Source organism: Planococcus kocurii (assembly GCF_001465835.2).
Classification (GTDB): domain Bacteria; phylum Bacillota; class Bacilli; order Bacillales_A; family Planococcaceae; genus Planococcus; species Planococcus kocurii.
Genome location: NZ_CP013661.2, coordinates 173,015 through 230,685, shown reverse-complemented (window position 1 = coordinate 230,685; position 57,671 = coordinate 173,015). Strand labels below are relative to the sequence as shown.

60 protein-coding genes and 1 riboswitch (2 of these 61 running past the window's edge) are annotated in these 57,671 nt (G+C 41.1%); of the genes, 55 read left to right on the top strand and 5 right to left on the bottom strand.

Going from position 1 to position 57,671, the window contains the following annotated elements; translation table 11 throughout:
- The 10 genes from AUO94_RS01180 to AUO94_RS01135 all read left to right on the top strand — a co-directional run.
- Positions 1-2,124, top strand: the 3' portion of a protein-coding gene (locus tag AUO94_RS01180) for a peptidoglycan D,D-transpeptidase FtsI family protein (RefSeq protein ID WP_058385532.1). 54 nt of this gene lie to the left of the window's left edge; 2,124 of the gene's 2,178 nt are visible here — the last part of the coding sequence; its start codon lies off the left edge, out of view; the stop codon is at positions 2,122-2,124.
- 170 nt (positions 2,125-2,294) lie between these two features.
- A complete protein-coding gene (locus tag AUO94_RS01175; RefSeq protein ID WP_058385531.1) occupies positions 2,295-3,254 on the top strand; it encodes a PstS family phosphate ABC transporter substrate-binding protein in 960 nt (319 codons plus the stop codon).
- Positions 3,255-3,365: 111 nt separating this feature from the next.
- Complete coding sequence (gene pstC / locus AUO94_RS01170) at positions 3,366-4,292, top strand: phosphate ABC transporter permease subunit PstC (RefSeq protein ID WP_058385530.1); 927 nt, start codon at positions 3,366-3,368, stop codon at positions 4,290-4,292.
- A 1-nt stretch (position 4,293) separates the two neighbouring features.
- Positions 4,294-5,172 carry a phosphate ABC transporter permease PstA gene (gene pstA / locus AUO94_RS01165; protein ID WP_058385529.1) on the top strand — a complete coding sequence of 293 codons (879 nt, stop codon included), beginning with the start codon at positions 4,294-4,296 and terminating at the stop codon, positions 5,170-5,172.
- Positions 5,173-5,200: 28 nt separating this feature from the next.
- Positions 5,201-6,013, top strand: a complete 813-nt coding sequence (gene pstB, locus AUO94_RS01160) for a phosphate ABC transporter ATP-binding protein PstB (RefSeq protein WP_058385528.1) — start codon at positions 5,201-5,203, stop codon at positions 6,011-6,013.
- A 17-nt stretch (positions 6,014-6,030) separates the two neighbouring features.
- The gene (gene phoU, locus AUO94_RS01155; RefSeq protein WP_058385527.1) at positions 6,031-6,690 is read left to right on the top strand and encodes a phosphate signaling complex protein PhoU; all 660 of its coding nucleotides are present in this window, start codon (positions 6,031-6,033) and stop codon (positions 6,688-6,690) included.
- A gap of 188 nt (positions 6,691-6,878) precedes the next feature.
- The gene (rpmG, locus tag AUO94_RS01150) at positions 6,879-7,028 is read left to right on the top strand and encodes a 50S ribosomal protein L33 (RefSeq protein ID WP_006830468.1); all 150 of its coding nucleotides are present in this window, start codon (positions 6,879-6,881) and stop codon (positions 7,026-7,028) included.
- A gap of 65 nt (positions 7,029-7,093) precedes the next feature.
- The gene (locus AUO94_RS01145) at positions 7,094-7,669 is read left to right on the top strand and encodes a 5-formyltetrahydrofolate cyclo-ligase (RefSeq protein ID WP_058385526.1); all 576 of its coding nucleotides are present in this window, start codon (positions 7,094-7,096) and stop codon (positions 7,667-7,669) included.
- Positions 7,666-7,863: a YqgQ family protein gene (locus AUO94_RS01140; protein ID WP_058385525.1), complete on the top strand. Its 198-nt coding sequence runs from the start codon at positions 7,666-7,668 to the stop codon at positions 7,861-7,863. The genes AUO94_RS01145 and AUO94_RS01140 overlap by 4 nt, the downstream gene beginning before the upstream one ends.
- Before the next feature lie 136 nt (positions 7,864-7,999).
- Positions 8,000-9,904: an LTA synthase family protein gene (locus tag AUO94_RS01135; protein ID WP_058385524.1), complete on the top strand. Its 1,905-nt coding sequence runs from the start codon at positions 8,000-8,002 to the stop codon at positions 9,902-9,904.
- 83 nt (positions 9,905-9,987) lie between these two features.
- Here AUO94_RS01135 and AUO94_RS01130 read toward each other — a convergent pair whose 3' ends face one another.
- The gene (locus tag AUO94_RS01130; protein ID WP_058385523.1) at positions 9,988-10,170 is read right to left on the bottom strand and encodes a DUF2759 domain-containing protein; all 183 of its coding nucleotides are present in this window, start codon (positions 10,168-10,170) and stop codon (positions 9,988-9,990) included.
- A 150-nt stretch (positions 10,171-10,320) separates the two neighbouring features.
- Here AUO94_RS01130 and AUO94_RS01125 point away from each other — a divergent pair, with 150 nt between their 5' ends.
- A complete protein-coding gene (locus AUO94_RS01125; protein WP_058385522.1) occupies positions 10,321-10,959 on the top strand; it encodes an MBL fold metallo-hydrolase in 639 nt (212 codons plus the stop codon).
- Positions 10,960-11,045: 86 nt separating this feature from the next.
- On the opposite strand, the gene AUO94_RS01120 is transcribed toward AUO94_RS01125, so the two are convergent.
- Entirely contained in the window at positions 11,046-11,288 is a 243-nt protein-coding gene (locus AUO94_RS01120; RefSeq protein ID WP_058385521.1) for a DUF2626 domain-containing protein, read from the bottom strand.
- Between the two features lie 311 nt (positions 11,289-11,599).
- Between AUO94_RS01120 and comGA the strand changes: the two genes are divergently transcribed.
- From comGA to gcvPB, 11 genes are all read left to right on the top strand, one after another.
- Positions 11,600-12,643: a competence type IV pilus ATPase ComGA gene (gene comGA, locus AUO94_RS01115; RefSeq protein ID WP_058385520.1), complete on the top strand. Its 1,044-nt coding sequence runs from the start codon at positions 11,600-11,602 to the stop codon at positions 12,641-12,643.
- Positions 12,615-13,640 carry a competence type IV pilus assembly protein ComGB gene (comGB, locus tag AUO94_RS01110; protein ID WP_237150161.1) on the top strand — a complete coding sequence of 342 codons (1,026 nt, stop codon included), beginning with the start codon at positions 12,615-12,617 and terminating at the stop codon, positions 13,638-13,640. The genes comGA and comGB overlap by 29 nt, the downstream gene beginning before the upstream one ends.
- 11 nt (positions 13,641-13,651) lie before the next feature.
- On the top strand, positions 13,652-13,966 hold the full coding sequence (gene comGC, locus AUO94_RS01105; RefSeq protein WP_058385518.1) for a competence type IV pilus major pilin ComGC: 315 nt from the start codon (positions 13,652-13,654) through the stop codon (positions 13,964-13,966).
- A 25-nt stretch (positions 13,967-13,991) separates the two neighbouring features.
- Positions 13,992-14,390, top strand: coding sequence for a GspH/FimT family protein (locus AUO94_RS01100; protein ID WP_058385517.1), 399 nt, complete (start codon positions 13,992-13,994; stop codon positions 14,388-14,390).
- Positions 14,391-14,466: 76 nt separating this feature from the next.
- On the top strand, positions 14,467-14,676 hold the full coding sequence (locus tag AUO94_RS01095; RefSeq protein WP_237150201.1) for a hypothetical protein: 210 nt from the start codon (positions 14,467-14,469) through the stop codon (positions 14,674-14,676).
- Complete coding sequence (gene comGF, locus AUO94_RS01090) at positions 14,664-15,107, top strand: competence type IV pilus minor pilin ComGF (protein WP_058385515.1); 444 nt, start codon at positions 14,664-14,666, stop codon at positions 15,105-15,107. The genes AUO94_RS01095 and comGF overlap by 13 nt, the downstream gene beginning before the upstream one ends.
- Positions 15,082-15,285, top strand: a complete 204-nt coding sequence (locus AUO94_RS01085; RefSeq protein ID WP_058385514.1) for a hypothetical protein — start codon at positions 15,082-15,084, stop codon at positions 15,283-15,285. The genes comGF and AUO94_RS01085 overlap by 26 nt, the downstream gene beginning before the upstream one ends.
- Before the next feature lie 22 nt (positions 15,286-15,307).
- Positions 15,308-15,820: a shikimate kinase gene (locus AUO94_RS01080; RefSeq protein ID WP_058385513.1), complete on the top strand. Its 513-nt coding sequence runs from the start codon at positions 15,308-15,310 to the stop codon at positions 15,818-15,820.
- A 142-nt stretch (positions 15,821-15,962) separates the two neighbouring features.
- Positions 15,963-16,054: riboswitch (glycine riboswitch) on the top strand.
- 170 nt (positions 16,055-16,224) lie between these two features.
- Complete coding sequence (gene gcvT / locus AUO94_RS01075) at positions 16,225-17,325, top strand: glycine cleavage system aminomethyltransferase GcvT (protein WP_058385512.1); 1,101 nt, start codon at positions 16,225-16,227, stop codon at positions 17,323-17,325.
- A 28-nt stretch (positions 17,326-17,353) separates the two neighbouring features.
- Positions 17,354-18,721: an aminomethyl-transferring glycine dehydrogenase subunit GcvPA gene (gene gcvPA / locus AUO94_RS01070; RefSeq protein ID WP_058385511.1), complete on the top strand. Its 1,368-nt coding sequence runs from the start codon at positions 17,354-17,356 to the stop codon at positions 18,719-18,721.
- Positions 18,714-20,177, top strand: coding sequence for an aminomethyl-transferring glycine dehydrogenase subunit GcvPB (gene gcvPB / locus AUO94_RS01065; RefSeq protein ID WP_058385510.1), 1,464 nt, complete (start codon positions 18,714-18,716; stop codon positions 20,175-20,177). Before gcvPA ends, gcvPB begins: the two co-directional genes overlap by 8 nt.
- A 250-nt stretch (positions 20,178-20,427) precedes the next feature.
- On the opposite strand, the gene AUO94_RS01060 is transcribed toward gcvPB, so the two are convergent.
- Together AUO94_RS01060 and AUO94_RS01055 are read right to left on the bottom strand one after the other, a co-directional pair.
- Complete coding sequence (locus AUO94_RS01060) at positions 20,428-20,625, bottom strand: competence type IV pilus major pilin ComGC (RefSeq protein ID WP_237150160.1); 198 nt, start codon at positions 20,623-20,625, stop codon at positions 20,428-20,430.
- Between the two features lie 189 nt (positions 20,626-20,814).
- Entirely contained in the window at positions 20,815-21,198 is a 384-nt protein-coding gene (locus tag AUO94_RS01055; protein WP_058385509.1) for a rhodanese-like domain-containing protein, read from the bottom strand.
- Between the two features lie 156 nt (positions 21,199-21,354).
- Between AUO94_RS01055 and AUO94_RS01050 the strand changes: the two genes are divergently transcribed.
- The 20 genes from AUO94_RS01050 to AUO94_RS00960 all read left to right on the top strand — a co-directional run bounded on the left by AUO94_RS01050 (position 21,355) and on the right by AUO94_RS00960 (position 41,092).
- On the top strand, positions 21,355-22,134 hold the full coding sequence (locus AUO94_RS01050; RefSeq protein ID WP_179946130.1) for a lipoate--protein ligase family protein: 780 nt from the start codon (positions 21,355-21,357) through the stop codon (positions 22,132-22,134).
- Positions 22,135-22,320: 186 nt separating this feature from the next.
- Positions 22,321-24,882 carry a vitamin B12-dependent ribonucleotide reductase gene (locus AUO94_RS01045; RefSeq protein WP_058385507.1) on the top strand — a complete coding sequence of 854 codons (2,562 nt, stop codon included), beginning with the start codon at positions 22,321-22,323 and terminating at the stop codon, positions 24,880-24,882.
- Positions 24,883-25,313: 431 nt separating this feature from the next.
- Positions 25,314-25,754 (top strand): type II 3-dehydroquinate dehydratase, encoded by a 441-nt coding sequence (gene aroQ, locus AUO94_RS01040; protein WP_058385506.1) that lies wholly within the window; start codon positions 25,314-25,316, stop codon positions 25,752-25,754.
- A 2-nt stretch (positions 25,755-25,756) separates the two neighbouring features.
- On the top strand, positions 25,757-26,818 hold the full coding sequence (locus AUO94_RS01035; protein ID WP_179946125.1) for a M24 family metallopeptidase: 1,062 nt from the start codon (positions 25,757-25,759) through the stop codon (positions 26,816-26,818).
- A 17-nt stretch (positions 26,819-26,835) separates the two neighbouring features.
- Positions 26,836-27,396: an elongation factor P gene (efp, locus tag AUO94_RS01030; protein WP_058385505.1), complete on the top strand. Its 561-nt coding sequence runs from the start codon at positions 26,836-26,838 to the stop codon at positions 27,394-27,396.
- 127 nt (positions 27,397-27,523) lie between these two features.
- Complete coding sequence (accB, locus tag AUO94_RS01025) at positions 27,524-28,030, top strand: acetyl-CoA carboxylase biotin carboxyl carrier protein (protein ID WP_058386917.1); 507 nt, start codon at positions 27,524-27,526, stop codon at positions 28,028-28,030.
- Positions 28,031-28,056: 26 nt separating this feature from the next.
- On the top strand, positions 28,057-29,406 hold the full coding sequence (gene accC, locus AUO94_RS01020) for an acetyl-CoA carboxylase biotin carboxylase subunit (protein ID WP_058386916.1): 1,350 nt from the start codon (positions 28,057-28,059) through the stop codon (positions 29,404-29,406).
- A 16-nt stretch (positions 29,407-29,422) separates the two neighbouring features.
- Positions 29,423-29,818, top strand: coding sequence for an Asp23/Gls24 family envelope stress response protein (locus AUO94_RS01015; protein WP_058385504.1), 396 nt, complete (start codon positions 29,423-29,425; stop codon positions 29,816-29,818).
- 178 nt (positions 29,819-29,996) lie between these two features.
- Positions 29,997-30,386: a transcription antitermination factor NusB gene (nusB, locus tag AUO94_RS01010; RefSeq protein ID WP_058385503.1), complete on the top strand. Its 390-nt coding sequence runs from the start codon at positions 29,997-29,999 to the stop codon at positions 30,384-30,386.
- 14 nt (positions 30,387-30,400) lie between these two features.
- The gene (gene folD, locus AUO94_RS01005; RefSeq protein WP_058385502.1) at positions 30,401-31,261 is read left to right on the top strand and encodes a bifunctional methylenetetrahydrofolate dehydrogenase/methenyltetrahydrofolate cyclohydrolase FolD; all 861 of its coding nucleotides are present in this window, start codon (positions 30,401-30,403) and stop codon (positions 31,259-31,261) included.
- 84 nt (positions 31,262-31,345) lie between these two features.
- Positions 31,346-32,707: an exodeoxyribonuclease VII large subunit gene (gene xseA, locus AUO94_RS01000; protein ID WP_058385501.1), complete on the top strand. Its 1,362-nt coding sequence runs from the start codon at positions 31,346-31,348 to the stop codon at positions 32,705-32,707.
- Positions 32,700-32,936, top strand: coding sequence for an exodeoxyribonuclease VII small subunit (xseB, locus tag AUO94_RS00995; RefSeq protein WP_058385500.1), 237 nt, complete (start codon positions 32,700-32,702; stop codon positions 32,934-32,936). Before xseA ends, xseB begins: the two co-directional genes overlap by 8 nt.
- The gene (locus AUO94_RS00990; protein ID WP_058385499.1) at positions 32,933-33,814 is read left to right on the top strand and encodes a polyprenyl synthetase family protein; all 882 of its coding nucleotides are present in this window, start codon (positions 32,933-32,935) and stop codon (positions 33,812-33,814) included. Before xseB ends, AUO94_RS00990 begins: the two co-directional genes overlap by 4 nt.
- 92 nt (positions 33,815-33,906) lie before the next feature.
- Positions 33,907-35,811 carry a 1-deoxy-D-xylulose-5-phosphate synthase gene (dxs, locus tag AUO94_RS00985; RefSeq protein WP_058386915.1) on the top strand — a complete coding sequence of 635 codons (1,905 nt, stop codon included), beginning with the start codon at positions 33,907-33,909 and terminating at the stop codon, positions 35,809-35,811.
- Positions 35,811-36,629 carry a TlyA family RNA methyltransferase gene (locus AUO94_RS00980; RefSeq protein ID WP_179946129.1) on the top strand — a complete coding sequence of 273 codons (819 nt, stop codon included), beginning with the start codon at positions 35,811-35,813 and terminating at the stop codon, positions 36,627-36,629. The genes dxs and AUO94_RS00980 overlap by 1 nt, the downstream gene beginning before the upstream one ends.
- 96 nt (positions 36,630-36,725) lie before the next feature.
- Positions 36,726-37,175, top strand: a complete 450-nt coding sequence (gene ahrC / locus AUO94_RS00975; protein WP_058385497.1) for a transcriptional regulator AhrC/ArgR — start codon at positions 36,726-36,728, stop codon at positions 37,173-37,175.
- 16 nt (positions 37,176-37,191) lie between these two features.
- Complete coding sequence (recN, locus tag AUO94_RS00970) at positions 37,192-38,889, top strand: DNA repair protein RecN (RefSeq protein ID WP_058385496.1); 1,698 nt, start codon at positions 37,192-37,194, stop codon at positions 38,887-38,889.
- Positions 38,890-38,978: 89 nt separating this feature from the next.
- Entirely contained in the window at positions 38,979-39,746 is a 768-nt protein-coding gene (gene spo0A, locus AUO94_RS00965) for a sporulation transcription factor Spo0A (protein ID WP_058385495.1), read from the top strand.
- Between the two features lie 178 nt (positions 39,747-39,924).
- A complete protein-coding gene (locus AUO94_RS17320) occupies positions 39,925-40,101 on the top strand; it encodes a hypothetical protein (RefSeq protein WP_169793152.1) in 177 nt (58 codons plus the stop codon).
- Positions 40,102-40,366: 265 nt separating this feature from the next.
- Positions 40,367-41,092, top strand: a complete 726-nt coding sequence (locus AUO94_RS00960) for a glycerophosphodiester phosphodiesterase (RefSeq protein WP_058385494.1) — start codon at positions 40,367-40,369, stop codon at positions 41,090-41,092.
- Positions 41,093-41,103: 11 nt separating this feature from the next.
- Here the strand turns inward: AUO94_RS00960 and AUO94_RS00955 are convergent, their stop codons facing one another.
- Positions 41,104-41,337 carry a DUF2627 domain-containing protein gene (locus AUO94_RS00955; protein ID WP_058386914.1) on the bottom strand — a complete coding sequence of 78 codons (234 nt, stop codon included), beginning with the start codon at positions 41,335-41,337 and terminating at the stop codon, positions 41,104-41,106.
- A 125-nt stretch (positions 41,338-41,462) separates the two neighbouring features.
- On the opposite strand from AUO94_RS00955, the gene AUO94_RS00950 reads away from it, so the two are divergent.
- The 13 genes from AUO94_RS00950 to AUO94_RS00890 form a co-directional block, all read left to right on the top strand.
- Positions 41,463-43,511, top strand: coding sequence for a sigma-54 interaction domain-containing protein (locus AUO94_RS00950; RefSeq protein WP_058386913.1), 2,049 nt, complete (start codon positions 41,463-41,465; stop codon positions 43,509-43,511).
- Between the two features lie 130 nt (positions 43,512-43,641).
- On the top strand, positions 43,642-44,574 hold the full coding sequence (yqiS, locus tag AUO94_RS00945; RefSeq protein ID WP_058385493.1) for a phosphate butyryltransferase: 933 nt from the start codon (positions 43,642-43,644) through the stop codon (positions 44,572-44,574).
- 2 nt (positions 44,575-44,576) lie between these two features.
- Entirely contained in the window at positions 44,577-45,671 is a 1,095-nt protein-coding gene (locus AUO94_RS00940) for a Leu/Phe/Val dehydrogenase (protein WP_058385492.1), read from the top strand.
- A 167-nt stretch (positions 45,672-45,838) separates the two neighbouring features.
- Positions 45,839-46,921: a butyrate kinase gene (gene buk, locus AUO94_RS00935; RefSeq protein ID WP_058385491.1), complete on the top strand. Its 1,083-nt coding sequence runs from the start codon at positions 45,839-45,841 to the stop codon at positions 46,919-46,921.
- Positions 46,922-46,985: 64 nt separating this feature from the next.
- Positions 46,986-48,413 carry a dihydrolipoyl dehydrogenase gene (lpdA, locus tag AUO94_RS00930; protein ID WP_058385490.1) on the top strand — a complete coding sequence of 476 codons (1,428 nt, stop codon included), beginning with the start codon at positions 46,986-46,988 and terminating at the stop codon, positions 48,411-48,413.
- A gap of 14 nt (positions 48,414-48,427) precedes the next feature.
- On the top strand, positions 48,428-49,432 hold the full coding sequence (locus AUO94_RS00925; protein ID WP_058385489.1) for a thiamine pyrophosphate-dependent dehydrogenase E1 component subunit alpha: 1,005 nt from the start codon (positions 48,428-48,430) through the stop codon (positions 49,430-49,432).
- The gene (locus tag AUO94_RS00920) at positions 49,432-50,415 is read left to right on the top strand and encodes an alpha-ketoacid dehydrogenase subunit beta (RefSeq protein WP_058385488.1); all 984 of its coding nucleotides are present in this window, start codon (positions 49,432-49,434) and stop codon (positions 50,413-50,415) included. Before AUO94_RS00925 ends, AUO94_RS00920 begins: the two co-directional genes overlap by 1 nt.
- A gap of 260 nt (positions 50,416-50,675) precedes the next feature.
- Positions 50,676-51,998, top strand: a complete 1,323-nt coding sequence (locus tag AUO94_RS00915) for a dihydrolipoamide acetyltransferase family protein (RefSeq protein WP_058385487.1) — start codon at positions 50,676-50,678, stop codon at positions 51,996-51,998.
- A gap of 97 nt (positions 51,999-52,095) precedes the next feature.
- Positions 52,096-53,790 carry a methylmalonyl-CoA mutase family protein gene (locus AUO94_RS00910; protein ID WP_058385486.1) on the top strand — a complete coding sequence of 565 codons (1,695 nt, stop codon included), beginning with the start codon at positions 52,096-52,098 and terminating at the stop codon, positions 53,788-53,790.
- Entirely contained in the window at positions 53,790-55,937 is a 2,148-nt protein-coding gene (gene scpA / locus AUO94_RS00905; protein ID WP_058385485.1) for a methylmalonyl-CoA mutase, read from the top strand. The genes AUO94_RS00910 and scpA overlap by 1 nt, the downstream gene beginning before the upstream one ends.
- Positions 55,937-57,004: a methylmalonyl Co-A mutase-associated GTPase MeaB gene (gene meaB, locus AUO94_RS00900; RefSeq protein WP_058385484.1), complete on the top strand. Its 1,068-nt coding sequence runs from the start codon at positions 55,937-55,939 to the stop codon at positions 57,002-57,004. The genes scpA and meaB overlap by 1 nt, the downstream gene beginning before the upstream one ends.
- A 66-nt stretch (positions 57,005-57,070) precedes the next feature.
- A complete protein-coding gene (locus AUO94_RS00895; RefSeq protein ID WP_058385483.1) occupies positions 57,071-57,511 on the top strand; it encodes a BrxA/BrxB family bacilliredoxin in 441 nt (146 codons plus the stop codon).
- A 54-nt stretch (positions 57,512-57,565) separates the two neighbouring features.
- Positions 57,566-57,671, top strand: partial view of an aromatic acid exporter family protein gene (locus AUO94_RS00890; protein ID WP_058385482.1) — the 5' end (the start) only. It continues 887 nt past the right edge of the window; only the first 106 of its 993 coding nucleotides appear in the window; it begins with the start codon at positions 57,566-57,568; the stop codon falls past the right edge of the window.

Genomic DNA, 57,671 nt, shown 5'->3' with positions numbered 1-57,671 from the left:
AATACAGCCTTTCGAATGAATGTCCTGTTCTTCACCATCTTCTTATTGTTTTCCATATTGATTCTGCGTTTAGGATTTCTTCAAATTGTCAAAGGAGAAGACTATGCGCGTGCAATCGCAAGAACTGAAGAAGTTCCTGTCAATACAAGTGTTCCAAGAGGACGTATTTTTGATAGCGAAGGACGGATTCAAGTCGGAAATACACCGGTTAATGCGATTACCTATACGGCAATGCAGACGACCAAGAGAGAAGAAATGATGATTGTGGCAAGGGAATTAGCTAGGTTGATCGAAAAAGATGATAACAAAGTGACGCTACGGGACAAGCAGGATTTCTATATACAGTTAAATACCGAAAGTGCGACAAAAAAAGTAACGGATAAAGAAAAAGAGGCAATTGCAGCACAAGACATTCCAGAAAAAGAAAAGCAGCAGGCGCTTGACGCATTGATTAGAGAGAAGATCACTGATAAAGAGTTAGCCAGTTTAAGTGCAGAAGACTTAGAAGTATTGGCTATCTACCGTGAAATGACTTCGGGGTACGCACTGACGCCTCAGATGATCAAAAATGAAGGTGTGACAGATGAAGAATTTGCACGTGTTTCAGAGCGTTTAACTGACCCTAAGTTAAAAGGAGTCAATACCGTAACAGACTGGAAACGAGTGAAATCAAGTGATTTGACGATTTTGGGAAGTACGACAACTCCGGAAACGGGAATACCTGCCACTAAACTAGATTATTATTTGGCACGCGACTACTCTCGCAATGATCGCGTGGGCACTAGCTTTTTAGAGCAGCAGTATGAAGCGGTACTGCAAGGTCAGAAATCAGTCGTCAAAAATGTGACAGATGGTCAAGGCAGTGTTATCGAAACCTTACCTGTGGATGAAGGGAAAGCTGGAAAAGACCTGGTTTTATCGATTGACAGCGAGCTGCAAAGTGAACTTGAAAAAATAGTTGAAAATAAATTGTTGCAATTAAAAGCTGGGCCGAGCTCGAAATTGGTCAAAGATGCGTATTTAGTTATGATGGATCCACAGACCGGAGAAGTATTATCAATGGTCGGGAAACGTTTAGGTGAAGATGAAAATGGCAACCAAGCTGTTTATGACTATGCTTTCGGCACATTTACAGCCTCTCATGAAATGGGTTCTACGGTAAAAGGGGCAACACTGCTGACGGGTTATTCTGAGGGAGCAGTCGAATTAAATGAAGTTCAAATAGATGAGCCTTTGAAGTTTGCCAGCACGCCTCAAAAAAATTCTATTTTCAACACACGATTATTTAATCGTATCCCAATTAGTGATTTAATGGCCATCGAGCGTTCTTCTAACGTATACATGTTTAAGATTGCCTTGAAAATTGCAGGAGCAGAGTATCAATACAACCGCGGTTTGTATATAGCTCCGGAAAGTTTCGCCACAATGCGTAATTCGTTTGCGCAATTCGGACTGGGTGTTAAAACAGGTATCGATCTGCCAAATGAAGCAACGGGCTATATGGGTGGGACTTCTCCTGGTCCCAAACTGCTCGATTTAGCAATTGGTCAGTTTGATACGTACACACCGCTACAGCTAGCGCAGTACATTTCAACAATTGCGAATGATGGTTACCGGATGGAACCTCACGTTGTTAAGGAAATACGCGAAGCTTCTAGAGATGGTGAACAGCTGGGGCCGATTGAAACGATTATCGAACCAAAAACCTTGAACCGCATTAATAACACACAAGAAGAAATAGAACAGGTTCAAACCGGTATGCGTAATGTGTATATTGGAAGTTCAGGATCGGCACGTGCTCAATTTAGTGATGCACCGTATAGCGCTGCCGGAAAAACCGGAACAGCCGAAGTTTATTTCCATGAAAAAGATCATGAAATGAATGGCGAATACGCAATTAATATTGCACATGTTGGCTATGCACCTTATGAAAATCCGGAAATTGCTTACGCTGTAGTGATTCCGTACGTTACAACAGACCCAAACAATGTACCAAAAGCAAACAACGAAATTGCCCGTGCGGCAGCAGATAAGTATTTTGAGTTAAAAAACAAAGAAGCGCAAGCAGCATCTAATGTAATAAAAGAGCCTTATAGCGATTCAGTTGTTGTAGAAGGCGAATAAAGTAAAGCCCTGAAGAAATTTCTCTAAAAGAGAATGCTCTTTAGGGCTTTTTCTGTAGTGCGCTCAATTTACAATTTCTTAACATAGCCTTTATATGTTCTCAACAATCCTTCTCTATAGTAGAGAATGTAAACAAATACAAACACAAACACATAGGGGGACATAATGTAATGAGAAACTGGAAATTCGCAATGGCTTCAACAATTCTTGGATCAGCTTTAATTCTTGGTGCTTGTGGCAGCACAGATGCCGGTACAGAAACAGGAGAAACCAGTTCAGAAACAGCTGGAGATGAGGCAGTTGCTGAAGGAACCGTAGCAGGTGACGGATCCTCTACAGTCGCACCCATTATGGAAGGCATTGTGGAAGAATATGCTGGAGCTCAGCCAGACGTCAAAGTAACAGTTGGTACATCGGGTACTGGTGGCGGATTTGAAAAATTCATTCAAGGCGAAACAGATTTCTCTAACGCCTCTCGACCTATAAAAGAAGAAGAAATAGCGAGTCTTCAAGAAGCAGGCATTGACTATACAGAATTTCAATTGGCTTTTGATGGGCTATCAGTTGTTGTCAGTCAAGAAAATGACTGGGTAGAAGATTTGACAGTAGAAGATTTGAAAAAACTTTGGGTAGAAGATGGCACAACGAAAAAATGGTCTGACATCAACCCAGAATGGCCAGAGGAAGAAGTCGTCTTCTATGCGCCAGGAACAGATTCAGGAACTTACGATTATTTCAATGAAGTCATTCTTGAAGACGAAGACTTGGTCAGCTCAGCAACTCTTTCGGAAGATGACAACACATTGGTACAAGGGATTCAAGCGGATCCAAATGCCATCGGATTTTTTGGCTATGCCTATTACGTAGCTAACCAAGATACATTGAAAGTCGTTTCAATTGATGGTGTTGAACCAACTAACGAAACAATCGAATCAGGAGACTATGCGCCGCTATCGCGTCCACTATTCACCTATGCGAACAATGCAGCACTTGCAGATAGCGATGCGGCATATGATTTCATGAAGTATACGTTAGAAAACGCTGGAGCTATGGCAGAAGCAGTCGGTTATGTTGCGTTGCCACAAGAAGCGTACGATAAAGGATTAGCTGATTTAGAAGCTTTAAAATAAGTAATAACTGTCTGAATAAGCAAGGAATATCAACAGGTTGATACATTTATATAGTTTAAGTTACGGGTGAGCAGCCACTGCTCACCTTTCGCGGTTGAAAGGGGATTTTATATGCGACCATCTGTACAAGAAATGATCGCACGGTCAAATGGCAAGAAAAACAAAAAAATAATTGAAAAAATCATTCCAATTATACTGTTCTTAATTGCGTCAGTATCCGTTTTGACGTCTATTGGAATCGTTTTAACATTAATTGTTGAAACGATAACATTTTTCACGCGTGTACCATTTTTTGACTTTATTTTTGGGACTACGTGGCTACCGTTTTCAAATAAAGATGCACAATTTGGGATTCTCCCTTTAATTGTTGGAACCTTGAAAGTTACGTTAATCGCAACTGTAGTGGCGGTGCCAATCGGAATTGCAGCTGCTATTTATTTGAGTGAATACGCTAGCGAAAATGTTCGGCGTGTCTTAAAACCAATTCTTGAAGTATTGGCCGGTGTTCCAACAATTGTTTATGGATTTTTTGCGCTAACATTTGTAACACCTATTCTTCAATCGGTATTTCCAGAAATTAAGATTTTTAATGCAATTTCACCCGGAATTGTTGTCGGTATTATGATTATTCCGATGATCGCTTCCTTGTCAGAAGACGCCATGTCTGCTGTACCGAAAAGTATACGAGAAGGCGCTTTGGCAATGGGGTCGACAAAATTTGAAGTCGCTTGGAAAATTACTGTGCCGGCTGCTCTTTCAGGGATCATTGCATCTGTGGTTCTTGCCGTATCGAGAGCCATTGGAGAAACGATGATCGTTTCGCTTGCCGCAGGATCAACACCCAGATTCGATGGGGACTTTACCGGATCCATACAGACCATGACCGCATACATTGTCCAAGTATCAAAAGGGGACGCGGGATATGGCACAACTATCTACTATTCCATCTATGCAGTTGGATTTACATTATTTGTCTTTACAATGATGATGAATGTCCTTGCCGGCTACGTCTCAAAACGTTTCAGGGAGGAATATTAAGATGAGATATATTGAACACCAGCAAGTTATAAAGCGAATGAATGGCAGATTGCTTGTTAACCGTATTTTCAAAGTCATCTTCTTAGCTGCAACTTTACTGGCATTATTGGCATTGGTTATTTTGCTTTACCGGATTGTCACGCAAGGAGCAGGGCATCTATCGATTGAATTTTTAACTAACTTCGCTTCGCGGTTCCCGGAAAAAGCGGGGATTAAAGCGGCACTCATCGGCTCGTTATGGTTAATGGTCGTCGTCGCTCCGACTTCTATTATTTTAGGTGTTGGCTCTGCTATCTACCTTGAAGAATACGCAAAACAAAACCGCATTACCAGTTTTATTCGAATGAACATTTCCAATTTAGCGGGAGTTCCATCAGTGGTATTTGGTTTGCTTGGACTGACGATATTTGTTCGTGCTATGGCACTAGGAAATAGTATTTTAGCGGCAGGCTTTACGATGAGCCTATTGATTTTGCCAGTCATTGTCGTAGCTTCACAAGAAGCAATTCGCTCAGTTCCAGGTGAACTTAGAGATGCATCGTACGGTATGGGCGCTACAAAATGGCAGACTATCGTCAAAATTATTTTGCCAGCGGCTATCCCCGGCATCTTAACAGGCAGTATTTTAGCATTATCACGTGCCATAGGAGAAACAGCGCCATTGATTGTTATTGGTGTGCCAGTTATTATTCAATTTTTGCCAGCTGGTGTTATGGATACTTTTACAGCGCTGCCTATGCAGATTTATGATTGGTCAAGTCGACCGCAGCAAGAATTTCAAACTGTGGCAGCTGCAGGAATTATGGTGTTGATGGCAGTTCTGTTGTTTATGAATTCCATCGCAGTTATTATCCGCAATAAATTTGATAAACGCTATTAATGTTAATGATGTGGGAGGGGTTCTACTGATGACTACTATTATGACGAAAAAAACAGTGACAGAGACAAGATCAACTGAGATTGCAAAAAAAGCTGTTTATGAAACCAATCAACTAAATCTTTGGTATGGCAACAATCATGCCTTAAAAAATATTGATTTAGAAATTAAGGAAAATGAAGTTACTGCTATTATCGGACCTTCGGGATGTGGCAAATCAACTTACCTTAAAACCTTAAACCGCATGGTTGAATTAGTGCCTTCAGTGAAGACGTCTGGAGAAATTCTTTATAGGGGACGTAATATTTTCGATCAAGATTACGGCGTCGAAGAGTTGCGGACTCGCGTGGGCATGGTTTTTCAAAAACCCAATCCATTTCCAAAATCAATTTATGATAATATTGCCTACGGTCCTCGTATCCATGGCATTAAAAATAAAAAAATACTTGATGAAATTGTTGAAAAAAGTTTACGTGGAGCGGCTATCTGGGAAGAAGTAAAAGATCGCTTGAACGACAATGCGTATAGCATTTCAGGTGGACAACAGCAACGAATTTGCATCGCACGTGCTTTGGCGATTGAACCTGACGTTATTTTAATGGATGAGCCGACATCAGCTTTAGATCCCATTTCCACGTTAAAAGTCGAAGAGTTGGTTCAAGAACTGAAAAAAGACTATAGCATTATTATTGTGACGCATAATATGCAACAAGCGGCGCGGATTTCAGATAAGACAGCATTCTTTTTAAACGGAGAAGTGATTGAATATGATCACACAGATACGATTTTTTCAAATCCTTCCGATAAACGAACGGAAGATTACATTTCAGGCCGATTCGGCTAAAAGAGGAGGTGGAATTTTTGTCAGTACGTGAAAAATTCGAATTCGAATTAAATACCGCGCAAGAAGAATTGGTGTCGTTGAGTACGATGGCGGTAAAGGCGTTAAATAAATCAATGGATGCACTTATGACGCAAGATGTGGATGCGGCACTCGAAGTGATTGAAGACGATAAGGATATCAACCAGTTAGAAGAGTTTATTAATGACCGTGTCATTTTATTGATTGCAAAGCAATCGCCAGTTGCTACCGATTTAAGGCGGTTAATCGTTACGATAAAAGTGGCGTCAGATATGGAACGTGTCGGTGATTATGCAGTAAATATTGCTAAAGAAACAATTCGCATTGGCAATCAACCATTATTGCCTCAAATAGCGCAAATTCAGCAAATGCAGAAGTTAGCGGTTGCAATGTTGCATCAAGTGATTGATGCGTTTGTCGAAGAAGATATCGTTAAAGCGAAAGAAATTGCTGAATTAGATGACCAAGTAGATGAATTATACGGGGATGTAATTCGTAAATTGATACAAGCAGGTGGCGAAAACCCAGACAAGCTTGGCCAAATTACACAATTGGCATTTATCAGCCGCTATATGGAACGCTCAGCCGACCATGCGACTAATATCGCTGAACAATTGTTTTACTTGGTGCGCGGACAACATTACGATCTGAACAAATAAAAAGAACCAATCGACTATGAATAGCGACTGCAAAAAGCAAAAAGCTACTGGCATTTCTGTTTATTTAGAAAGGTTCAATAAAAATGGGATTTTACAGTAGACTTTACCATGAGATATGCTATAATAATTAAGTCGTATAGATCACGCTTATTTACAAATGATCTTTGAAAGAATTAGGAGGGATACCGATGCGTGTTAACATCACTTTAGCTTGTACAGAATGTAGCGAACGTAACTACAGCACTGTTAAAAATAAGCGCAACAACCCTGAGCGTCTTGAAATGAAAAAATATTGCTCACGTGAAAAGAAAATGACAGTACACCGTGAAACGAAGTAATTCATTGATTGCCAAAACCTAATACGGGTTTTGGCTTTTTTCTTTTTAAAGGAGCTGGTGCGATTATGGATAAAAGAACGCAACGAAAAAAAGTGCTAAGTTTACTTCAGGAAATGACAACAACAGAATATAAACAGAAGTCGGCAATTATAGTCGACCGTTTACTGGAAGACCCTGCGTTTTTAGCAGCCCAAACAATCGGTATAACAATTTCTGCATTCCCAGAAGTAGCTACATGGGACTTGATTGAAAAATGTTGGGGAAGGGGTAAACGAGTAGTCGTGCCGAAATGTCACCGGGTGAGCCGCACACTAGACTTCCATGCAATTGAGCACAAAAACCAGTTGGAAGTTGTCTATATGAATCTACAGGAACCGATCGTTTCAAAAACACTATACATAGAACCTAAAGACATTGATTTATTAATTGTACCGGGTGTAGTTTTTTCAAAAGAAGGCTTTAGAATCGGTTTTGGAGGAGGTTATTACGATCGTTTCTTAGCGAGTTTTTCTGGCGCTACATGTTCTTTAGCTTTCGATTGCCAGGTTGCGGAGTCGATACCTGTAGAACCGCACGATTTACCAGTTCAAAGGATTTTCACAGAAAGTAAAATTATTACTCCGAAGGCGGTGGATAGATGAAAAGCTTGTATGATGTGATGCAATTGTTAAAACGTTACGGGACAATTATTTATACGGCTGATTACAGTGCCGACCTTGGGTTGATGGAAGAAGAAATAAAAGAATTGTATCGCTTGCAATTTATCACTGCTAAAGAATACGCAACGGCAATGCTCATCTTACGCCAAAAAAAATCCGAATATGATAAAAAATAAATTCGTTTAACGAAACTTATTTTAGCTCTAGTCGTCTAAAATAAGGGATATTACTTCATATAAATTTATTAATCTTCTATACTGGATTATTAAGGCATGTTCGAAAAAATCACTGAGAATAGGAGGGTGTCTGGGAATGTTGAAAAAAGAATGGCCGAAACATTCAATTCTGGCAATTGCCATCATCGCCACTTGGCTAAAAACATACATTGTTTATAAGACCAGCTTTTCGATTACAATCGATAATTTATTGCAAGAATTTATCTTGTTTATTAATCCTTTGAGTATGTTGTTGTTTATTTATGGGGTCTCGTTATTTCTTAAAAGTGAGAAAGCCAAAAATCGTTATTTAGTGGCGGTCGCTGTGGTAACATCGATTGTCCTTTATGGAAACGTTGCATTTTACCGATTTTTTAGTGATTTTATCACGTTACCCGTGTTGTTTCAGACTGATAACTTTGGCGATTTAGGAGCAAGTGCCGCTGCGAGTGTATTCTGGACAGATCTTTTTTACTTTACAGATGTCCTGATTATTTTAGTGGCGATTAAATTTGTCAAAGTAAAAACGGGTACAGCAAGCTCTTATTCTGTTCAGCGCAAAGCCTATTATGTATTGGCGCTTGCTGTTTTGTTTTTTAACTTAGGACTTGCTGAAGCAGAGCGTCCTCAATTGCTGACGCGTAGCTTTGATCGTGAGATGTTAGTAAAAAATTTAGGAATGTACAATTATCATTTATACGATATTTACATTCAGTCGAAATCACAGGCACAACGTGCATTAGCAGACGGTTCTGAGCTCGTTGAAGCCAATAGCTATGTGCGTGCCAATCAAATTGAGCCTTCAGAAGACATGAAAGGAATTGCTGAGGGACGTAATTTGATTGTCGTGACTTTGGAATCTTTGCAGAGCTTTGCTATCAACGAAGAAATGAATGGGCAAACCATAACACCGTTCCTTAATTCGTTAACAAAAGATCAAGATACAATTTATTTTGAGAATTTTTATCACCAAACAGGGTTAGGTAAAACATCAGATTCAGAATTTCTACTTGAAAATTCTCTTTATCCATTGAGTGGTGGCGCGGTGTTCTTTACACATAGCGGTAATACATTCAATTCAATGGCTGAAAGTCTTGGCAATGAAGGCTATTCTACAAATGTTCAACACGCCAACACGAAAAGTTTTTGGAACCGAGATATTATGTATGAATCGTTAAATATCGATGAGTTTTACGATATTGAAAGTTATGAGATTGCAGAAGGTCAAGCAGTCAATTGGGGCATGAAGGACATTCCATTTATGGAGCAGTCCGTTGATCATATGACTGAAATGCAGCAACCTTTTTATAGCCGATTGCTGACGCTGACAAATCATCATCCATTTACTTTAGATGAAGAAGATAAATTGATTGATGAATACGATTCAAATTCAGGTACGTTAAATCGTTATTTCCAAACTTCACGTTATTTAGACGAATCGGTAAAAGTTCTTTTTGAAGAATTAAAAGAAAAAGGCTTATACGAAAACTCCATTATTGTTATGTATGGAGATCATTACGGAATTTCCGAAAACCACAATGAGGCCATGACGCAATATCTTGGAGAAGAAGTGACAGATTTCACTTCTGCTGAATTGCAGAAAGTTCCTTTCTTTGTACACATCCCCGGCTACGGTAAAGGGTATGTTGACGATGAAGTTGGTGGACAAATCGATATGCGTCCAACGATCATGAATTTGATGGGCATGGATACATCAAAAGACATTCAGTTCGGTGGAGACTTATTCTCAGAAGAACACGAGGAACTGGTGATATTCCGTGATGGTCGACTCGTAACTGATGAAGTCGTATATGCGGGCAATGTTTGTTACGATAAAGAAACGGGTGAACCAACTGAGCAAGAGTTATGTGCACCATTTATCGAACAGGCATTTACAGAGCTGGAATATTCGGAGTCAATTATTAACGGAGATTTGTTGCGTTTTTACGATGAAGAAGATGGCCAACTGACTACTATTCCAGATGTCGAATTAAAACAATAAAAAGAGAGAGTGCGCAGAGCGTACTCTCTTTTTTTACTGAATGAAAAAAGCTACTGCATTTAACGGCAGTAGCTTTTCTCTGATTAATGAAGGCTTGGTGGATAACCTTGTGTGATAAGTGTAGCGACAGTAAATGCGCCAAAAATCACAAAAGTTCCGAAGTTAAAAAGAAAACCAAGGACTTCTTTGTTTTTAAGCGTTTGTACAGTGCCGATTGCTGCAAGAATTGCAATAAGTCCAAAAATAACTAATAACATCCAACTCATCGATGACACTCCCTTCAACTTTAACAGCCAGTGCCGCTTTGTTCTCTTTATATTGTAAAGATAATCAGCTGTTTTGTCGAGGATAAAAAGTGTCCGTATCTTGACAGTATGGAGAGAACAGCATGTTATAATTGAAGGGAGGTGAAGAAAATGTTAAAAATAGATCAATTAGAGTTAGGACCCATTCAAACCAATTGTTATATCATATCGAATGACCAGAGAGAATGCCTAATTTTTGATCCGGGAGAAGAAAGTGCAAAAATTGAAGCAGTGGTAAAAAAGAAAAACTTCAAACCAATTGCTATCCTTCTGACTCATGCTCACTTTGACCATATCGGAGCAGTTGACGACATCCGTGACAGGTATTCAATCCCAGTTTATCTGCACGACTTGGAGAAAGAGTGGTTGAGCCGACCCAATTTAAATGGTTCAGGGAAATATCCAGCTGTGCCTGATTACCGAATTAAAGACGCAGATATTTTGCTGACAAATGAAAAAAAGTTGCAGATTAGTTCTTTCGAAATTGATGTTTTTCATACCCCTGGGCATTCTCCAGGCAGCGTCAGTTTTTCATTTGGCGACGAAGGCTTTGCAATTGTTGGCGATACCATTTTCCATGGCAGTATCGGTCGTACGGATTTAATAGACGGTTCTGAGAAAAAGCTTCTGAAATCCATTCAAGACTCCTTGTTGACACTTCCTAAACAGATGATCCTTTATCCTGGTCACGGCCCGGAAACGACCCCTGAGCAAGAAATGAACAGCAATCCATTCCTTACTGGGTTGTAAAGAGACGAAGATTTGCTAGAGTTTACAAAAAAACAAAAGGTGTATCGGAAAAATCCGATACACCTTTTGTTTTTTATTCGTGTTGATTAATGTCCAGCACCAGGAATGTGGATGAACGTTGAGTAGTACGTGAAGCCTACGAAAAATACTGTTAGGTAGGCGCCAAAAATATACAAATACATGCGTTCAGAAATATTTAAAAATCCAAGAAGAACAAAAAATCCGGTGTTAGCGACCATTAATAATGATACTTCGACCATATCGCCTACATAAAAGAGAACTGCAAATATACCAGTCCACCATCCCATTAATTTGAACATATTATTCATGGGTAATCCCTCCTTTGCCACAACACAATAATCTCTCATTCATTATATAGGAAACAGAGTGATTGTGTAAACAGCGAGTTCATCTTTCTTTGTGACAAACACGTGTACGGGTGAGAGCGCTTGAGTATTTCAAAAAAATATACGAACCTGTTCTTCGACAGAAAAATAAATCCCTTCAAATATGAGATTTAGCCCGAATTCGGAGGTCAAAATTTTATTTTGACAAAAACTATTTCTTTCTTAAAAAGAGCTAGTTATACTATGGGGGAACAGAGCGGCAGCCTTTGTTCAAACCGAAACTGGAGGTGGATATGCAATCGATTATCGAACGTCGCTGTGTAGACCTTTTGCACGATGCGGCAAAAAATGATACTACGGACATTCATATTAAACCCGAACCATCCTGCTATACTGTGTCGTATCGCTCGTTCCAGAACCTGCGGCAAGTAACACAACTCCCCTTTGATTTGGGTGATCGCATGATTGCTTATTTCAAATATTTATCCCTTTTAGACATGAGTGAAAGAAGAAAACCCCAAACTGGCTCATTCGAACTCTCCATTAACGAACAATCTCATTATTTTCGAATTTCCACTTTGCCTTCTGTGTTAACGAAAGAAAGCATTGTTATACGAATCATGGCAGACGACAATGCTCAATCCATTCATCAGCTGGCTGCTTTTCGTGACTCGGCTCGGTTATTAGAGAAATTGGCCGAGGCATCTCAAGGGCTTATTTTACTAACCGGCCCAACTGGGTGTGGCAAATCAACCACTTTATACGCGTTGCTAAAACATTGTGCTGAAAAGTTGAACCGTAACATCATCACGCTTGAGGATCCTGTGGAACGAAAAAATCAAGCAATTTTGCAAATTCAAGTTAATGAAAAAGCAGGTCTTAGCTATGCTGCAGGGTTAAAAGCGATTCTCAGGCATGATCCTGACATTATTATGATTGGGGAAATACGTGATGCCGAGACGGCTCAAATTGCGGTACGCGCAGCTTTAACAGGTCATTTGGTTTTTTCCACTATTCACGCTAGGCATTCTGTTGGCTGTCTACACCGATTGCATGATTTGGGTGTCTCTTTTGAAGACATGTCACAGACTTTAGTGGCGGTATCTGCTCAGAAAATAATTCCGACGTTTTCTGATAGTAAACAATCAGAACCTTGTCACCGTGCACTGTATGAAATCCTTGAAGGTGAACGATTACAAGATGCTCTACTGTCAGCGAGTTTGAAAAAACCCTATGCATTGCCAGATTCTCTGTCATTTAGTGGGCAGATTCGGGAAGGGGTGAAAATTGGTGCGATTCAAGCTTCTTATGCGCTCCGACAAGATTCGTCTTCGTGACCGTGAGCAATTTCTAACGCGTCTCGCAGTTTTAATGAAAGAGGGCTATTTACTACCAGTTGCGCTGACGTTATTGTTGCCGATGCATACGTCGAAATTTGAAGAAACCTTGAACGGAATGACGGGTATCTTAAAAGGAGGCGGTAATGCTGCTGAAATCCTAAAGTTTTTGGGATTTAAGGATCATGTATTATTTCCTGTGGAAATCGCAGAATATCATGGGCGATTACCGGAATCGATAGACAGTATTGCAAAGAGTTTTGCACGCACGGAGCAAGTGCAGAAAAAATTGAAAAATATTTTAATTTATCCTGTCTCTTTGCTGATTTTTACTTCAATTCTATTTTTATTTTTTCGGACCAGTTATGTGCCGAATTTAACGGCAATGATGAAATCATTGCAGTCAGGAGATGGAGAAACGGGAATTCCTGCTTATTTGCTTAGTCTGCCGGATTTCTTCATTGCGTTTTTTGCAATAGCGGCCTTTTCGATATACGTATTCAGGCTATTGCTGAAAAAACAGCCAGTTCAGCGTCAAATTAACTGGTTGCTGGCCATTCCAGTCATTAGAAGCTTTGTGAAGTTGTACTGGTCACACCTATTGGCTCGAGAACTCGGCACTTTGTTACACAGCGGCATTTCCATGCAAGAATCACTCGATTTGCTGCAGCGTCAGAACTACCATAAGATTATTCAATTTATGACTCGGTTATCACATGAAGAATTGATGATGGGACAAACTTTTTCTGTATCGCTCCATCGTTTTTCGTTTGTCTCGAAGGATATGGCTGCTTTTGTTCATCACGGTGAAATGACCGGTTATTTGGGCAAAGAACTAATTCTTTACAGCGAAGTATTAATGGAGCGTATTGAACTGCAAACACAACAATTATTGCGGATTATCCAGCCGAGTTTTTTTATTATGATTGCGGTCTGTATTGTAGGCGCATATTTAGCAATCTTGATGCCGATGTATAACTTAGTCCACACCATTTGAGGAGGAAAAACATGCGATTATTAAAAAATCAAAGAGGATTTACATTAATTGAAATGCTAATTGTTATGTTAATTATTACGGTGCTAATTGCAATCGCTATTCCAAACGTTACGAAACAATCATCAGCAGTAGATGAAAAAGGGTGTAAAGCATTTGTGCAGATGGTTCAAGGCCAAGTTGAATCCTATCGAATGGACTTAAAGGTAATTCCGACTTTGCCGCAGCTTGTATCAGCAGGTTATTTAAAAACTGGAGAAACCGATTGTCCAAATGGCGACGTGATAAGTATTGCAGTTGATGGGGTGGTGACGTCTGTCAAACCTTAAAGAATGCGGGTTTACTTTACTCGAAATGTTGCTGGTGCTTACTGTCTTAATGACGATTGTTTCTATTCTGATTCCAAGCTACCAAGCTTTCACTACTCAAAAAGAAGAACAACAATTTTTTAATATTCTTCAACAAGATATCTATTTTGCCCAAAGTCAAAGCTATTCTTTAGGGAAAACGGCAAAAATTATTTTTAGGGAAGAGAAAGGGACGTACGAAATATTTACAGATCTTCAAATGGTCGTTGTGTCCAGAAAGATGCCAGTGTCGGTGTCTTTGAAGAAAACGAGTAACCTTACTGAAATTTATTTCAATTCAAATGGCTCAGTCGTTCAGTCTGGAACGTTCCGTTTTGCGACGAGTCGCGGAGAAAAGGCATTGGTGGTTCATCTTGGAAGAGGGAGAGTGGTGTTTTCTGAATGATAGAGGAGTTTCTTGGGCAGAAACTATGGTTAGCCTATCCATCGTATTCATCATTTTCGGTAGTTTACTTCCAGTGATGATAGGAGTTCAGCAAAGTCTCCAAGTAAAAAAAGAACGCGTTAGCGCTTATGAAACCTTACATGAAGCAGCAAGAGAAATCTCGACGGGTGTAATTCAAGGGCAGCGCATTGTTAATGGCATTGTCTATAGTTGGCAAATGACCGATCAGTTATGTGTTGATTATGCAGATTATAAAGGAGAGCGTGAACAACTATGCATCGAGTAGTTCGGCTAGATGAAAAAGGATTTTCATTTTTGACAGCTATTTTTGATTTGCTGGTATTGCTGTTGATGCTGCCGCTAATTGTGTTGTTTTTCGGCTTCGCTATTGGTTTTGCGAAAGACTTGGATCCTCATAGAGCAGAATGGCAGCTTTTCGCGATTGATTTACAAAGTTATTTAAATCATAGTGACGCGATTGAAATTATCAATGGAGGCAGTGGGATTCGTATTGCCCAAATGGGGGAGGAATTTGACATTGAACTCTACACGGATATGATTCGCAAACAAAAAAATAGAAAAGGTCATGAGGTGATGTTAACTCGTGTTCGTCAGAGTCATTTTACGCTGGTCGGTAACAAGCTGAAGGTTCAGACCGAATTCTTGAGCGGAAACACGGAAGAGGCCGAATATGTTTTTACGCAGCCTAAAAAATGAAAAAGGGGCTGTTTATCCAATTGCAATCGTCTTTTTCATGTTTGCTTTGCTGCTGTTATCTCATACCTTAGCGCTCTATTCCATCCAATATAAAACGTATGATGGTTTGGAAAATGCGCATAGACATGCTACGATACAACTACTAAAGGAATTTGAGCAAAATAAAATACCTGAGTAGAGGTAAGTATCGGGTGGGTAGGATGAACAGAATATATATGATTGGATTTATGGGCTGCGGAAAAAGCGCGGTCGGCAGAAGGCTAAGCTTTCTGTTAAAACTGCCCTTCTATGACATGGACAAGGAAATTGTTCGTCAGACAGGCAAAACGATTCCGGAAATCTTTGAAGAGCATGGCGAAGAATATTTTCGGGAACTAGAAACGAAATTTTTGCAAAATTTTAAAAATGATCATTGCATCATCTCTACAGGTGGTGGCGTCACCATGCGAAAAGCTAATCAAAAAATCATGAGAAACACAGGCTTGGTGTTGTTTTTAGATGCCCCGTTTCGGGAAATTTGGCGGCGTATTCATAGGGATCCGAACCGTCCGATTGTCCGCCAATCGACTCGCGAAGAAATTGAGGAATTGCATAAAGCCCGCTATCGTGATTATAAGCAGACGGCGCATATCACGATTCGTACCGAATTTCGAACGTTACGACAAATTACACAATATGCTGCTTTTCAAGTAAAACGTTTAAAAGGCGAATGATTTTATTAATTAAAATCAAATCATTCGCCTTTTGTCCTATTAAAGAAAAAAGATTGCGCTTTCTGACGATCAATGTTAGGATATATTCAAAGTTATACTATTCTGTATAACGGTTTGGACCAATCAATTTTGATTTGGGCGGATGATTGTACGAGGAGAGAACGCGGAAGCGTCGCCGAAGGAGCAAATAACAGAAGTTATGAATCTCTCAGGCAAAAAGACTCGGACAGGACGCATCTCTGGAGAATGCTGCATGTCAGCTACCAACGAGGAAAGCCATTACGGTAAACTTTCAGGTTCCAGGACAGAGATTTCCCTCTAGAGGGAAATCTCTGTCCTTTTTTCGTGCCCAGATGTCTCTTGGAACTGGCCGATAGGAAGTTGAGAAATAAGGAGGAAAATCATTGGCACAGTTAAAGCGTACACCTCTGTTTGAAACGTATTCGAAATATGGTGGCAAAACAATTGATTTTGGCGGTTGGGAACTGCCCGTGCAATTTTCGAGCATTAAAGAAGAACATGAAGCAGTTAGAACAAAAGCAGGTCTTTTTGATGTGTCACATATGGGTGAAATTTTTGTCACAGGAGCAGATAGTTTAGACTATCTTCAACACCTTGTCACAAATGATGTCTCTAAAATTCAAGATGGGCAAGCGCAATATACAGCAATGTGTTACGAAGACGGTGGCACAGTAGATGACTTGCTAATTTATAAGTTAGCAGATCAACATTATTTATTGGTTGTGAATGCCTCTAATATAGAGAAGGATTTTGAATGGATGGAAAAAGTGAAAACGGGTGACGTTATATTGGATAATGCCTCTGAACGCTATGGTTTATTGGCTCTGCAAGGTCCTTTAGCTGAAAAGGTACTTCAGCGTTTAACAGAAGAAGATCTTTCAGCCATTAAACCTTTCCGCTTTAAACAAGATATTGAAGTTGCGGGACAACAAGTGATTTTGTCGCGCACTGGTTACACGGGCGAAAATGGTTTTGAACTATACGCAGCTCCCGAATCTCTACTTGTTCTTTGGGATGAAATTTTGTCTGAAGGTGAACCAGAAGGTATTGTGCCTGTAGGTCTTGGTGCACGTGATACATTGCGCTTTGAAGCCTGCCTTGCTTTATACGGCCAAGAATTGACTAAAGACATAACGCCACTAGAAGCCGGTATTAATTTTGTTGTGAAATTGAAAAAAGAGCAAGATTTTATTGGTAAAAAAGCATTGACTGTTCAAAAAGAAGCAGGAGTGCCACGTAAATTAGTAGGTATTGAAATGATTGACAAAGGCATTCCGCGTCATGGCTATACGGTATATGCAGGAGATCAAAAAATTGGCGAAGTGACAACTGGTACTCAATCGCCAACACTTAAGAAGAATATCGGGTTAGCGCTAGTTTCAAGTGACTATGCTGAACTCGGAATTGAATTAGAAGTTGAAATTCGCGGCAAACGACTAAAAGCAACAACAGTACAAACGCCATTTTATAAACGATCCAACTAAATTTAACTTGAAAAGGGGACAGCGCTCAATGAAACATCGCTATTTACCAATGACGGCTCAAGACGAAAAAGAAATGCTGGAAACGATCGGCATCAACTCAATCGATGAATTATTCTCGGACATTCCGGAAAACGTGCGCTTTAAAGGTGAATACAACATTAAGGCCGCCAAATCAGAATCTTCGTTAACGAAAGAATTGGCACAGCTTGCTGCTCAAAATGCTGATACGAACCGCTATGCGTCGTTTTTAGGTGCAGGCGTATATGACCATTACAAGCCAATTATTGTGGATCACGTCATTTCGCGCTCTGAGTTTTATACAGCATATACACCGTATCAGCCAGAAATCTCACAAGGGGAATTACAAGCTATTTTTGAATTCCAAACAATGATTAGTGAATTGACGGGCATGGATATTGCTAATTCGTCTATGTATGACGGCGGTACAGCGCTTGCCGAAGCGGGTATGCTTGCTGCAGGACACACAAAGCGCAAGAAAATCCTTGTGTCACGTGCAGTTCATCCGGAATCACGTGACGTTGTCCGTACGTATGCTCTTGGTCAGTCGATTGAAGTTATTGAGATTCCATTAAAAGATGGGCATACAGATTTAGACGCATTACAAGAAATGATGGATGAAAACGTTGCAACAGTGATGATTCAATACCCGAACTTTTTCGGACAGGTTGAAAACTTGAAAGAAATTGAGCCGATTGTTCACGCATCAGGCGCATTACTAGCGGTTTCCTCAAATCCATTAGCGCTTGGTGCATTAACTTCACCAGGTCAACTTGGGGCAGATATCACAGTAGGAGACGCACAGCCTTTTGGTATTCCTGAAGCATACGGTGGACCTCATTGTGGCTATTTTGCTGTAACAAAAAAATTAATGCGTAAAGTTCCAGGCCGTTTGGTCGGTGAAACAACAGACGAAGAAGGTCGTCGTGGCTTTGTTTTAACATTGCAGGCACGTGAACAGCATATTCGTCGTGATAAAGCGACATCAAATATTTGTTCAAACCAAGCGTTAAACGCATTAGCGGCTTCTGTTGCTATGACCGCACTTGGCAAAGTGGGGACGCAAGAAATTGCAAAACAAAATATCACAAAGACACATTATATGAAACAACAATTGAAAAAAGCAGGTCTTGAAATTGCATTTGAAGGCGCACACTTTAACGAAGTCGTGGTTAAAACTGAAGAACCTGTTAAGCAGTTAAATGACCGCTTATTTGAAAAAGGCATGATCGGAGGCTATGACCTTGGGCTCAGCTTTGATGAATTTCAAGATCATATGCTAGTTGCGGTTACGGAACAACGAACTAAAGAAGAGATTGATGCATTCGTACAGGAAATTGCTGCAAAAGTGAAGGAAGCGGGGGCTACTCATGCATAAAGATAACCAAGCGTTAATTTTTGAACTGACTAAAGAAGGCCGCGTTGGTTATAGCTTGCCAACACTTGATGTACCCGAAATTGACTTGAGCGAATTATTACCGAACGATTTAATTCGGGCACAAGCAGCAGAACTACCGGAAGTGTCAGAACTGGATATTATGCGTCACTATACAGCGCTATCGAACCGTAACCACGGGGTGGATTCTGGATTTTATCCACTAGGATCTTGCACAATGAAATACAATCCGAAAATCAACGAAACTGTCGCTCGTTACCCAGGATTTGCTAATATTCATCCATTACAAGATGAGAAAACTGTTCAAGGTGCTCTTGCGTTGATGTTTGATCTTCAAGAGCATCTAAAAGAAATTACGGGTATGGATGAAGTTACTTTGCAGCCTGCTGCAGGTGCGCATGGTGAGTGGACAGGATTAATGATGATTCGGGCTTATCACGAAGCACGTGGGGATTTTAAACGCACAAAAGTTATTGTTCCAGATTCAGCGCACGGCACAAACCCGGCGTCAGCAACTGTTGCCGGATTCGAAACCGTAACGGTAAAATCTAGTGATAAAGGTCTCGTAGATTTGGAAGACTTGAAGCGCGTTGTTGGAGATGACACAGCGGCATTGATGCTGACAAATCCGAATACGCTTGGCTTGTTTGAAGAACAGATTTTGGAAATGGCAGCTATTATTCACGAAGTCGGCGGTAAGCTTTATTATGACGGCGCTAACTTGAATGCAGTTATGTCAAAAGCACGTCCAGGAGACATGGGCTTTGACGTGGTTCACTTGAACTTACACAAAACCTTCACAGGACCCCACGGTGGTGGTGGACCTGGATCTGGCCCAGTTGGTGTGAAAAATGACTTGTTGCCATACTTACCAAAACCAGTATTAGTAAAAAAAGACGACGCTTATACGTTCGATTATGACCGTCCAGATTCAATCGGCCGTGTTAAGCCGTTCTACGGAAATTTCGGAATCAATGTGCGTGCTTATACGTATATTCGTTCTATGGGACCAGACGGCCTGAAGGCTGTAACAGAATACGCGGTATTAAATGCCAACTACATGATGCGCAGATTGCAGCCGCATTTTGATTTGCCGTACGACCGTCATTGCAAGCATGAATTTGTTTTAAGTGGTCGTCGTCAAAAGAAACTGGGTGTTCGCACATTGGATATGGCGAAACGCTTACTTGACTTTGGCTATCACCCACCAACAATCTACTTCCCGTTAAATGTTGAAGAAGGCATGATGATCGAACCAACCGAAACAGAATCGAAAGAAACATTGGATGCTTTTATAGACGCGATGATTCAAATTGCGAAAGAAGTAGAAGAAAATCCAGAAATCGTTCAAAATGCACCACATACGACGGTGATCAATCGTTTGGACGAGACAAAAGCAGCACGTCATCCTGTGCTTCGCTACACGAAAGTCGAGTAAATTTTAAAAAGAAGGGGGTGTCTTAAAAGGTCATGAAAAACGACTTTTTGAGTACACCCCCTTTTTCCTGCTGAAGAACAGTGTGTCAGCCGTTTGTTGTCTCACCCAGTCGAACCGTTTTCATTGTCATTAGCCATTTTGACTCTAAAAAGAAAAAAGCGTTCATTTCTATAAAATGGAAGAACAAGTAGCACTTTCAGATAGATTGATGACAAATGTAAAATCAACGTAGAAAGTGCCTTCGGTCCTATCAAAAGCAATCGTCCATTCTGGAGATCTCATCTAAAAAATCCAGCAAAGTCGAAATCACCTTTAAGTCCAGTTGATAGGATTCAACTTGCCCTTGAACCATCTGCACAAATGCTTCGCACCCTTTTTCATCTACTGCTGATGATTGTTTCGTAACTTTTGGAATAGCGGTCGCAATTAGCACCGTAATACTCATCATATCCGAAGGTGATTTTAAAAACCGGCAGAGACTTAGGAGTCATCCCTTTCTTTGCTTCTGACTATATAAGGTACAATCCCTTAAATAATTGCCTGGCCGATGGGTGAGCTGCTTTCACAGCATATCCTCGTCAATACCTGTAATAAATATAAAAAGGCCTTCCAGCGACGTGGAAGGCCTTTTTAATGATTAGACTTTGGCTTTTATTTTGCCAGTCCATTGTTTGAATCCGCCTTGCAATTGGAACAATTGGTTATAGCCTTTTTTCTTTAGGAAAATGGCGACCCGTCCGCTGCGAGCTCCGTTCTGGTCGTATAAGTAGACCGGCTTGTCTTCGCGAATTTCCTTATAACGCTGGCGCAATTGTGATTGCGGAATATTGCGAGCTCCAAGGATATGACCTGCTGCAAAATCTTTTGGCTCGCGCACGTCGATTAATTGAGCTTTGCGGTAGCCTTCAATAAACTGTTCCTGTGTCAAGTTAGTGACAGTTTTTTTAATGCGAAAATAAGTAATCACCGCGTAAATGATGATGGCTAACAGTATTGCGATCGTAATATACAAAAATTCCAATGGTCTTGCCCCTTTCTACTCTTCTTTTATTATAAGAGAAGAGATGACGGATATTCAATGCCAATGTTACACTAATTATCGGAAATAGGAGGCGATCTTGTGAATTATCCGAAATGGGTTTTTATAAATTCAGGTGCGGGCACCCCTTCTTTTAATATGGCGCTCGATGAATCCTTGCTGACTTGGCATAGTGAAGGGCTTATTCCGCCGATCATTCGTTTTTATGGTTGGCAACCGGCAGCTCTTTCAATTGGTTACTTTCAAAAAGTAGAAAAGGAAATTGATATGGATGTTGTTAACCGATTAGGACTTGGTTTTGTGCGCCGTCCAACAGGGGGCAGAGGTGTACTTCATGAACATGAACTTACATACAGTATCATCGTCAGCGAAGATTATCCACAGATGCCAGAAACTGTTACAGAAGCTTATCGTGTACTGAGCGAAGGGTTATTGGAAGGCTTTAAAAACTTGGGGCTCGATGCTTATTTTTCGGTACCGGATACAGCTGAGAAGCGCGCTGACTTAAAAAAACCAAAATCTGCAGTTTGTTTTGATACGCCGAGCTGGTATGAGATGGTCGTCGAAGGTAAAAAAGTAGCAGGAAGTGCACAAACACGTCAAAAAGGTGTTATTCTACAGCATGGTGCGATTTTAATTGATTTGGATGCCGAGAAACTGTTATCTGTTTTCAAATTTCCGAGTGAAGAAGCAAAAGAGCGCATGCGCATGAAGATACCTGAAAAAGCAGTGTCGATTAATTCACTACGAAAAACGCCAGCAACTGCTGAAGAATGCATTGCTGCCTTTAAAAAAGGGTTTGAGCAAGCTTTGTCTATCGATTTAGAGCCCTATGTGTTGACTGAGCAACAATTAGCAGAAGTCAAGGCTTTAGAGGAAAAAAAATACGCGAATCACGAGTGGAATTTCCGAGTGTGAGGTCTTTTGGCTCATTTTACCGAATTTAAAAGCTCGAAACCTTGGTAAATATAGCTTTATAAACTAACAGAATTCTATAAAAAAAACTTGTTATTGAAAATAAGTTTCAACATGTAGTATGATGGGAATCGAAGTAATACTATATATAGTATCCGACTCCATATAACATAAAGGAGGAATTGTCAAATGGTTTCCGCCACACAACAATCCCAGTATTCATTAAATGCATCAGCTTTAAACGAAGATATCAAAACCTTTCCGCAAGTACATGCCATCACTTCAGATATGAAGTTAACGCACAAAGGTGTCTCGCGTCTTGTTATGATTGATCGTTACTCTTTCAAAGATACAGAGAAAAAAACGCTCAAAGCGGGAGATTTTGTTGTATTAACTGTTAAAGAAGATCCGAAATTCCCAGCTCGTGGGCTAGGTTACATCGTTTCGATTGATAAAACTACGAACAAAGCGAAAGTTTGGATTGAGGAAGATTACAGAAGTGCAATCGACAATCCAGAAGAACAAGTAGCAGGCATTGTCAATCGTCCGATCGACGTGATTGAAAAGCCAATGGAAGTGTACTACGAGCAAATTGCGAAACGCAATGCAACAGGTCTTGCCTCAGTAGAAACAACTTCTGAAAAACGTCAAGAATGGTTTGAGAAATTTTATCAGCAATTGGTTAGCTTGAAATTCATTCCAGCTGGACGTGTTCTTTACGGAGCAGGAGCGGATACAGATGTAACGTATTTCAATTGTTACGTAATGCCGTTTGTTGCGGATTCACGCGAAGGTATTTCGGATCACCGTAAACAAGTGATGGAAATTATGAGCCGCGGTGGCGGTGTTGGTACGAACGGTTCGACTCTTCGTCCACGGAATACATTAGCACGTGGAGTTAACGGCAAATCATCAGGTTCTGTATCTTGGTTAGATGATATCGCGAAATTAACCCATCTTGTTGAACAAGGTGGATCACGTCGCGGTGCGCAAATGATTATGCTTGCAGACTGGCATCCAGATATTGCGGAATTTATCATTTCAAAAATGCAAAACCCTCGTATTTTGCGTTATTTGATCGAAAACACGCAAGATGAGACGATTAAAAAACTGGCTCATGATAAATTGAAATTCAAACCGTTAACAGCCCAAGAAGAAGCGATGTTCCAAGGAATTCTGAACTACCGCACAATTCCTGGCATGGGCGGATTTAATGAAAAAATCATGCGTGATGCCGACACGAAGTTACGTGACGGTGGAACGTACTCTGTTCATAATGAAGAATTCTTAACCGGTGCAAATATTTCCGTTACGCTAACGAGTGATTTCATGACAGCTGTCGAAAATGATGCAGATTTTGATTTGCGTTTCCCAGCAGTCGAGTCGTACTCAAAAGAAGAAATGGCGATTTATAATGAGAAATGGCAAGAAGTGGGCGACGTTCGTGAATGGGAAAGTATGGGCCATGGTGTCCGCGTTTACCGTACGATGAAAGCTCGTGAGCTATGGAACTTGATCAATATTTGTGCGACATATTCAGCTGAACCAGGTATTTTCTTTATTGATAATGCCAATGAAAAAACCAATGCTGCAGCATACGGTCAAAAAGTTGTTGCGACAAATCCTTGTGGTGAACAGCCGTTAGCACCTTATTCGGTTTGTAACTTGGCTGCGGTCAATTTGGCGCAATTTGCAGATCCAAAAACGAAAATGGTTGATTTTGAAAGCTTGAAAGAAACAGTTCGCGTCGGTGTCCGCATGCAAGATAATGTTATTGACGCAACGCCATACTTCCTCGAAGAAAACCAAGTACAAGCACTTGGTGAGCGCCGTGTAGGTCTTGGCGTTATGGGATTAGCAGATTTGCTAATTTATTGCGATAAAGAATACGGATCACCAGAAGGCAATAAACTTGTTGATGAAATCTTCGAAACTATTGCTACAGCGGCATATGAAGTATCGACAAACTTAGCAGCAGAACGCGGTAGTTTCCCCTTCCTAGTTGGTAAGACGGACGAAGAGACAGCAGCACTTCGCAAAGCATTTACTGAAACTGGCTTTATGCAAGGTATGCCAGAACATGTTCGCGAAGCAATTCTTGAAAAAGGTATCCGTAATTCACATCTGTTGACGGTTGCGCCAACAGGGTCTACAGGAACGATGGTTGGTGTTTCAACGGGACTTGAGCCTTATTATTCATTTACTTACTACCGTAGCGGCCGACTTGGTAAATTTATTGAAGTCAAAGCTGATATCGTTGGAGAATATTTGAAAAATAATCCTGAAGTAAGCGAAGAAAACCTTCCAAAAGCATTTGTAACGTCAATGGACTTGGCTCCAGAAGCGCATGCTGATGTTCAATGCATTATTCAACGCTGGATTGATTCGTCTATCTCAAAAACTGTCAACGCACCACGCGGTTACACAGTAGAACAAGTAGAAGGCGTTTATGAGCGTTTGTATAAAGGTGGAGCAAAAGGCGGTACGGTCTATGTTGATGGCAGCCGTGATTCACAAGTTTTAACATTAAAAGCTGAAGACAATAACTTTGAAGAAGAGCAACAACCAGAAGAAACTGGCAAGCGTCCGATCGTTTTAATCGATACCATCCAGGATCTCCGTTCAACTAACGTTACTATCGGTTCTGAAGTGGGCGATACATGTCCAGTTTGCCGAAAAGGAACAGTAGAAGAAATGGGTGGCTGCAATACATGCACCAACTGTAACGCTCAACTTAAATGTGGATTGTAAAAATAATGAACGCGGTGGCTAACAAGCTACCGCGTTTTTTTATATTCTGTACCAAAACACCGCTTCGGCAAGTCGTCTTAAGCCCGTCGGTTCTATGCAGGGGCTTTCGCTTTTCTTTTATTGTCTAGCTCAAGCACCCAAGTCCTAGGGTCATAAGCCAACCCAGCTGTGCGGCAGAGAACGCCGCTCTGCTGGTCTGTCTTATGCCCGTCAGACTTACACGGGTGCTTGAGCTTTTCTTTTATTGTCTAGCTCAAGCACCCAAGTCCTAGGGTCATAAGCCAACCCAGCTGTGCGGCAAAGAACGCCGCTCTGCTGGTCTGTCTTATGCCCGTCGGACTTACACGGGTGCTTGAGCTTTTCTAAATAGTTGCTCGATTGTTCCGATATGTTAAAATAATTAAGAATGTATAAGGGGAGGGGAAAGTTGAATGCGCGTGCTGATCTTGAACGGTCCTAACTTAAATCGTTTGGGCAAGAGAGAGAAAGAAGCTTATGGAACGTTTACGCTAGAAGAGTTAGAGCAAGAATTAGTGGAATTTTCTAACCAGCATCATATTGAATTGATTTGTCGGCAGTCGAATCACGAGGGGGAATTGATTGATTGGATTCACGGAGCAGGAGACGATGCATTATCAGGAATTGTATTGAACGCTGGTGCCTATACGCATACGAGCATCGCTATTCGAGATGCGATTGCCGCAATCAAAGTCCCTGTTATTGAAGTACATATATCAAATGTCCACAAACGTGAGGAGTTCCGCCATCATTCATACATCTCCCCAGTTACTGTCGGACAAATTGTTGGCTTTGGCCAGGATGTCTACAAATTAGCACTACAAGCATTGATCTTGAAACAAGAGAGAGGATGAATATGTTGAAAATTCAAAAACTACGTACGGAAATGAACAGCCGAAATATTGAGGCACTGCTTATTACCAGTTCTTTTAACTTGCGCTATATTACTGGATTTACGGGAACAGCTGGACTGGCAATCGTGACACAGGAAAAGGCGGTTTTTATTACTGATTTTCGTTACACTGAGCAAGCCAATGACCAAGTTGAAGATTTTGTTGTTGTCCAAGCAGAAAAAAACTTAACTGACGAGGCAATCAAAACGGTTAAGTCGTTAGCTATTCAAACACTAGCTTTTGAACAAGATCATATGACTTATGCAACAGCTATGCAATATAAATCCAAGATGGATATAGAGTTACAACCTGTCAGCGATTTGGTTGAAAAAATTCGGATGGTCAAGACACCAGAAGAAATCACAATTTTAAAAGCAGCTGCTAAAATTGCAGATAATGCTTTTGAGCATATTTGCGGATTTATTCGTCCAGGATTGACAGAGCTTGAAGTTTCTAATGAACTGGAATTTTTCATGAGAAAACAAGGAGCGACATCATCAAGTTTTGATATTATTGTTGCGTCTGGACTTCGTTCGGCATTGCCTCATGGCGTAGCTACAGATAAAATTATTAAAAAAGGTGACATGGTTACACTTGATTTCGGTGCTTTATACAATGGCTACATTTCAGATATTACCCGCACGGTTGCAGTCGGTCAGCCTTCAGAGAAAATGAAGGAAGTCTATGATGTGGTCTTGAAAGCACAAGAACTAGGTGTAGAGAAAATTGGTCCAGGTATAAGTGGGATAGAAGCGGATGCTATCGCACGAGATTATATTAAATCTAAAGGCTACGGCGACGCATTCGGCCATTCAACGGGTCATGGCATCGGTTTAGAAGTTCACGAAGGTCCGGGATTGTCTTTTAAATCAGAAACAATTCTTGAGCCGAACATGGCTGTAACAGTAGAACCGGGAATTTATCTACCGGGAATTGGCGGAGTGCGCATTGAAGATGATATACTGATAACCGAGTCAGGAAATGAACGGTTGACTAACTCCACAAAAGAGCTACGCATTTTATAACAAACGGAGGAACTACTATGATTTCAGTAAACGATTTTAAGACAGGTGTCACAATTGAAGTAGACGGCGGAATTTGGCGCGTTATGGAATTCCAACATGTAAAACCAGGTAAAGGCGCAGCATTTGTGCGTTCAAAACTTCGCAACCTGCGTTCTGGAAGTGTCACTGAAAAGACATTCCGTGCAGGCGAAAAAGTCGCGAAAGCACAAATCGATAACAGCAAAATGCAGTATTTGTATGCTAATGGTGATATGCACGCATTTATGGATATGGAAACATACGATCAAATTGAATTGCCTGAAAAAAACATTGAATACGAATTGAAGTTTCTTCAAGAAAACATGGAAGTTCAAGTTATTCAATTTCAAGGCGAAGTATTAGGTGTTGAACTACCGAATACGGTTGTTCTAGAAGTAGTTGAAACGGATCCAGGCATTAAAGGGGATACGGCAAGCGGTGGATCAAAACCAGCGAAATTGTCAACTGGCTTGTCTGTTCAAGTGCCGTTCTTCATCAACGAAGGCGATCACTTGATTATTAACACGACAGACTCGTCGTACGTATCAAGAGCTCAATAACAAGCAGAAGGCCTCTATTGCTAGAGGCCTTTTTTTAAAAAGTCAGCTTAGCTATTTCAAAATAGAACGAAAAAGTCTAAAATAGAATAGAAATCAATTAACTACATATTAGGGGAGTAGGATGAATATGAAAATTCAAGAAATCCGCGAAATCATCAAATTGGTAGATGGGTCATCAATTGAAGAGTTCTCTTACGAATTTGAAGGCGTTAAAGTGAAAATGAAAAAAAATGGTTCGGGCACCGCTCAACAAACGCTTAACTCAGCAGCACAAACACCTCAACAACCAAAAGCGGTAGAAGCACCAAGTGCATCTGCACCGACAAAAGAGTCAGAAGCAGAAAGACTGGTATCACAAGAAACACCCGAAATTCCCGCTAGCAGCGATTCAGCGTATCACAAAATTCTTTCACCAATGGTCGGTACTTTCTATGAATCTCCATCTCCAGAGGAAGCGGCTTATGTACAAGTAGGATCTAAAGTTACTGCCGATCAAGTAGTGTGTATTGTTGAAGCGATGAAATTATTCAACGAAATCGAAGCAGAAGTAGATGGGGAAATTGCTGAAATACTTGTAAAAGATGGTCAGCTTGTCGAATACGGCCAACCTTTATTCCTCGTGAAAGCAAACTGAGGAAAGGGGAGATAGCGATGAAAGCGATGAAAAAAGTATTAATTGCAAACCGTGGGGAAATTGCGGTCCGGATTATTCGTGCTTGTAAAGAGATGGACATTGAGACGGTCGCAGTATATTCAGAAGCAGATAAAGAAGCGCTTCATGTGGAACTTGCAGATGAGGCTTATTGCATCGGTCCAAAATTATCAAAAGATAGTTATTTGAACTTTTCAAATATCATGTCAGTTGCTAAGCTAACAAATTGTAATGGCATTCATCCAGGGTACGGATTTTTAGCTGAAAACGCGAGTTTTGCTGAATTATGCGAAGCTTGTGATATGATGTTTATCGGTCCAACAGCCGACGCTATTTCGCGTATGGGTACTAAAGACGTAGCCCGTGAAACGATGCGCAAAGCCGGTGTCCCAGTTGTTCCAGGTTCCACTGGTATTGTAGCTAGTGAAGAAGACGGCTTACGGATTGCAGATGAAATCGGATTTCCGGTCATCATTAAAGCAACTGCCGGCGGTGGTGGAAAAGGAATTCGTGTGGCCCGAACGCGCGAAGATTTTGTTACAGGTCTGAAAATGACGCAAAAAGAAGCAGCAGCTGCTTTTGGGAATCCAGGCGTTTATATCGAGAAATTTATCGAAGATTTCCGTCATATTGAAATTCAAGTGTTAGCAGACTCACATGGCAATGCCATTCATTTAGGTGAGCGTGACTGTTCAATTCAGCGCCGCATGCAAAAATTAGTTGAAGAAGCGCCTTCACCGGCTTTGTCTCCTGAGTTGCGCGCAGAAATGGGTGATGCTGCAGTAAAAGCTGCTTTGGCCGTCGACTACCGTGGTGCTGGGACAGTTGAATTTATCTTTGACGCAGTTAACCAGAAATTTTACTTTATGGAAATGAACACACGTATTCAAGTAGAGCATCCAGTAACAGAAATGATTACAGGAATTGATTTGATTCAACAGCAATTAAAAGTTGCTTCGGGCGAAAAACTAGCTTATAAACAAAAAGATGTCGTTTTTAAGGGCTGGTCGATCGAATGCCGTATAAATGCGGAAAACCCAGCGAAAAACTTTATGCCTTCAGCAGGCAAAGTAGAGATGTACCTGCCCCCAGGTGGTATGGGCGTAAGAATAGATTCGGCTATGTACTCGGGATACAGCATTCCCCCGTATTATGATTCCATGGTTGCTAAACTAATTACTTTTGCTGATACGCGCGAAGAAGCGGTAGCGAAAATGAAACGCGCGTTAGATGAGTTTGTCATTGAAGGCGTGTTCACGACGATTCCATTCCATTCAAAATTAATGGATCACGAAGTATTCAAATCAGGCGATTTCAATACGAAATTCCTGGAAAAATACGACGTACTGGGATCTTAAAGGAGGAGCTTTGCAAATGGCAGAAAAAACAGCACCTTATGTACGGATGAAGTCTCATGGAGCACAAAATTTAGGTAACATCGAAGTGGCTCCAGAAGTTTTGGAGATCATTGCGAGCATTGCAGCGACGGATATTGAAGGTGTTGCAAGCATGCGTGGTAATTTTGCTTCTGATGTAGTTGAGCGGTTAGGCAAGAAAGTTCACGGCAAAGGCATCAAAACCGACTTGTCTGAAGAAGGACTAGCGATTGATGTTTATTGCGTCATTAACTATGGTGTATCAATTCCAAAGACAGCTTTAAAAATTCAAGAGCAGGTTCGTCAAACGCTTGAAAATATGACGTCGCTTCAAACACAAGAAGTGAATGTGCACATTACAGGCATTAACTTCGAGTCTCAAGCAACAGAATAGACAGCGAGGCTGTCCTGAAGCGCTAGCACTGGCTTCGGGACGGCCTCGTCTTTTTTGTCTGCTAAGCCCAGAATTTTGTTGTGTTGAACTATTGACCGAACATTTCAAACATGGAAGTTCAGTCCGAAAACCTGTATAATAAGAGGTAATTAGCTGTGAAAAGGAGACCGGACATATTATGAAACGACACGAAGCACGCGAAAAAGCGCTTCAGACCTTATTTCAACTTGAAGGCACTGAACTGACAATTGATGAGGCTATGGACCATGTAATGGCTGGAGAAAATGATAACTTCTATAGTCTATTAGTTCAAGGCACTTACAGCAATATGGAAAAAATTGATGAAAAATTAGTTGGACATTTGGAAAATTGGTCGTTAGAACGGTTACCGAAAATTGAACGAACAATTCTTCGCATGGCGATCTTTGAACTAGACCATATGGAAGATGCACCTGCACGTGTCATCATGAACGAAGCGATTGAACTGTGCAAAACTTTTGGAGACGATAAATCGAGTCGCTTTGTTAACGGCGTTCTTTCGAAATTTACAGACGAAACAGCAAATTAATTGGAGGAGTTTATATGACTGCAATATTGATTGATGGAAAAGCGGTAAGCCAGAAAGTTAAAATCCAGGTAAAAGAGCGCGTGGAAAAATTGGCACAGCAAGGCATCATCCCAGGACTTGCCGTTATATTGGTGGGAGAAAACGCCGCCTCTCTTACATATGTAAAAAACAAGAAAAAAACGTGTGAAGCACTTGGTATGCGTTCAGATCTTCATCAATATCCAGATACATTGACCGAGCAGGAACTGCTGACGAAAATTGAGGAGTTAAATCAAAATCCAGAAATTCACGGCATTCTTGTCCAACTGCCCTTGCCAAAACAAATTGATGAATTTAAAGTTATTTCAGCAATTAGTCCAGAAAAAGATGTCGATGGCTTCCACCCAATTTCGGTCGGTAATATGATGATTGGTAAAGAAGCTTTCCTGCCGTGTACACCGCACGGCATAATGGAGCTACTAGCTCATTACAATATTGATCCAGCTGGCAAGCATGCAGTTGTAATTGGACGTAGCAATATCGTGGGCAAGCCAATTGGTCAGCTATTGCTTCAAAAAGATGCGACTGTGACTTACTGCCATTCCAAAACCAAAGATCTAGCGAGCATCACAGCACAAGCGGATATTTTGATTGCTGCTATCGGTAGAGCCAAGTTTATCGATCACACATTTATCAAACCAGATGCAGTTATTATTGATGTAGGAATGAACCGAGATGAAAACGGTAAATTGTGCGGGGATGTTGACTTTCAAGATGTTCAAGAAACAGCTGGCTTTGTAACTCCAGTTCCTGGTGGTGTCGGACCGATGACCATTGCGATGCTGATGGGAAATACACTACAGTCAGCGGAAAAAGGGTTATCAAAGACAAAATAAGCATAAGCATGTAAAATAAAGAGCAATAGGGCTGTTTTTCGAAAGAAAGACAGCTTTTTAAATTCACAGATAGGGGTTGAAAGTGTGTCAACCGACCCGTACTTAAGTGTCAAAGCCTTAACCAAATACATAAAAAAGAAGTTTGATGCCGATCCACATCTTCGCGATGTTTACGTCAAAGGTGAATTATCGAATGTTAAAATCCATACGAGCGGCCATATTTATTTCACATTAAAAGACAATGCCACACGATTACCAGGCGTCATGTTTTCAGCAAGTGCTAAGTCTGTTAAATTCAAGCCCGAAAGCGGCATGACAGTATTGATCCGTGGAGACGTTTCAGTTTACGAAGCATCGGGTCAATATCAATTGTATGCACAATCTATGCAAGTAGACGGCATTGGTGATTACTATTTAGCTTTTGAACAATTAAAAGAAAAGCTAGCCAAAGAAGGCTTGTTCGATGCACTTCATAAAAAACAACTGCCGCGTTTTCCGAAAAGAATTGCAGTGGTGACCGCTCAGACGGGAGCTGCTGTGCGCGATATTATTATTACCTTACATCGTCGTTATCCTTTAGCAGAGGTGGTATTGTATCCTACACTCGTACAAGGGGCAGGTGCAGTCCAATCCATAGTTCAGTCGATACAGGCGGCCAATACAAGCAATTATGACGTCTTAATCGTTGGTCGAGGTGGCGGTTCTATCGAGGATCTATGGGCTTTTAACGAAGAAGCAGTGGCGCGTGTTATTGTCGCTTCGAAAATTCCTATTATCTCAGCCATTGGTCACGAAACGGATACTACGATTGCTGATTTTGTGTCAGATTTACGAGCACCGACACCGACTGCCGCTGCCGAACTAGCCGTACCAAGTCAGGCAGAGCTTCTTGAGAAAATATCAAGCTATCGCAGTCGGATGTACCGGACCGTTTCTATCACGATCAGCCAGCAACAGAAAATGCTAGAACGATTAACTTCATCGTTTCCACTAGCTTACCCAGAACGGCTATACCGTCCATTTATAGAACGTATAGAGCGGGCTACTGACTCTCTGCAGCGTGAGTCTTTACAATATGTGAGTCGTTCAAAAGAACAATACCGTACGTTCGACCACCGATTAAAGTCGCGCATGCCCCTGCAACAAATTCGTCAATCGGAGACAGATGTAACGGAACTTGGAAGAAGGCTTGATTATCAAGTAAATCAATTGCTAAAAGATCGCCAGCAACAGCTGTCCTCTTCTATTCGGACATTGGATGCGCTAAGTCCACTTAAGATTATGGACCGTGGCTATTCGATTCCTTATATAGAAGGAGCTGTAGTAAAAAGTGTAACGCAGGTAAAAACAGGTGACAGTTTGACGATCGCAATGCAAGACGGTATGATCCAGGCAACTGTCAATGAAATAAATCCAGCAAGTAAAGGAGACGTAAACGATGGCTGAAAAGAAAATCATGTTTAACGATGCAATGGAACAATTGGAGGAAATTGTTCGTCAACTCGAACAGGGAGACGTTCCACTTGAACAAGCGCTTACCCTTTATCAAAAAGGGATGGAACTGTCAAAAGTATGCCACGATAAATTACAGAATGCAGAAAGTCAATTGGTGACAATGATGAAAGACGGCAAGGAAGTGCCAATCGACATAGAAATGGGCGGGAATGCCAAATGAATTTAACTGAATTTCGTACGCATTACGAACCACTTATCCAACAGGAAATGGCTCAACTAATTTTATCATTGCCGATTCCCAATTCGCTAAGAGAGTCGATGCATTATTCGTTGCAAGCAGGTGGAAAACGAATCCGTCCAATTCTTTTGCTGGCAGTTCTTCATGAGTTAAGCGGACAAGAACATCCCGATGCACTTAAAGTAGCGGCTGCAATTGAAATGATTCATACTTATTCATTGATTCATGACGATTTACCAAGTATGGATGATGACGATTTAAGACGGGGCATGCCAACAAACCATAAAGTATTTGGAGAAGCTGTAGCTATTCTTGCTGGAGATGCACTTTTAACTTATAGCTTCGGTATTGTTGCAAGGTTGTCGAACGTTTCAAGTGATGATAAAGTCCGTTTAATTGATTTGATGAGTGTTTCTGCGGGGGCTGAAGGAATGGTCGGCGGACAAGTACTAGATATTGAAGGTGAAGAAAAACAATTAACACTTGAAGAACTAGAGCAAGTACATCGCTTGAAAACGGGTGCTTTGTTAACGTATAGCATTCTAGCGGGTGGTATTTTAGCACAAGCTTCGAACGAAGAAATGGTGGCACTCAGTCAATTTGGTCAGCATCTTGGGCTTGCGTTCCAAATTCAAGACGATATTCTAGATGTTACGGGAACTTCTCAGGAACTTGGAAAAACTGCTGGAAAAGACGAGTCGAGCGATAAAAGTACCTATCCAGGCATATTGACATTGCCAAAAGCAAAGGAAAAGTTAGACTTTCATGCTTCTGAAGCGATCAATTCACTCGATAAGCTGATGGGAGAAAAAACATTGCTGTTACAACTGACAGACTTAATTGTTCAAAGAAAAAGCTGATTTCTAAGGCTCTAGTTTGTACAATCGCTGTAGACTGATATAATATGAACAGACAGTCTGAAGGAAAATTTTATAAAAGGTGCGTGATGGCAATGGATCTACAGTCGATTACTGGTCCATCTTTCTTAAAAGAGCTGAACACAAAACAGCTTGAAGTATTAAGTGAAGATATAAGACGGTTTCTAATAGAGAATTTATCAAGAACAGGTGGGCATATTGGTCCGAATCTTGGAGTAGTGGAACTAACGGTTGCGCTACACAAAGTATTCGATAGCCCATCAGACAAATTTATTTGGGATGTAGGGCACCAGTCATATGTCCACAAAATTTTAACAGGAAGAGCTAGCCAATTTGACACACTGCGTCAATTTAAAGGTCTTTGTGGATTTCCGAAACGCAATGAAAGCGACCATGACGTATGGGAAACTGGACATAGTTCGACGTCTCTATCAGCTGCAATGGGAATGGCAGCTGCTCGTGATATCAAAAAAACCGACAATTATGTAGTTCCAATTATTGGTGATGGAGCATTAACCGGTGGAATGGCTTTTGAAGCATTAAATCACATTGGTCATACGAAGACCGATATGATCGTTATTTTAAATGATAATGAAATGTCTATTGCTCCAAATGTTGGAGCAATGCACAGTATGCTTGGCCGTATGAGAACAGCTGGAAAGTACAACAAAGTCAAAGATGATTTGGAATATTTACTTAAAAAAGTACCGGCAGTCGGGGGCAGATTAGCCGCAACTGCTGAACGCGTAAAAGATTCTTTGAAATATTTAGTAGTTTCAGGAATGTTCTTTGAAGAAATGGGCTTTACGTATTTAGGGCCAATTGATGGACATGACTTAGAAGAACTGGAAGAAAACTTGCGTTACGCGAAGAAAACCAAAGGACCGGTTTTACTTCATGTCATAACGAAAAAAGGCAAAGGCTTTTTACCTGCTGAACAAGATACAATTGGGACATGGCATGGTACGGGTCCTTATAAAACGGAGACTGGTGATTTAGTGAAATCATCTTCAAAAGCGCCTTCATGGAGCGGTTTGGTAGCAGAAACTGTCCGTAAACTAGCACGCACAGACGAGCGCATTGTCGCAATTACACCGGCTATGCCAGTTGGTTCGAAATTAGAAGGATTCGCTTCTGAATTTCCTGACCGTATGTTTGACGTTGGAATTGCAGAACAGCATGCGACAACGATGGCGGCTGGACTTGCTACACAAGACATGAAGCCATTCTTAGCGATTTATTCAACCTTCTTACAACGTGCATACGATCAAGTCGTTCATGATATTTGTCGTCAAAATTTAAATGTCTTTATTGGAATTGATCGCTCGGGTCTTGTTGGAGCAGATGGTGAAACGCATCAAGGCGTTTTCGATATTGCATTCTTACGTCATTTGCCGAACATGGTCATTATGATGCCAAAAGACGAAAATGAAGGGCAGCATATGGTGAAAACTGCTATTGATTATAATGGTGGCCCAATTGCGCTTCGTTATCCAAGAGGCAACGGCTTAGGTGTACCAATGGATACAGAACTTCACGCGTTGCCAATCGGTTCGTGGGAAGTGTTACAAAAAGGAACAGATGCTATCATCTTAACGTTCGGTACGACCATTCCAATGGCTATGCGCGCAGCAGAACAACTACTCGAGCAAGGCATTTCCGTGGAAGTGGTAAATGCACGTTTCATTAAACCGATGGACGAGGCAATGCTCCACGAAGTCTTTAAACGTGACATTCCGGTCGTAACGATTGAAGAAGCGGTACTTCAAGGTGGCTTTGGTAGTGCCGTGTTAGAATTTGCACAAGAAAACCAATACCGCGGATCGATTATTGACCGTTTAGGAATTCCGGATCACTTTATTGAACACGGAGACGTTGCTGAACTTATGGACGAAATTCATTTAAATAGCGATGAAGTCGTGCGTGTCATTAACAAGCGTGCGCAAGCCAAAAAGCAGGCAGGTTCGATTCCTCTATGATCAAGCCCAAAAAAGAACGTGTAGATGTCTTGTTAGTTGAACAAGGCATCTGTGAAACACGTGAAAAAGCAAAACGAGCTATTATGGCTGGTATTATCTATTCTGGATCTGAACGCATGAATAAGCCTGGTGAAAAAATTTCAGTAGAATCTCCTTTGCAAATGAAAGGAAATGATTTGAAATATGTTAGCCGAGGCGGTTTAAAGCTTGAAAAAGCTTTAGAAAAGTTTGACTTATCGGTTGCCGACAAACTGATGCTTGATATTGGCTCTTCAACAGGTGGCTTCACTGATTGCGCTCTTCAAAACGGCGCTAAGCACTGCTATGCACTTGATGTTGGTTACAATCAGTTGGCATGGAAGATTAGGCAGGATGAGCGTGTGACTGTCATGGAACGCGTCAATTTCCGCCATTCCAAACCAGAAGATTTTAATCAAGGTCTGCCGGAATTTGCTACAATTGATGTCTCGTTTATTTCTTTGCGCATTATTTTTCCTGTATTAAAACAAGTTTTGGTCCCAGGGGGCGACGTCATCGCACTGGTCAAACCTCAATTTGAAGCAGGTAGAGAAAATGTCGGAAAAAAAGGCATTATTCGCGACCCCCAAATACACCGTGATGTGTTGGTTAAAGTCGGAAAATTTGCAGTTGAAGCCGGTTTTCATGTGAAGAACATGTCGTTCTCACCGATTACTGGTGGAGAAGGTAATATTGAATTTTTATTTCACCTTCAATCGGCTACTGAAGGCACTGATATAGCAGGGGTTTCTGAGCAGTCCATCGATGAAACTGTCAAGACAGCACATGAATTATTATAAACACATTCCAAAAGGAATGTGTTTTCTTGTCTTGTGTATGAAATAGAGTTAGAATATTAGGTATATGGAATAATTATTCATTCAAGGGGGCACAACATGAATAAAGGACAGCGTCACATTAAAATACGCGATCTTATATCAAATCGCGAAATTGAAACACAAGATGAGTTGGTAGAACTACTAAAATCAGCGGGCTATGAAGTGACACAAGCAACTGTTTCACGGGATATAAAAGAATTGCATTTAGTAAAAGTACCGCTTCAAGATGGGCGTTACAAATACAGTTTGCCAGCTGATCAACGTTTTAATCCAATGCAAAAACTGCATCGTGCATTGACAGATGCTTTTGTTAGCATTGACGGAGCTAGCCATTTCTTAGTAATGAAAACTTTGCCAGGTAATGCTCATGCAATTGGCTCACTCATTGATCATTTGGACTGGGAAGAAATTCTTGGAACAATTTGTGGGGATGATACATGTCTTATTATTTGCCGAGATACCGAACAGCGTGAAATTTTAAAACAACGTTTAATCGAAATGCTTTAAGAAGAGGTGAGCGGATATGCTTCGGGAGTTAGATATACGCAATTTTGCTATTATTGATGCTTTGACAGTTAGCTTTTCTGAAGGATTGACTGTTTTGACTGGAGAAACCGGAGCCGGTAAATCCATTATTATCGATGCGGTTCATCTTTTAGCAGGTGGACGAGGAAGCCAAGAATTTATTCGTCATGGCGCTAAAAAGGCAGAAATCGAAGGCTTGTTTTCATTAGAAAATGAACAACACCCGGTATTTCGCAGATTAGAGGAATTCGGTATCACTTGGAGTGATGGCGATATTTTGTTGCGCAGAGAATTAAATGATAAAGGCAAAAATGTCTGTCGAATAAATGGTAAACTCGTTACCATTTCTATTTTACGTGAAGTTGGAGCTTCTCTAATTGATATTCACGGCCAACACGAAACACAGGAATTGATGGATGAAAAACAGCATCTTTACTTGCTCGATCAGTTTGCCGGTAAAAGCTTAGCGAAGTCAAAAGAAAGCTATAGCCACACATTTGATAAGTACACAAAATTAAAGCGAGAGTTTTCTTCTTATACTGAAAATGAGCAGCAAATTGCACAGCGTATTGATTTATTGACTTTCCAACTGCAAGAAATCGAAGCAGCGGAGTTGGTTATAGGAGAAGAAGAAGAATTTATTCAAGAACGTAAAAAATTACAAAATTTTAATAAGATATACGAGTCAATTTCTGCGGCGCACGAAGCAATTCAAGGAGAAAGCAAAGGACTGGATTGGATTGGATCCGCTATGTCTGAACTTGAACATGCAGCAGCAGTAGATGAAACTTTTATAGGGTCCTCTGAAACTTTATCCGGTGCTTTTTATTTAATCCAAGATACCGGTACGGAAATCAAGCGAATTTTAGATGATATGGAATTCGATCCGGGTAGATTAAATGAAATCGAGCAACGTTTAGCTGTTATTCAATCGCTAAAAAGAAAATACGGGACTTCTGTAGAAGACATTTTGCTGTATCATGAAAAGCAGACAGATGAATTGGATAAATTGGTCAACCGAGATCAGCGTTATCAATTAGATCAAGAAAAGTTAAAAGAATTAACTGAGGATTTGCGTGTGGAAGCGGAAGAGTTAACGATTCTTCGCAAAAAAGCAGCGAAAAGCCTAGGCAAAGCGATTATGGAGCAGTTAAAAGAATTACATATGGCAAAGGCATCGTTTGAAGTAAACTTTACCGTGTTGCCAAGCGGTCGATTTGATCGTCATGGTCATGATGCAATTACTTTTTACATTTCAACAAATCTTGGCGAACCGTTGAAACCTTTAACTAAAGTAGCATCCGGCGGGGAATTGTCCCGCATGATGTTGGCACTAAAAACCATCTTCTCTGAGCATCAAGGCATAACTTCCATTATATTCGACGAAGTGGATACAGGTGTTAGCGGTCGAGTGGCTCAGGCTATTGCTGAGAAAATTGCTGCTATCTCAGTCGATTCTCAAGTGCTTTGTATTTCCCATTTGCCTCAAGTAGCGGCGATGGCAGATCAGCATTTGTTTATTGAGAAAAAAGTCGACAAGCAACGAACAACCACTGCGGTGACCGAGCTTAATGGAAGAGAGCGGACGGAAGAAATGAGTCGTATGCTGTCAGGAGCTGAAATAACAGATCTGACTTTGCAACATGCGGAAGAATTGTTATCACTCGCGGCAGACCGTAAACTATTGATGAAATAAAGTTATAAAGACAGCCAGTAAGGGTAAAGAGAGTCAATTAAGAAGAAAAACAATCCTGCTAGAGTCAGTCACCAAGGAGAGAGAGTCGAATGAAAAAAATAAAAATCGCAATTGCAGATGATAATCGCGAATTGGTCGGACTGATGGAAGATTATTTAAATGCACAAGCTAACATGGAAGTAGTAAAAGTTGCTTATAACGGCAAAACTTGTATCGAAATGCTCCAAAACCACACAATTGATGTCTTATTATTGGATATTATTATGCCTTATCTAGACGGCATCGCTGTTTTAGATGCTATCAAAGAAAATGAAGATTTACAGGGAATTGATGTAATTATGCTGTCTGCTTTTGGACAGGAATCGATCATGAGCCAGGCTGCGGAGTACGGAGCTTCCTATTTTATTATGAAACCTTTTGAGGTAGAACGCCTTGCAGTCCAGATTAATCATATTATGAATGCACGAACTGGTAAAACAAAGCAAACTGAAGACAAGCGAACGAAAGATGATTTGATTACGAATATGGTGAAAGATATTGGGATCCCCCCTCATCTTAAAGGCTATCTTTATTTAAAAGAAGCCGTTTCGTTAGTACTGGAACAACCAGAAATATTAAATAAAGTCACTAAAGTATTATATCCGGGAATTGCTACTAAATTTGACACGACGTCGTCGAGGGTAGAAAGATCGATTCGCCATGCAATTGAGCAAGTCTGGAATCGTCATGAAACGGTCGATCATATCTCGAAAATTTTCGGCTACAGTGTAGCGCATTTAGAATCAAAACCAACTAATTCGGAATTTATTGCAATGGTCGCAGATAGTTTGCAGCTGAAAATGCGAGACGATTTATAATCGGAGAATTTATCGAAACTTTCTTGTCGCCAAAATGGCGGTAGGGAAGTTTTTTTAGTTAATTCTAAGCACATTTATTGTGTTTGTTGGAGCGAATGGGTAGGTTTAAAAAAAGCACAATAAAGGAAAAGAATAAGACATTGTTTTTAAAAAAAGGGAACTTTCCGAATGATTAAGAATGACGAGACCGGAAAATCAATGGGATGAAAAGAGGCGAGCGCAATTGCAATTGATTCGGCAAATTGATGACTATTTTTTAGGTAATGGTGAAGGAACTGTCACCGACCGGCTGTATTTTTATGGTGTTTATTGCGTTAGCATTTTGATTGCATTTTTTACGATGGCGTCGCTTTAAAAACCTACTATGATCCAATAGATAATCGACCGATGAGACTTTAATTCATCGGTTTTTTGTTTTAAAGCTTACAATGTATTTTTTTACATAAGGAAGTATACGAAAACAGCAAAACCAAAAAAAGTCAGTAAAACGACAATACTGTTAGTTTGTCCTAATAAATGATAAAATAGTGATGGAACTGCAAAGAAACGGCTAGTAGAATCGATAGTAAATTCGGTTTTACTCGTTTAGTGGATTTCAGAAATGGAAGAGGATGATTTTATTGTCTGAAGTCAAAGTGTATGCACACCGAGGCGCTTCAGGATATGCACTGGAAAATACATGGGACGCTTTTTTTAAGGCTTGTGAATTTGGTGTTGGGATTGAGCTTGATGTACAAATTACGAAAGACGGCGTTGTTGTTGTCTTTCATGATGACAACTTGCGGCGACTAACTGGTTTTAATGCAGATATTGAGGCACTTGCTTACGAAGACATAAAAGATCTTCGTGTCGGCAAAAAATGGATACGTCCATTTCAGCATTATCAAATCCCATTAGCGTATGAAGTGTTTCAATGGGCAAAAAAAAAGAACATTCCATTGAACGTTGAGTTAAAAGCATCATTTGTGAAAAATCCAAAAGGACCACAAATTCTTGCAGCTATGTTGGAGGGGATTAGGGATATCCATTTGTCTTCGTTTAATCCGCAATTGCTGGAAGAAATGAAGAAATTGATGCCTTCTACTGAAATGGCTCTGATTATTAAAAAGAATAAACAGCTGCCTTACGTGAAAGAAATGGAGTGGGTCGACAGTATTCATCTCCATAAACGCCTTCTTAATAAAGCTTTATGGGCCGATGTCCTAGAGTTGGACAAGAAAGTTCGGTTGTACGGAGTTTTAGGGTCGGAGTCGCTTATCACTCAACTTAATTCACAAACGGTTGGTATTATTACCAATTACCCAGATCGTGTTAAAAGAAAAATTGCGTCTCCCCTTTTTGGGTAGACGCAATTTTTTTATTTCTGGAATCTTTTTGAAACGGTCCCTTTTTTTCGATCGCGATTCAATAGAAATCCGGCAAAAAAACCGATTCCTAGAACGACAAAAAGAGTGCCAAATGTAAACTGGAGCCAAAGAGCCGGAAAAGGCTCGAGCAATTTATTAAATAACGTATCACGCATTAATTTAATGCCATATGCCGCCATAATTCCAGGAATCAGCAAAATGATAAATGCCACTAGACGACCCATAATTCCACATCCTTCTGCTTCTATTGTTTCTAATTCTATTAAAGTTGTCAAGAAAACCTTCCTGATGTACGCTTAAAATATTATTGCAATTACTTGCATATTGGTGGAAGGGAGTTTGAATGAAATTGCAAACAGTATTAATTGTCGGCGGTGGTGTTGGAGGGTCTGCTATTTTAAAGACTCTTCTCGAAACGGATTATTTAGACGTACATGGCGTCGTTGATTTACACATGGATGCGCCTGCTGTTTTAACTGCGCGGTCTCACGGTATTTCGGTTGCGGAGGATTACCGGAAATTCAATAAAGCGGATATTGATATTGTCTTTAATGTCACTGGAAGTGATTCTTTTTATCAAGAGCTAAAAACGTATTTTTTGAAAAAGACGGTTATCGTTCCTGGCAGTCTTGCAAATGTATTGGTTCGTTTATTGGAAGAAAAAGAGCATTTTATTAATCGGTTAAGTAAAGAAAGTCGTAGAGAAAAAATCATTTTCAATTCAATAGAAGAAGGCATGATTGGTATTGATAAAACAAGCCATATTACATTTATCAATAAAAGTGCAGCGCGAATGCTTGAAGTGACAGTTGATGAAACACTCGGAAAGCATATTCACGAATTTATTTCCTTAAGTGAATTGCCAAGAATCTACGAAACGGGTCGCACCGAATTGAACAAAGAACTGCCGTTAGAAAATGGTTCGAGAATTGTTACTTCCCGGTTTCCAATGATTGGTGATGATGGAGAGATCATCGGTGCCTTTGCGGTGTTTAAAGACATTACGGAAGTGGTTGCGTTAGCAGAAGAAATAACAGATCTGAAAGAAGTGCAGACCATGTTAGAAGCCATTATCCAGTCGAGTGATGACGCTATATCCGTAGTAGATGAAAAGGGCAATGGATTGCTTGTAAATCCAGCGTATACACGAATTACCGGCTTGCAGATGAAGGATGTTATCGGTCAGCCGGCATCGGCAGATATCTCTGAAGGAGAAAGCATGCACTTAAAAGCACTGCAAACACGCAAGCCTGTACGCGGAGTTAATTTAAAAGTAGGTCCGTCAAACCGCGAAGTTATTGTTAACGTCGCACCCATTATCGTCGACAATAAGTTAAAAGGCAGTGTTGGCGTCATTCACGATACGACCGAAATTCGCTCCCTAATGAAAGAGCTAGATCGTGCTCGAAGTATTATTCGTACACTGGAATCGAAGTATACCTTTGATGACATCATCGGGTTGTCGTCAGAAATGCAATTATCTCTTCAACAAGCAAAATTAGCCGCACAAACTTTAGTGACCGTATTATTGCGCGGTGAGTCGGGGACTGGTAAAGAATTATTCGCACACGCCATCCACAGTGCTAGTGAGCGGAAATACAATAAATTCGTCCGCGTCAATTGCGCTGCGCTTTCAGAGGAACTGTTAGAAAGTGAACTTTTCGGTTATGAAGAAGGAGCCATTCCAGGTATTAAAACAGGAGAAAAGCGCGGCTTGTTTGAAGAAGCCAATAATGGCAGCATCTTTTTAGATGAAATTGGTGAATTGTCATCGATGCTTCAAAGTAAATTGCTACGTGTACTACAAGAACATGAAACCTTACGTATAGGTGGGAGTAAACCGATTCCTGTTAACGTGCGTGTGATTGCGTCGACAAATGCAAACATGGAAAAAGCATTGCTTGAAGGGAAGTTTCGTGAGGATCTGTATTATCGGTTAAACAGGATGCCAATTTTAATTCCGCCTTTGCGTAATCGAAAGCAAGACATTCCGAGAATTACTGGGCGTCTATTGTTGAAGTTAAATCAGGAGTACGGGCGCAGTGTTGAATCGATTTCTGACAAAGCCTTACAGTATTTGCGTGTCTATGATTGGCCAGGTAATGTCAGGGAACTGGAAAACGTACTGAGCCGTTCGATGATCTTCATGCAGATGAACGACCGTGTATTAACTGAAGAACACATCCCACTTAGTATGCTACGAGTTGCAGAAGCGAAAAACGAAGTACTCATTCAATCCTCCATGCCTTTGCAAGAACAATTGGATACTGTTGAACGAGGAATTTTACATCATGCTTTGAAACAGGCTAAAGGCAATAAATCCAAAACGGCAAAACAATTAGAAATCTCTCTCCGAACCTTGTATTACAAATTAGAGAAATACGGGTTAATGCAATAGTTTTGCAAATTATTGCAGGGTTTTGCAATTAATTGCAATGTTTTACGTGCTAAAAAGCAAATAAAACGCTTTCATCTCTTATATATGACCATTTGTTCTGTTTTAATTAAGAAGAATGAGGTGAGCGGTAATGGCCACATTAAATCAGTTATTCGAGATGGTTTCGGATGAGTCTAATCATACGGTGGCTGTTGCAGCTGCTGCTGATGTGTCCGTTCTCAAAGCCGTGAGTATGGCTATCGAACGCAATATGGCTCATTTCCGACTATACGACGATGAATTGACTGTAACAGCAATGCTAAGGGAGCATTTTCCCGAGCTGCTCGATCACCCTAAAGTTCAGTTGTGTCACGTTGATAGTTTGGAAATGGCTGCACAAGAAGCTGTAAAGTCCGTATTCAGGAATGATTCCGATATCTTGATGAAGGGTCAGATTGCGACAGCGGTACTGTTAAAGGCCGTACTAAATCCAACCTATGGTCTGCGGACGGGCTCGATCATGTCTCATGTAGCTGTTTTTGAAGTCGCTGGGTTTGATCGGTTGATTTTTTTGACAGATGCAGGCATGAATATTAGTCCTGATTTACCTCAAAAAGTACAAATTATTCAAAATGCTGTTCAAATCGCGCGCTCAGTAGGTGTAGAATTACCAATCGTTGCACCACTTGCGGGGGTAGAAGTAATTAATCCGAACATGCAAGTGACACTAGACGCTGCAGCGCTTACTGCGATGAATCGGCGTGGCCAAATCAAAAATTGTATCGTAGACGGGCCATTTGCTCTCGACAATGCGATATCAGTAGATGCGGCCAAACATAAGCGAATAGCAGGAAACAATGCCGGCAACGCCGACATTTTACTTGTTCCAACTATTGAATCCGGAAATATCCTGTATAAATCGCTGGTCTTTTTTGCAAATGCCAAAGTCGGCAGTATTGTAGCTGGTGCTAAAGCGCCAATTGTTTTATCGTCGCGTGCTGATAGTGCAGACAGCAAACTGTATTCATTGGCTTTGGCCATTTGCTCATCATTAACGCTAAGAACATCTACTAGGGGGAATTAACAATGGAAATTTTCAACAGAATGGAACAACACGATTACGAACAGTTAGTATTTTGCCAAGATAAAAGCTCGGGCCTAAAAGCTATTATTTGTATTCATGACACGACTCTAGGACCGGCACTTGGCGGTACGCGCATGTGGAATTATGCAACAGAAGAAGAAGCGATTGAAGATGCCATTCGTCTTGCTCGCGGAATGACTTACAAAAATGCTGCAGCAGGTCTTAACTTGGGTGGCGGAAAAACAGTTATTATCGGAGATCCATTGAAAGACAAAAACGAAGAAATGTTCCGTGCATTCGGACGTTTTATTCAAGGATTAAACGGGCGTTATATAACTGCTGAAGACGTTGGAACAACTGTTGCGGATATGGATTTAATCCACGAAGAAACAGATTTCGTAACAGGAATCTCGCCAGCATTTGGCTCTTCAGGTAATCCATCACCTGTTACAGCATACGGCGCTTATATTGGAATGAAAGCCGCGGCTTTAGAAGCATTTGGCGACGATTCTTTAGAAGGCAAAACAGTTGCAGTTCAAGGTGTTGGGAACGTCGCGTACCCACTTTGCGAATATCTTCACAAAGAAGGTGCGAAATTAATCGTTACAGATATTAACCAAGATGCTGTAAATCGTGCAGTAGAAGCATTCGGCGCAACAGCAGTTGCACCAAATGACATCTACTCACAAGAAGCGGATATTTTTGCACCGTGTGCAATGGGCGCAATCATCAACGATGATACGATTCCTCAATTAAAAGTAAAAGTAGTTGCTGGCTCTGCTAACAACCAATTAAAAGAAGAGCGTCACGGCGATGAGCTTGAAGCACGTGGTATCGTATATGCACCTGACTTTGTTATTAACTCAGGCGGTGTTATCAACGTTGCAGATGAATTATATGGTTACAACAATGAACGCGCGATGAAACGCGTTGAAACAATTTATGACAGCATCACGAAAATTTATGCAATTTCTAAACGTGATAACGTACCAAGTTACATCGCTGCGGACCGCATGGCTGAAGAGCGAATCGAACGCGTTCGCAATTCAAGAACTCAGTTTCTTAGAAATGAACATAATATTTTAAGCAGAAGATAACAAAGTAGAATAATCGAAAGAATTTTTTCTTCTATTCCGTTTCAGCCGCATGCTGCATGGCTCCCGTAAGAAGTCAGGCAAACTACGCCTGGCTTCTTGCTTCGTTAAGTCGGTTGTCGGAGATGGAAGAAAAAATCTATTAGTATAAGAAGAAATGAGGGAGCGACGTGCAAAGGCAGTCGAATCGGATCCTGGCCATTAATCCTGCCTCTACATCGACAAAAATTGGTGTTTTCGATAATGATATTTTGATTATGGAAAAAATGATACGCCACACCATAGAAGACCTAAGTAAATTTTCCAGTATTAATGACCAATATCTATTCAGAAAAAACACGATTTTGGAAGCGTTGGACGAAGAGGGTATGAATGTTTCTAATTTAGCCGCAGTTTGTGGCAGGGGCGGGTTATTACGTCCCATTGAAGGTGGAACTTATGAAGTTAACAGTGGAATGCTAGAAGATTTACGCGTAGGGTACTCAGGACAGCATGCTTCTAATCTAGGCGGCATTATTGCATTTGAAATTGCGGATGCACTGAATATACCCGCATTTATAGTAGATCCGGTCGTTGTTGACGAATTAGAGCCACTTGCACGTGTATCTGGATTTTCGTTAATTAAAAGAAAATCTATCTTTCATGCTCTCAATCAAAAAGCGGTTGCCCGTCGATGTGCTGAAAAAAGAGGACGTCGATACGAAGAGGTCAATTTAATTGTTGCGCATATGGGAAATGGCATAACAGTTGGCGCTCATCACAATGGTCGCGTTATTGATGTCAATAACGGTTTGCATGGCGATGGTCCGTTTAGTCCTGAACGTGCTGGAACAGTCCCAACAGGCGATTTGGTCGAATTATGCTTTTCTGGACATTACAGCCACCAAGAAATTATCAAGAAATTGGTGAGACAAAGTGGGTTATTCGCCTACTTGGGAACAAGTGATGTGGTCAAAGTAGAGCAGCGTATTGTTTCGGGAGATAAAAAAGCCGAATTGATCTATCACGCGATGGCGTATCAAATTGCGCGAGAAATTGGCGCAATCAGTGCGGTCTTAAAAGGCCAAGTAGATGCCATCATTTTAACGGGTGGCTTAGCATACGGCGAGAGCTTGGTAGAACTAATATCGGAACGGGTAAGTTGGATCGCCGATGTCGAAATTCAACCCGGTGAAAACGAACTTCAAGCATTAGCTGAAGGTGCAGCACGGGTATTAAATGGAGAAGAACGCGTAAAAGTCTATCCGTTTTAAGTAGCAGACAACAATGTAGCAAGAAATTTGAATAACGATAGAACAGATAAAGGAGGATACAGCTATGGCTCAAAATTATGATGTTGTTATTTTAGGCGGTGGAACCGGCGGTTATGTAGCAGCAATACGCTCTGCACAACTTGGATTGAAAACAGCAATCGTTGAAAAGAGTGAACTGGGTGGGACTTGCTTACATAGAGGTTGTATTCCGAGCAAAGCATTGCTTAGAAGTGCAGAAGTTTATTCGACGACTAAAAATCATGCAGCTGATTTTGGTGTTCAGACAGGTGAAGTTACACTAGACTTTGGACGTGTTCAGCAACGCAAACAAGGCATCGTCGACCAATTGCATGCAGGCGTGCAAGGATTGATGAAAAAAGGGAAAATTGATGTCTACGAAGGTATCGGTCGAATTCTTGGACCTTCTATTTTCTCACCAAATGCTGGAACCATTTCTGTTGAAATGAACAATGGTGAAGAAAATGAAATGTTAATTCCGAATAATGTCATTATCGCTACAGGTTCACGTCCGCGTACTTTGCCAGGATTAGCTGTTGATGGCAAGTTCGTTATGAGTTCAGATGAAGCCTTGAAGATGGAAACTTTACCACAATCGATTCTAATTGTTGGTGGGGGTGTTATTGGTATCGAGTGGGCTTCAATGCTTAACGATTTTGGTGTGGACGTAACTGTTATTGAATATGCAGACCGCATCGTGCCAACAGAGGATAAAGATATCTCTAAAGAGATGTTGAAACTTTTGAAGAAAAAAGGCGTTAAGTTTGCGACAAGCGCAAAAGTAATGGCAGATACATTAGAAACAGGTGAAAATGGCGTTACCATTCAAGCAGAAATCAGTGGCAAAAATGAAAGTTTTTCTGCTGAAAAAATGCTAGTATCAGTCGGTCGTCAAGCAAATGTTGAAAATATTGGCATTGAAAACACGGACATTATTGTTGAAAAAGGGTTTATTCAAGTGAAGAAATCTTTCCAAACGAAAGAATCTCATATTTACGCAATTGGTGATGTCATTGGTGGTCTTCAATTAGCGCACGTTGCATCACACGAGGGCATCACGGCAATCGAGCACATTAAAGGCAATAATCCACATGCAATTAACTATGACTTGGTGTCACGTTGCATTTATTCCAATCCAGAAGCAGCAAGTGTTGGTATTACAGAAGAGCAGGCAAAAGAAAAAGGTCATGAGGTTAAAGTTGGTAAATTTTCGTTCAAAGCAATTGGTAAAGCATTGGTTTATGGGGAATCTGATGGTTTCGTTAAAATTATTGCAGACAAAGAAACGAACGATATACTTGGCGTGCACATGATTGGGCCGCATGTTACCGATATGATTTCGGAAGCGGGTCTTGCAATGGTGTTAGATGCAACTCCGTGGGAAATTGCTGAAACAATTCATCCACACCCGACACTATCAGAAGTAATGGGCGAAGCGGCTTTAGCAGTTGACGGAAAAGCAATTCACAGTTAAAGGAGGAAAACATAATGGCTTCTAGACATGAAGAAATTGGTTTAACAAATGAAGATTTACTCAAAATGTATGAAACAATGTTGATGGCTCGACGTGTAGATGAACGGATGTGGCTATTAAACCGCGCAGGAAAAATTCCTTTCGTGATTTCATGCCAAGGTCAAGAAGCAGCACAAGTAGGCGCTGCTTTTGCTCTTGATAATTCAAAAGATTATATCGCTCCTTACTACCGCGATATTGGTGTAGTCCTTCATTTTGGAATGACACCAAAAGATTTGATGCTGTCTGCTTTCGCTAAAGCAGAAGATCCAAACTCTGGTGGGCGCCAAATGCCTGGTCATTTTGGGCAAAAGAGTAACCGTATTTTGACAGGCTCTTCGCCTGTTACGACACAATTGCCTCACGCAGTGGGCGTTGCTTTAGCAGGAAAAATGAAGAAAAAAGATTTCATCACGTTTACGACGCTGGGTGAAGGATCTTCCAACCAAGGGGATTTCCACGAAGGCATGAACTTTGCCGGCGTTCACAAGTTACCAGTTATCATTATGGTCGAAAACAATAAATATGCAATTTCGGTGCCCGTTGAACGCCAGTTAGCTTGTAAAAACGTATCGGATCGAGCAATCGGCTATGGTATGCCAGGTGTAACAATCGATGGCAACGATCCGATTGAAGTTTACAAACATGTTAAAGAAGCTGCTGATCGCGCACGCCGTGGCGAAGGACCAAGCTTGATAGAAACAGTTTGCGAACGAATGACAGCGCACTCGTCAGATGATGATCACCGCCAGTATCGCTCTGCGGATGAATTGGCTGCACAAAAATCAACAGATCCAATTTTAACATTTGGTGCTTATTTGAAAGAAAACGGTGTGATGAACGATGAATTAGAAAAAGAAATTAATGATCGCATTATGGTGATTGTCAATGAAGCAACGGATTATGCAGAAGAAGCACCATATGCAGAACCAGAACATGCGATGAAGTATGTCTATGCCGAAGAAGGAGGAGACGAATAATGGCTATTATGTCTTATATAGATGCCATCACGCTTGCCATGAAAGAAGAAATGGAACGTGACGAAAACGTCTTTGTTCTCGGAGAAGACGTCGGTAAAAAAGGTGGCGTTTTTAAAGCGACTCAAGGTCTGTACGATCAATTCGGAGAAGACCGTGTCTTAGATACGCCTCTTGCAGAATCAGCGATTGCCGGTGTCGGCATTGGTGCAGCGATGTACGGATTACGCCCAATTGCAGAAATGCAATTTGCGGATTTCATCATGCCCGCTATTAACCAAATTATTTCTGAAGCTTCACGCATTCGTTACCGTTCAAATAACGACTGGACTTGTCCAATCGTTTTCCGCGCACCTTTTGGCGGTGGTGTTCATGGCGCACTTTATCATTCGCAGTCAGTAGAAGCAATATTCGCTAATCAGCCTGGGTTAAAAATCGTTATCCCGTCAACTCCATACGATGCAAAAGGCTTGTTAAAAGCAGCAATTCGCGATGAAGATCCGGTTATGTTTTTTGAGCACAAACGTGCATACCGTCTAATTAAAGGTGAAGTACCAGAAGAAGATTACACAATTGAAATTGGTAAAGCAGATGTGAAACGCGAAGGTGAAGATATTACAGTCATCACTTATGGTTTAGCAGTCCACTTTGCACTTCAAGCGGCAGAACGCCTAGCCGAAGATGGTATTTCTGCGCACATCCTTGATTTGCGTACAATTTATCCATTGGACAAAGAAGGCATTATCGAAGCTGCGAAAAAGACAGGTAAAGTTCTTCTAGTTACAGAAGACAATAAAGAAGGAAGTATCATCGGAGAAGTAGCAGCGATCATCGCTGAAAACTGCCTATTCGACCTAGACGCTCCGATTAAACGTCTAGCTGGACCCGATATCCCAGCAATGGCATATGCACCAACTATGGAGAAATTCTTCATGATCAACCCAGACAAAGTAGAAAAAGCAATGAGAGAACTAGCTGAATTTTAAAAAGAAAAGCGTAAGCGCCCATCTAGATTCGACGAGCGTAAGACACACTGGCAGCGGTGTCTTTTGCCGCACAGCCAGAGTGGCTTATGACCCTAGAATCTGGGCGCTGAAGCTAGACAAAAGAAAAGTTGAACCGGCCGCACAGCTCCGACAGGCATAAGGCGCTCTGGCAGCGGTGTCTTTTGCCGCACAGTCAGAGTGGCTTATTACTTAAAGAATAAGAAACATAAAACCGAACGACAAGTAAAGGAGGAATTCCCTTGGCTATTGAAAACATCAAAATGCCCCAGCTGGGTGAAAGTGTCACAGAAGGCACCATTGAAAAATGGCTTGTCCAGCCAGGTGATCATGTAAATAAATATGATCCACTCGCTGAAGTTAATACAGATAAAGTGACAGCGGAAGTTCCATCATCGTTCACAGGAGTTGTTAAGGAATTAATTGCTTCAGAAGGTGAAACTCTAGCAGTCGGTGAAATTGTCTGCACGATTGAAACTGAAGGCGGCAACTCTGCACCTGTAAAAGAAGAAAAAAACGCACCTGATGAACAATCAGCAGCACCGTCAGCAGGCAAAAAAGAAGAAACAAAAACGGCAGCTCAACCTGCGAAACCAGCTGGTTCAAAAGGCCGTTATTCACCAGCTGTCTTGCGCTTGGCTCAAGACAACGATATCGACTTAACCCAAGTGGACGGTTCAGGAAACGAAGGCCGTATTACGCGTAAAGATTTAATGAAGTTGATTGACAGCGGAACTATTCCAAAAGCTGGAGATGTGCCTGCAGCACAGACACCAACGCAACAAGAACAACCGGCTGCGCAGCAAGCAATAGCAACTCCAGAAGCACCAAAAGCCGCACCTGCTCCAATCGAAAGTGCTCCGGGAGATATTGAAATTCCAGTCACGGGTGTTCGTAGAGCGATTGCAGCAAATATGCTGAAGAGTAAACACGAAGCACCGCACGCATGGATGATGATTGAAGTGGATGTTACGAACCTTGTTCAATACCGTGATTCGATCAAAGGCGAATTTAAGAAAAAAGAAGGCTTTAATATTACGTATTTTGCTTTCTTCGTAAAAGCTGTATCACAAGCTTTGAAAGAATTCCCAATGATGAACTCGATGTGGGCGGGAGATAAAATTATCCAGAAAAAAGATATCAATATTTCAATTGCAGTTGCTTCTGACAGTGCTTTGTTTGTTCCGGTCATCAGAAATTCTGATGAAAAATCGGTTAAAGGCATTGGCAAAGAAGTAAACGAATTGGCATTAAAAGCACGTTCAGGCAAAATAAAATCAGCTGATATGCAAGGTGGAACATTCACTGTAAACAATACAGGATCATTTGGTTCTGTTCAGTCAATGGGCATCATCAACCATCCGCAAGCAGCAATTATGCAAGTTGAGTCAATTGTAAAACGTCCGGTTATTATGGATAACGGAATGATTGCAGCGCGTGACATGGTGAACCTTTGTCTTTCACTCGATCACCGTGTACTTGATGGTCTTGTTTGCGGTCAATTCTTGGCTCGCGTCAAAGAAATATTAGAGAATATGTCAAAAGAAAATACATCTGTTTACTAAGAAAAGCTGGAGTCTTCGGACTTCAAGCTTTTTTTGCTTTAATGTCGGCGTCGAGTCGGTTAAAATGAAGACAGATAGCCTTTGAGGAGGGAATAGTTTGACAATCGAATCGATGAAGAACATACAATTTCCAAAGCGTACATATAGTGAATGGCAGCAGGTAGCTGAAAAAGCGATTAAAGGCAAACCTTTTGAGGAAACGTTGAAAACTTCAACAATCGAAGATATTACACTTGAACCGCTATACACCAAAAACATGCTCGATCAATTAGGGAGTTATGTACCGGCACAAGTTGCGGCTATCCAACATGGCAAATATCAGCCGAGTTGGTTGGTGGCACAAGAAGTGACGGCCGAGTCGGCAGAACAATATTTAACTTTGATGAAAGACGATATACTTCGCGGAAATGAAACCGTTGTCTATACAGGATTCGGCAAATTTGATTGGACAGATGAGCAATTGAGTGAGTTGGCAGGATTGATCACCGAAAAACCGTTGTACTTTAAATTGACAAGTGACGATCAAGGCATTTTGCGTGTTTTTGATTTTGTGGCACCTGAACAGCTAGCACACGTACAAGGTGTTGTTTTTTCTGAAGAAGCTGTGGAAGCCCCAGAAAACGTTCGAACTCAATTGGTAGATACCATTCCAATTCATCATGCTGGAGGAACAGCCGTACACGAACTAGGCGTTGCACTGAGTATTCTGTCAGAACGAATGGCAGAGAGTGATTTTTCGGAAACTGCTAAAAATACGTGGATTCGCTTTGCTGTAGATACACAATTCTTCCAAGAAATCGCAAAGTTGCGTGCATTCCGTGTATTATGGCAAGCTTTCAGTTCTGCTTTTGGAGAAGAAGCGCCGATGATTCCATTATTTACAGAAACGTCTGTCCGTTCTTACTCAAAGCTAGATCCTTATGTGAATTTATTGCGTGCAGGAAATTCCACATTTGCGGCTGTTCTTGGTGGAACAGATGCGCATACTGTCCATCCGCATGATTTTTTGACCAAACCGGATTTATCGAGCAGACGTATCGCGCGCAACGTTCAATTGGTCATAAAAGAAGAGGCCCATGTGTCTCATGTGGTGGATCCTTCAGCCGGCTCGTATTTTGTTGAAACTTTAACGAAAGAGTACGTAGAAGCTGGATGGAATTATTTCCTGGAAATCGAACAAGCAGGTGGCTATTCCGAAGTTATTAAATCAGGCTGGTTAACAGACGATATTCAAGCAAAATGGGTTGATCGAGAAAACAATATCGCAACGCGTCAACAGTCGCTGATTGGCACGAATATTTATGCCAATCCACAAGAACCCGTGAGAGACTCGAAAATAGGTGACAGTCACTTGGAATACATGACAGCTAAACGTTTGGCAACACCATTTGAAAATCTTCGTGCACAAAGTAAAGTAGTGAACTTAAAATCTGCAATCATTCTTCTCGAGCCAGTAAAGAACATAAAAGCACAAGTTGACTTTGTTTCAGGCTTTTTAGCAGTAGGGGGAATAGAGCCTCTAGTAAGTTCACATTTAGCGACGGCTAAAGAAATTAATCAATTTTTAGCAAATGAAGCGATTGATTATGGTGTGTTGTGTGGATCAAAAGAGGCAGTTGAGGCAGTTGTAGCTGGATTGGATACAAAGGCGAGTATTGATCTCGCAGGTAGGTATCCAAAAGAACAGCTATCAGAGTGGGCACAATTTGGTATTAATGAAACGCTCTATTCTGGTAAGCATATGACTACAAAACTCGAAAAAATTCTCGCTTTAGGAAAGGAGGCGTTCTAATGGCTAAACCCGATTTTTCAAAAGTAACGCTTGATCAATTAGCTACCGCGACTCAAACGGTCGAACAACAAAGCGTCTTTACAACAAATGAAGGAATTGCTATTAAGCCAGTTTATACGGCAAAAGATATCGATTTTCTAGAAGAAAGCATGCCAGGATTTGCTCCAAATGTTCGCGGTCCGTATCCAACGATGTACGTTTCGCGTCCTTGGACTGTGCGCCAGTACGCTGGATTTTCAACTGCAGAGGAAAGTAATGCCTTTTATCGTCGCAATTTAGCGATGGGGCAAAAAGGCTTATCCGTTGCTTTTGATTTGGCGACACACCGTGGCTATGACTCAGACCACGAGCGCGTTGTTGGAGACGTTGGTAAAGCAGGCGTTGCCATTGACAGCGTTGAAGACATGAAAATTTTGTTTGATGGCATTCCATTGGATCAGATGTCAGTATCTATGACGATGAACGGTGCAGTTGTGCCGATTATGGCGTTTTTTATTGTCGCAGCTGAAGAACAAGGTGTATCTCCTGACCAACTAGCGGGGACAATTCAAAATGATATTTTAAAGGAATATATGGTACGTAATACGTATATATATCCGCCAGCCATGTCGATGCAAATTATCGCAGATATTTTTAAATATACTTCAGATCATATGCCGAAATTTAATTCAATTTCGATTTCTGGTTATCATATCCAAGAAGCAGGCGCAACGGCAGATCTTGAACTAGCTTATACACTAGCAGACGGGCTTGAATACGTTCGGACGGGACTTGCGGCAGGCATAGATATCGATCATTTCGCACCGCGGTTGTCGTTTTTCTGGGGCATTGGCATGAATTATTTCATGGAAATTGCAAAAATGCGTGCAGGACGAGAAATCTGGGCAAAAATGATGAAAACTTTCAATCCGAAAAATGACAAGGCATTGGCTTTGCGGACACATTCGCAAACATCAGGATGGAGTTTGACTGAGCAAGATCCGTTTAATAACGTCACACGCACATTGATCGAAGCCAATGCAGCGGCAATGGGTCATACGCAATCGCTTCATACGAATGCACTCGATGAAGCCATTGCCCTACCGACAGATTTTTCTGCAAGAATTGCCCGCAATACACAATTATTCCTTCAAGAAGAAACGATGATGACCAATGTTATCGATCCATGGGGCGGTTCATACTACGTTGAGACCTTAACGAATGAATTAATGGAAAAAGCATGGGAATTGATTGAAGAAGTTGAAGAACTAGGTGGAATGGCGAAAGCTATCGAAACGGGTTTACCTAAAATGCGTATTGAGGAAGCCGCAGCGAAAAAGCAGGCGCAAATCGATTCCAATGAAGAAGTCATTATTGGTGTCAACAAGTACCGTCTCGATCAAGAAGATCCGATCGATATTTTGAATATCGATAATACAATGGTTCGTAAAACGCAGATTGAACGATTAGATCGGATGAAAGCTGAACGCGACAGTGAAAAAGTTGCAACAGCTCTAGAAACATTGACCAAAGCAGCACAAAGCGGGAAAGACAATATTTTAGCTTGTGCCATTGAAGCGGCACGTCACCGCGCATCTCTCGGTGAAATCTCCGACGCCATTGAAAAAGCATCTGGAAGGCATAAGGCGGTGATTCGTTCAGTGAGTGGGGTTTATAGTTCAAATTTCTCAAATCAACAAGAAATGGAAATCGTCAAAAAAATGACAGAAGACTTTATTGAGAATGAAGGGCGTCGCCCACGTATTTTAATTGCCAAAATGGGTCAAGACGGCCATGATCGCGGAGCGAAAGTTATTGCCACGGCATTTGCTGATTTGGGCTTTGACGTTGACATTGGCCCATTATTCCAAACACCAGCTGAAACAGCGCAACAAGCAGTGGAAAATGATGTTCACGTTATTGGTGTGAGTTCACTAGCAGCTGGACATATGACATTGGTTCCAGATTTAAAAGCAGAGCTTACGAAAATTGGACGAGAAGATATATTGATTGTTGTTGGGGGAGTTATTCCCGCGCAAGATTATGAGTTTTTGCGCAACAATGGAGCTAGTGCTATTTTTGGTCCTGGAACCGTCATCCCAGTAGCGGCACAAAAAGTTATCGAAGAAATTTACGTGCGTTTGGGTTATGAGGAAGTGGCAGACTGATGAGCCATGAAAAAAATTCCAGACGTGTCATGGAAGGTGTTCATGAAGCGCATGACGGCATGAAACCTTTGCCACGGAAAAAGTTCAAGAAACCGGATACTGGAAATTTGGATATTGAAACCATTGCACAAGGCGTACAGAGCGGATCGCGGCTGTATCTTGGAAAAGCAATTACCTTACTTGAAAGCTCAAATCCAGAACATAAACAAAACGGTCAGGAATTGCTCAACCAATTGCTGCCGTTTACAGGCGACAGTCTGCGTATTGGCATTACCGGCGTACCCGGAGCTGGGAAAAGCACTTTTATTGAAACCTTTGGTGAAATGCTGACAAGTCTTGGCCACCGTGTTGCGGTACTGGCGATTGATCCAAGCTCATCGCTTACTGGTGGCAGTATTCTCGGAGACAAAACCCGTATGGAGGAGTTAGCGCGAAATCCGAATGCCTTTATCCGGCCGTCACCTACAGCCGGCACACTTGGTGGTGTTCATAAAAAGACGCGCGAAACGATGCTGCTCTGTGAAGCGGCAGGATACGATATAATTTTAGTGGAAACAGTCGGAGTTGGTCAAAGTGAAACTTTAGTTCGTGGTATGGTCGACATGTTTTTGTTATTAGTGTTGACAGGTGCTGGGGATGAATTACAGGGGATGAAAAAAGGGATATTGGAATTGGCGGATGCGATTGTCGTCCATAAAGCGGACGGAGATAATGTCCGACTGGCAAAACGAACAGTGGCAGAGTACAAGCAAATGCTGCATTTTCTGCAGCCGGCAACTGAAAGTTGGACAACTAGACCGATTGCTGCTTCTTCTGTAGAAAGTACGGGTATTCCAGGCGTTTGGGAAATGATTCAGGAATTTGAAATGGCAGTAAAAAACAGCGGATTTTGGAAGCGGCGTCGTCAAGAACAAACAAAAGATTGGTTCCGTTCGATGATTACAGACGAGTTACATAGTCGCTTTTTTAACGATGTGAATCGCCGTCAATTGGTGACTGTCTTAGAAAAGCAAGTATTGAGCGATGAATTGACTGTAGCGCAGGCAATCGTCCGGCTTTTTGAGTAAGCTTTTTTTGCAAGTCAACAGAACAACTGCTATGATAAAAGAAGCAATAATAAGGAGTGGTATTTGATGAGCATGGATTTTAACTTCCTAATGAACGATATAGCAACACAAGCTCGCCAAGAATTGATTGATGGTGGATATACACAGCTCGAAACAGCTGAAGCTGTAAATGAAGCATTTTCACAAAAAGGAACTAGCCTTGTCATGATTAACTCGGTATGTGGATGTGCAGGCGGCATTGCTCGTCCAGCAGCTTTGCATTCGATTCACTACGATAAGCGTCCAGATAGTTTGTTTACCGTTTTTGCTGGGCAAGATAAAGAAGCAACTGCTCAAGCACGCGCAATTTTCGGTGACGATCACTTACCGTCTTCGCCATCATTCGTTTTTATGAAAGACGGAAAAATGGTTGACGAGATCGGTCGTCATGAAATTGAAGGACATGATCCTATGTCTGTTATTACGCATATCCAAGCGATATTTGAACAGCATTGCGAAGAAGTTTAAAAAAGGTGCCTCTTTATGGAGGCATCTTTTTCATGTCTAAATTTGGAGGGGACAATGAAGCTGAATTTTAAGCCTTATTCAATTGGTTATCGTACGTTGAAAACCGCGCTAGGTGTAGCCGTTGCTATTTCGTTAGCTCAATTGCTCCAGCTTGATTATT

Bases quoted from the DNA above. Each gene is read 5' to 3' on its own strand.
- AUO94_RS01175 (WP_058385531.1), top strand. From the start codon at position 2,295: ATGAGAAACTGGAAATTCGCAATGGCTTCAACAATTCTTGGATCAGCT.
- pstC (WP_058385530.1), top strand. From the start codon at position 3,366: ATGCGACCATCTGTACAAGAAATGATCGCACGGTCAAATGGCAAGAAA.
- pstA (WP_058385529.1), top strand. From the start codon at position 4,294: ATGAGATATATTGAACACCAGCAAGTTATAAAGCGAATGAATGGCAGA.
- pstB (WP_058385528.1), top strand. From the start codon at position 5,201: ATGACTACTATTATGACGAAAAAAACAGTGACAGAGACAAGATCAACT.
- rpmG (WP_006830468.1), top strand. From the start codon at position 6,879: ATGCGTGTTAACATCACTTTAGCTTGTACAGAATGTAGCGAACGTAAC.
- AUO94_RS01145 (WP_058385526.1), top strand. From the start codon at position 7,094: ATGGATAAAAGAACGCAACGAAAAAAAGTGCTAAGTTTACTTCAGGAA.
- AUO94_RS01140 (WP_058385525.1), top strand. From the start codon at position 7,666: ATGAAAAGCTTGTATGATGTGATGCAATTGTTAAAACGTTACGGGACA.
- AUO94_RS01135 (WP_058385524.1), top strand. From the start codon at position 8,000: ATGTTGAAAAAAGAATGGCCGAAACATTCAATTCTGGCAATTGCCATC.
- AUO94_RS01130 (WP_058385523.1), bottom strand. From the start codon at position 10,170: ATGAGTTGGATGTTATTAGTTATTTTTGGACTTATTGCAATTCTTGCA.
- AUO94_RS01125 (WP_058385522.1), top strand. From the start codon at position 10,321: ATGTTAAAAATAGATCAATTAGAGTTAGGACCCATTCAAACCAATTGT.
- AUO94_RS01120 (WP_058385521.1), bottom strand. From the start codon at position 11,288: ATGAATAATATGTTCAAATTAATGGGATGGTGGACTGGTATATTTGCA.
- comGA (WP_058385520.1), top strand. From the start codon at position 11,600: ATGCAATCGATTATCGAACGTCGCTGTGTAGACCTTTTGCACGATGCG.
- comGB (WP_237150161.1), top strand. From the start codon at position 12,615: ATGCGCTCCGACAAGATTCGTCTTCGTGACCGTGAGCAATTTCTAACG.
- comGC (WP_058385518.1), top strand. From the start codon at position 13,652: ATGCGATTATTAAAAAATCAAAGAGGATTTACATTAATTGAAATGCTA.
- AUO94_RS01100 (WP_058385517.1), top strand. From the start codon at position 13,992: ATGTTGCTGGTGCTTACTGTCTTAATGACGATTGTTTCTATTCTGATT.
- AUO94_RS01095 (WP_237150201.1), top strand. From the start codon at position 14,467: ATGATAGGAGTTCAGCAAAGTCTCCAAGTAAAAAAAGAACGCGTTAGC.
- comGF (WP_058385515.1), top strand. From the start codon at position 14,664: ATGCATCGAGTAGTTCGGCTAGATGAAAAAGGATTTTCATTTTTGACA.
- AUO94_RS01085 (WP_058385514.1), top strand. From the start codon at position 15,082: ATGTTTTTACGCAGCCTAAAAAATGAAAAAGGGGCTGTTTATCCAATT.
- AUO94_RS01080 (WP_058385513.1), top strand. From the start codon at position 15,308: ATGAACAGAATATATATGATTGGATTTATGGGCTGCGGAAAAAGCGCG.
- gcvPA (WP_058385511.1), top strand. From the start codon at position 17,354: ATGAAACATCGCTATTTACCAATGACGGCTCAAGACGAAAAAGAAATG.
- gcvPB (WP_058385510.1), top strand. From the start codon at position 18,714: ATGCATAAAGATAACCAAGCGTTAATTTTTGAACTGACTAAAGAAGGC.
- AUO94_RS01060 (WP_237150160.1), bottom strand. From the start codon at position 20,625: ATGATGAGTATTACGGTGCTAATTGCGACCGCTATTCCAAAAGTTACG.
- AUO94_RS01050 (WP_179946130.1), top strand. From the start codon at position 21,355: ATGGCGCTCGATGAATCCTTGCTGACTTGGCATAGTGAAGGGCTTATT.
- AUO94_RS01045 (WP_058385507.1), top strand. From the start codon at position 22,321: ATGGTTTCCGCCACACAACAATCCCAGTATTCATTAAATGCATCAGCT.
- aroQ (WP_058385506.1), top strand. From the start codon at position 25,314: ATGCGCGTGCTGATCTTGAACGGTCCTAACTTAAATCGTTTGGGCAAG.
- AUO94_RS01035 (WP_179946125.1), top strand. From the start codon at position 25,757: ATGTTGAAAATTCAAAAACTACGTACGGAAATGAACAGCCGAAATATT.
- efp (WP_058385505.1), top strand. From the start codon at position 26,836: ATGATTTCAGTAAACGATTTTAAGACAGGTGTCACAATTGAAGTAGAC.
- accB (WP_058386917.1), top strand. From the start codon at position 27,524: ATGAAAATTCAAGAAATCCGCGAAATCATCAAATTGGTAGATGGGTCA.
- accC (WP_058386916.1), top strand. From the start codon at position 28,057: ATGAAAAAAGTATTAATTGCAAACCGTGGGGAAATTGCGGTCCGGATT.
- AUO94_RS01015 (WP_058385504.1), top strand. From the start codon at position 29,423: ATGGCAGAAAAAACAGCACCTTATGTACGGATGAAGTCTCATGGAGCA.
- nusB (WP_058385503.1), top strand. From the start codon at position 29,997: ATGAAACGACACGAAGCACGCGAAAAAGCGCTTCAGACCTTATTTCAA.
- folD (WP_058385502.1), top strand. From the start codon at position 30,401: ATGACTGCAATATTGATTGATGGAAAAGCGGTAAGCCAGAAAGTTAAA.
- xseB (WP_058385500.1), top strand. From the start codon at position 32,700: ATGGCTGAAAAGAAAATCATGTTTAACGATGCAATGGAACAATTGGAG.
- AUO94_RS00990 (WP_058385499.1), top strand. From the start codon at position 32,933: ATGAATTTAACTGAATTTCGTACGCATTACGAACCACTTATCCAACAG.
- dxs (WP_058386915.1), top strand. From the start codon at position 33,907: ATGGATCTACAGTCGATTACTGGTCCATCTTTCTTAAAAGAGCTGAAC.
- ahrC (WP_058385497.1), top strand. From the start codon at position 36,726: ATGAATAAAGGACAGCGTCACATTAAAATACGCGATCTTATATCAAAT.
- recN (WP_058385496.1), top strand. From the start codon at position 37,192: ATGCTTCGGGAGTTAGATATACGCAATTTTGCTATTATTGATGCTTTG.
- spo0A (WP_058385495.1), top strand. From the start codon at position 38,979: ATGAAAAAAATAAAAATCGCAATTGCAGATGATAATCGCGAATTGGTC.
- AUO94_RS17320 (WP_169793152.1), top strand. From the start codon at position 39,925: ATGACGAGACCGGAAAATCAATGGGATGAAAAGAGGCGAGCGCAATTG.
- AUO94_RS00955 (WP_058386914.1), bottom strand. From the start codon at position 41,337: ATGGGTCGTCTAGTGGCATTTATCATTTTGCTGATTCCTGGAATTATG.
- yqiS (WP_058385493.1), top strand. From the start codon at position 43,642: ATGGCCACATTAAATCAGTTATTCGAGATGGTTTCGGATGAGTCTAAT.
- AUO94_RS00940 (WP_058385492.1), top strand. From the start codon at position 44,577: ATGGAAATTTTCAACAGAATGGAACAACACGATTACGAACAGTTAGTA.
- lpdA (WP_058385490.1), top strand. From the start codon at position 46,986: ATGGCTCAAAATTATGATGTTGTTATTTTAGGCGGTGGAACCGGCGGT.
- AUO94_RS00925 (WP_058385489.1), top strand. From the start codon at position 48,428: ATGGCTTCTAGACATGAAGAAATTGGTTTAACAAATGAAGATTTACTC.
- AUO94_RS00920 (WP_058385488.1), top strand. From the start codon at position 49,432: ATGGCTATTATGTCTTATATAGATGCCATCACGCTTGCCATGAAAGAA.
- scpA (WP_058385485.1), top strand. From the start codon at position 53,790: ATGGCTAAACCCGATTTTTCAAAAGTAACGCTTGATCAATTAGCTACC.
- meaB (WP_058385484.1), top strand. From the start codon at position 55,937: ATGAGCCATGAAAAAAATTCCAGACGTGTCATGGAAGGTGTTCATGAA.
- AUO94_RS00895 (WP_058385483.1), top strand. From the start codon at position 57,071: ATGAGCATGGATTTTAACTTCCTAATGAACGATATAGCAACACAAGCT.